The following is a 57,671-nucleotide window of genomic DNA, read 5'->3' as shown; positions in this document are numbered from 1 at the left end:
GGTTCCCACACAATTTGGTCGGTGATAATTTTCCCTGCTGTCGAGCCGATTGACGAGATGAACGTGATGGCGAGCGAACTCGCGATTGCCATCTTCGTCGGAATCCGGAGCACGACGAGCATAATCGGCATCAAAATGAACGCGCCTGCCGCCCCGACGATTCCCGCGGCCACCCCGACGACGAACGCCGAACTCGCTGCAATCACTTTATTGAATGTGACTTGGTCGAGCGGGACGTCCTCGACGTTCTTTTTCGGTAAGAACATCATGATTGTCGCAATCGTCGCGAGCACGGCGTAGACGACGTTAATCAAGTTCTCAGACAAGAGCGTCGAGCCGTAGCCGCCGATGAAACTCCCGATCAAGACGGCGACACCCATATACAGGATGAGCTGCTTGTTCAAGTAGCCGCCTTTCCGGTATGCGTAAATCCCACCGATTGTCGCGAAGAAAACTTGAATCGCGCTGATCCCCGATACTTCATGGGCGCTGAACGCTGCGAAGCCGAGAAGCGGTGGAATGTACAACAGCATCGGATATTTAATAATCGATCCGCCAATCCCGACCATCCCCGAAATGAACGACCCGATAAAGCCGATCAAAAAGATGGTGATAATAAATCCAAATTCCATATTAACTCCTCCAATTCCCTACCCTCTATATAAGTAAGTTTTATTGTTGTTCCCAAGCAATCATGCCGCCTGAGATATCATAAATTTCCGTGTAGCCACGTTCTTGCAACAGCTGTGCCGCTTGAGCACTTCGATTTCCGCTCTGGCAGATGACATAAATCGGTTCATCTTTCGGATAAGGTAATTCGGTTGCATTTAATGATGAAAGTGGTGCGTTCACCGCTCCTTCAATATGCCCCCCCTCGTATTCATCCACTTCTCGGACGTCTAACAAGGTTATTTCTTCGTTTTCCAATCTGTTTTGTAGTGTTTCGACGTCTATTTTTGTAATTTCACTCTCATCTGACGTAAAAAGAACGATTCCGACCGTCGCTAGCACTAAAATCGATACAATCATCATGATTTTCTTCAATTTTTGACCTCCGATTCTTTTTCTTGCATTCAGTATACCTCAGGGGGTATATTAAAAACAACGAAAGAAACTCACTTCAAAAATTCTTGAATCACAAAGGAGATTTATCACTCATGAAAACCATTTCGACTACTGAACTAGAAACGTTGCTTCAATCTGATGAGACGCTTAACTTGATTGATGTTCGAGAGACAGACGAATTTGCAGGTGGCCACATCAAGCAAGCGAAAAACGTCCCACTCTCTGAATTCGGTGCGAAAGTCGATGAGCTCGATCGTTCGAAACCGATTCACGTCATCTGTGCGGCAGGCGGACGAAGCATGAACGCTTCGGCTTACCTCGACTCACTCGGCTTCGATGTCATCAACGTCGATGGCGGCATGATGAGCTGGACAGGTGAAACGGTCTAACAATCTTCTATATATACAGTAAAAAAAACACAGTCGTTTACAGTCAACTATTCTTAGGGGGTATTCCACATGTTATTACGTTATTTCTATGATCAAAAATTAGCACAAGCATCTTATATGGTCGGTTGCCAAATGACCGGCGAAGCCGTCGTCATCGACCCGGCCCGTAACATCACACCTTATCTTCAAGAAGCTGAAAAAGAAGGCATGAAAATCGTCGCGACGGCTGAGACTCACATCCACGCCGATTTCGTATCAGGTTCACTCGAGCTTGCGAAACGCACCGGTTCAACAGCTTACCTCTCAGACGAAGGTGACGCGTCATGGAAATATGCGTTCGCGAAAGACATCGATTCAAAACTCGTCAAAAATGGCGACACGTTCAAAGTCGGTAACGTCACACTCGAAGTCATGCATACACCAGGCCACACGCCAGAACACATCTCGTTCTTACTCTATGACCGGAACCAAACACAACCGATGGGCATCTTCACAGGCGACTTCGTCTTCGTCGGCGACATCGGTCGTCCTGACTTGCTCGAAGAAGCAGCTGGCGTAAAAGGAACGACAGCCATCGGTGCCGAGCAAATGTTCAACTCGCTCAAGAAGTTCAAAGCTCTTCCTGACTTCGTTCAAGTCTGGCCGGGCCACGGTGCCGGCAGTGCCTGTGGGAAAGCGCTCGGCGCCATCCCGACATCGACAGTCGGTTACGAGAAAGCGACGAACTGGGCACTTCAAATGACTGATCAAGATGCGTTCATCAAAGAGTTGACGACGGATCAACCAGAACCGCCGAACTACTTCGCAATGATGAAGAAAGTAAACAAAGAAGGCATTCAAGTGACGAACATGATCGCTCGTCCGGAAGTCGTCGGTACGGACCGCCTCGACACGCTCGTCGACGAGACACAAGTCGTCGATACACGTACAGGGGAAGAATTCGCCAAAGGACACGTCCCTGGCACCATCAACATCCCATACAACACGAAATTCGTCTCATGGGCCGGCTGGCTCGTCAACTTCGACAAAGACATCACGCTCATCGCGAGCGCGGAAGACGTCGAACAAGTGCAGACCGATCTTCAATCAATCGGTCTCGACCGTCTCCGCTTCATCGTCCCAGTCGAAGAACTCGATCAAGAACTCTTGACGGAAACGTACACAGATGTGACAGCGGAACAAGCGATCGAGTCGGCAGAAAAAGGTGACGTTTTCGTCCTCGATGTCCGAAATGCGACAGAATGGAACGCGAGCCACTACGAGAAAGCCGAGCGCATCCTACTCGGTAAACTGGCACGCGACCATGAAGGTCTCCCGACAGATCAAACAATCGCCGTTCACTGTGCATCTGGCGTCCGTTCACGGATGGCCGCGAGTGTGCTTCAATCACTCGGCTACAAGGATATCCAAAACATCCTCGGTGGCTATGGCGCGATGAAGACTGTCCTCAATGCAGAACAAATCGGCTAATGCTATACTACAAACAAAGAAAGCGCCCACTCGTTTGGGCGCTTTTTCTCTAGGAGGGATTGTGTGATTGCCATCGGTCCATTGAACGTTCGACTCGATTTGCTGGCTATGATGGCCAGCCTACTTATTCTCTACATCGGCTTTAAAAAAATCGGCTTGTCGGAAAAAGAACGCGACGCCGTCCTCGGGACATGGTTCGCCGGTTTCCTCGCTTGGAAAGGAAGCGCGATCGTCCTCGGTCTCGCGTCGACAGGAAGTTTGGCCTTATCCCTTTATGCGACCGGCGGCACGTGGTCACTTCTCATTGCCGCTGCCGTGATTGCTTTTTTTGTATTCCGGCTCACGCCTAGCCTTCGTGGCTATTGGTTGTTCTCGGCCTTGTTCCTTTGGTTTGCGATGACGCTCGTCGTCCCGAAATATGGGACGCTCCCGCTGCTTTCTTCACCGCAACCGCTCCATCTCTATATGGCCGCCCTCATCGTCTTACTGCTTATCGCAACGTGGCGCTGGATGCGGACACCGACGCTTGGAGCGCTGCTCTGGACGGGGGTCGGTGCATTTTCGATTTGGTTGATCGGGTCAATCGTCACCGGTACGTTCGAGTTGTGGTGGATCATTCCGTCCTTCCTTCTAATCGCCGTCGCCGCCTACGTGGCGCGACCGTCCCAGAAGGCCCTTCAATACGGACTCGGTCTCATCGTCGTGCTCGCCATCATCAACGCCAGCCTACCAGACGAGACACCACGACTCGAAGCCGGTTCGTCTCAGACCGGTTTGAACATTGGTCAAGTGCCACCGAACTTCGAATTGAAGCGGACGGATGGGACGACCTTCAACTTGAGTGAGTTGCGCGGCGAACGGGTCGTCGTCAACTTCTGGGCGTCGTGGTGCCCACCGTGTCGGGCCGAGATGCCTGACATGGCCAAGTTTGCCCGTGAACAAGACGATGTGACCATCGTCGCCGTCAATACGACGACGAGCGAACGGGATGTCGCTGATGCCGAATCGTTCGTCGCCCCGTATGAAGATGCGTTCGAAGTCGTCTATGACGAAGAAGGAATCGTCGGGGATGCGTATCGGATTCAGGCGATGCCGACGACGTACGTCCTCGATGAAAATGGAGTCATCGTCGCCAAGCAATTCGGCGCCATCGACCACGCCTGGCTCGATGCTCAGACAAATTGAAAATAAAGGAGCGGTTTTCTCTCGATTGAGAAAAGCCGCTCCTTTATTTGTCTCGCCGGTAATTCTACTCATCTTTTTTCGTAAGCTTCAAATTCTTTTGAACCTCGTTTTGGAGGATCAGGATCTTGTTGAATAGATAACCACCCTACTAGACCTGTGACAAGCGAGAACAGACTAATCCCCAGTTGAGAAATCGACACAGACGTCATCAATCGGTCAATGATATTAACAATGATGAATGTACTCATGATGTGAAGGAACAAAGCTAACATCCCTGTATGTGATTGGATGACATTGAGAGTCGTCAACGCCTTCAATAAAGCCGACAGAAACAAGTTAATCGGGATCTCTGACAGTCCGTATACGAGGAAGAAGAGGAGCAGACTCCACAACGATTCATATTGTAGACCGAGTATTTTCAAGATTAGAAATTCAAGAGACGTAAACACAATCAATATGATTGAAATAATCAACGTACAAATCAATAAAGGTTTGATTCCTTTTATCGTGATTGCCCCCTTCTGTTTAGACAGCGTCCCCAAATTAAAAACCGCCTGAGCGGTTCTTAATTTTGCTTTGAATAACCTTGAGTCTTCAAGAAGTCTTTTACGTCGAGCCGGGTCGGTTTCGATAACATCCGTCCCATTTGTCCGGTCCACGTATCGCTTCGTTGGTTCGACCCACGGGCCGCGTAGTAGTCGTGAATCGTCGCATCATATGCATCGAGTTCTTGTTTCAGTTGCTCGGCGTCTGCGACGTATGTGTTCTCGTGATAAATATGCTCGAGCGGGAGGCGCGGTTTTTGACCTTCGACGTGCTCCGGTACACCGACGGCAAGTCCGAAGAGCGGCAATACCCGCTCCGGCAGACCGAGCAGTTCCTTCACAGCGAACATATCATTGCGAATCCCACCGATGTAACAAATGCCGAGGCCCATCGATTCGGCGGCCACGACGGCATTTTGCGACGCGAGCGCGGCATCGATGACCGCGACAAGCAACTTCTCGTCCGTCTCGAGCGTCGCATTCACTTCGGCCTCCCGCAGTTCTCCAATCAACTCGTGTCGATATAGGTCGGCGCAGAAGACGAAGAAGTGACCGTTGTCGATGACGTATTGCTGGTTGCCGGCGATTTCGGCCAGACGTGCTTTCTTCTCCGGGTCGGTCACCCCGATGATGGAATAGGCTTGGATAAAGCTCGACGTCGACGCGCGCTGGGCGCTCTCGACGATGAGCCGGATTTGTTCGTCGGTCAACGTCTCGTCCGTGAACGAGCGGACAGAGCGGTGGTTCAGTAGTGTTTCGATGACTTGATTCATGAAGCATCCCCCTTTTTTCTTATCTTGGCATATGGACGGGCTCGGGACAATTTTTGCGACCTCACTCCACTTCATAAATGGCCCATGGTAACCATAAGACAGGCTCGGTTCCAACGTTTTCTTGATTGCTATATGTACAATAGCGTTCCGCTTCTTCAAGTGTAGAGACGAATCCGTGTTTATTCAACTTGAAGAAGAATTGCTCGGCCAAGTCTTTTTCTAACCCATTACATAAATACGAATGAAACATGCCGTTCTCATAACCGAGCATTTCGTAACCGAGAAATTGTCCTGTCGGCGCCTCGAGTTCGTGTCGCAAAATGAAACGTTCGACCCCATAACGCTCAAGACTCTCTCCTTTGTCCCCTTCTGCTAAAAAGTCAGCAACATAAGACTCAGGCAAACCGAGTTCAATGATGTCGAGCTCGATATGAGAGAAGAAACGATTGCGAAATTCCTTGGCGAGTTCAACTGTTTGAAACGTTTGAGGGTACCCGAGTTCCCCACTCTCTTGATGAATCTCCACCCATTCCGTGAGCTTAAAGAACGCTTCTTCGCTAATTCGCAGTCGTTCCCGATACGTCTTCTTACGCTCTTTTGAAGTCCCCCAAAGCACATCGAGCGTCGGGTGTTGCTCACAAATGCATACACTTGCTGATTGTACGGACTCCGGAATACGTTGCGCGTCCATATAAGCTGCTCGTTTTGTACGTTCAATTAGCAAATATCCCCCACTTCGTATATTCATCTCATCCCCTCCACTTTCTAGTATACGCAAAAAAAGCAGAGTGGCCTGTTTCCACTCTGCTTGCGTGTTTATTCTGTGACTTGACTCAAGAACGGTGTGATATCGACGTTCAGTGCTTCCGAGAGACGCGCGCCAAGGTCGCGGTCGGCCCGATAGAAGTTGCAGATCAAGAGGAGCACCGTGTTTTCATGGCGAACTTCTTTAATATGCGCCACCAAGTTGTTCACGAGTGCCGTCTTCTCTTCTTCCGAGTAGCGACGGTACACTTCTCCAGCTTGACCGAAGTCGTTCGTCTTCTCGATTTTTTGACGTCCGGCCACGCCTGAGAGTGGTTGTTCCGTCTCGATATAAGCCGCATCCGGTTTCGGTGCGTCCTCATAGCGGTTCGGTTCATAGTTGACCGGGCTCGTTTGTTGTTTGAACGGCATCACGCCATCACGCTGATTGTTCGACACTTGTGCGAACGGACAGTTGATTGGGAGCTGCAAGTAGTTCGCTCCGATCCGGTAACGTTGCGTATCCGAATAGGAGAACAAGCGACCTTGGAGCATTTTGTCTTCCGACGGTTGAATCCCAGGTACAAGCACGCCCGGGTTGAAGCCGACCGATTCCGTCTCGGCAAAGTAGTTGTCGACGTTTTTGTTGAGCGTCATCGTACCGACGAGCTGATACGGGATGACGTCTTCGAACCAGTCTTTTGTCGCGTCGAGCGGATCGAAGTCGAAGTTGTCCATATCGGCCGGGTCGAGGATTTGGACGTAGAGATCCCATTCTGGGAAGTCGCCTTCCTCGATGGCGTTGAACAAGTCGCGTGTCGCATGGTTGAAGTCTTCGGCCTGTACTTTCGCCGCGTCTTCCATCGACAAGTTTTTAACCCCTTGTTTTGGGACCCAACGGAGTTTTATGTACACCGTGTTTCCGTATTCGTTGACCCATTTGAATGAGTGGACCGATGAACCGCGCATATGACGGTATGAGGCTGGAATCCCTTCATCGCTGAACAAGTGGATGAGCATGCTCGTCGATTCCGGCGTGAGCGACATGAAGTCGAAGAAACGGTCTGGGTCTTGCAAGTTCGTCCGTGGGTCCGGTTTGAGTGAGTGGATCACGTCTGGGAATTTGATGGCGTCACGGATAAAGAAGACCGGTAAGTTGTTTCCAACGAAATCATAGTTCCCTTCTTCCGTGTAAAACTTGACCGAGAATCCACGTGGGTCACGAAGCGTCTCTGGTGAGCCAAGACCATGGATGACGGTTGAGAAGCGAGCGAAGATTGGTGTCTCTTGTCCCTCTTCCTGCAAAAATTTGGCTTTTGTATATCGTTTCATGCTATTTTTAACTTTGAAGACACCGTGTGCTCCGGCACCACGGGCATGAACGACCCGCTCCGGCACGCGCTCACGGTCAAAGTGGGCGAGTTTTTCAATGAGTTGATAATCTTCGAGAAGTGTCGGGCCGCGGCGACCCGCTGTGATGGAGTTGGCGTTATCCCCGATTGGGACGCCTTGGTTAGTAGTTAGACGACGATGTTGATCCATATTGTTGCCTCCTCTTTATAATCATTCTTACAAAGTTAATGATATTAAAAGATAATAATTATTACAAATAAAACGCTCGAGCACTGCTCGGGCGTTTTGCAATCGCTTTCAGTTTTTACGTTTCTTATGTTGTTCTTTGCGATGAATTTCCGTCACGAGCAAGGCTGCGATGATGCCCCCGAGCGATCCGGCAACGAGATCGACCATCGTGTCGTCGTTCCCGTTCCCTTGCATCGTCGTGTTCAATAGCAAGTCCGATGTGAATTCATACATTTCCCAAAGTGCCGCCCCGGCCATCGCGAAAACAACGATATAGACGAAGACGAACCGCTTCGGCATCTCGAGCCGGATGTCCTCATCAAGTCGACTTAAGAAATCGAAGCCGAGAAACGCCAAGAACACGCCGCTCAACACGTGAAGAAACGTGTCCCACCAACCATTCGAATACAAGCCGACGATCGACCCCAAATACTGCGACGCAAACAAGAATAAGATATAGGCGACTTTCATTTTGGCGTCGAACTCGGTTTTGAATGTCTTCTCGAGGATGAACGGAATCAAACCCGACACGATCCCCGCCCCGGCGACGCTCGCGTCAAACCACTCTCCTTCGATGATCGACGTGACGAGTATGACCGCCATGAACAACACGAACCCGAATTCCAGTAGACGTCCTCGTGTCAGTTTCATCTTCGCGCGCCTTCCTTCGTAAGAATGTCTCACCTACTCCATTCCCGTTCCAGCGGCCGTTTCAACAATCCCGTCCAAAAATTCGTGCTTTTGTCGGATTCTTCCGTCATCGGTTTGTCTCATACTGAAAGAAACGATTCGAGGAGGAACACTCATGCCAATCAATCCGTATCTCAATTTCAATGGCGACTGTCGCGACGCCGTCTTGTTTTATGCCGACGTCTTCGCCGAGCCCGCCCCGGACATCATGACGTTTGCTGCCCAGCCTGGACCGGACGGTGAACCGGTCCCGGATGAGCTGGCCGACCTCGTGCTCCATGCCCGTCTGAGCGTCCACGGCACTTCGCTCATGTTTTCGGACGCGATGCCGGACGGTCCGGTCACGTTCGGACAGAACATCACGCTCGCCGTCGTGACAGATGACCTCCACGCCATCCGTCGTGAATTCGAGGCCCTATCTGACGGCGGCCGTGTCCTCATGCCGCTCCAAGAGACGTTCTGGAGCAAAGCGTACGGTATGGTCGAAGACCGTTTCGGTGTCCAATGGCAATTCAGTCACGAGGCTTGACCATGACAAAGACCCCATGCTACTTGCGATGGGGTTTTTCGACTCTTTTTATGATTAGCATTATGACGGGGCCATGAATCAACACTGAATTACTTATGAACGGAGAAACAAGCCTGTAAGCAACATGAGATAAAAATAATCTGGTTCTCTATATCGCGTTTTAAAATGAGGTTCTGCGTATAAAGTGAAAAAAACTTTCAGGGAGATGGGATAAACTCATGAAAGAAGACAAACACGAACACTCAAATATTCCGATTTGGGCTTATGAGACTATTGAAATAGAAGATTCTAATGTGCAGTGGGCACGGTTAGGTCTACAAGAAACAAGAGAGTTGTTCGACTTACTTTCAAAGTTTGACATCAAGGAAGCGGAACACATAGGTAGTACGGCCGTTCCTGGTCTATCCGCAAAACCGATTATAGATGTGATGATTGGGATCGAATCGTTTGAAAAAATCCACGATATTGTTGATACGTTAACGTTGCATGATTGGCACTATGTACCACCTGAACTAGATGGACAATCCTGGCGGAGATTTTTTGTGAAAGTAAAAAATGATAAGCGAGTTGCTCATTTACACATCATGAAAATAACAGAAGATCGTTGGGGAAAACAGATTGAGTTTCGAGATAAATTACGAGACAATCCTTCGCTTGTAAATGAGTACGGGCTTCTTAAAAGACATTTAGCAAAAGAATTTCGTAATGACCGAGAAAAGTATACTCAAGCTAAAGCTGCCTTTATAAATCAAGTATTAAACACCTGACTTGGAGGCATGGAAACACGAATTGGGCAAACATGACTGCAGCAATGCTTCACTTCGGGCAGAACCATCAATAAAAAAAGAATCAGACCGCATATTGCGATTTGATTCGTTAACAGCTCGAGACCTCATCGCAATCGATGGGGTCTCGTTTATTTCTGGGCGACAAAAAAGATTCGTTCTGCGTTCGGGCCCGGAGCTTGGTCCGTAAAGTCGGCCGTGACCGATTTCACATGGAAGCCGGCTCCGATGAGCCATTGCATATATTGCCCCGGCTCATACGTCTGTTGCTCATGCGTCTCTTCGACACGCTCATACGTGCCATCCTCAAGGGCGACAAAGAACGTCAAATCGTGAACGACCGAGAGCGGTGCTTCGCCTGGGTCGGCGAACCAGATATACGAGCAATCTTCCCCGTTCGAGGCATACGTCTTCTGGTTGAAAAGCGTCTGCATCTTGTTCGGCGAATGCACATCAAACATGAACATGCCGCACGGTTTCAATTGTTCGTACACCGCCTCGAACGTGTCGATGACATCGGCCTCATCCTCGAGATAGCAAAGCGAGTCACAAAGGATTGTCACGGCGTCGACCGGGTGTGGCAATTCAAGCTCCCGCATATCCTGTTGCCAGAGCGGAAGCGTGATGCCTGCCTCGAGCGCTTTCTCTTGGGCGACTTCGAGCATCGACTCAGATAAGTCGAGTCCGATCGTCTCGTAATACTGCGCCAAGCGAATCGTCGCCGAGCCCGTCCCGCATCCGACGTCAGCAAGCGATGCACCGTCTTTGACATGGCGGCGCACGAAGGCGACCCAGTCCTCGTACGGGGCATCTTTCATCAACTCATCGTAGACGTAGGCGAACCCTTCGTACGCCATTAGCCGACTTCTACTTCCACTTGTGGCGCATCTGCCCACAGTTTTTCAAGGTTGTAGTAGTCGCGGTCATCGCGATGGAAGATATGGACGACGACGTTTTCGAGGTCAGCGAGCACCCAACGTGCCGAGTCCATGCCTTCGAATTTGTGGAGCGGAAGCTCATGCTCTCCGGCCACGTCTTTGATTTCGCGCGCAATCGCTTGGACTTGCTTCTCTGAGTTACCGTGGCAGATAACGAAATAATCTGCAACTGGTGAGATGCCTTCCATGTCGAGGACGACGATATCTTCGGCACGCTTATCGTCAGCGGCCTTCACGATCAATTCTAATTCTTCTTTTACAGTCATACTGTACCTCCTAGGGTGTTTTCACAAAATGGTTATACGTCTCAATCGTCAGCGGGAAAATCCGCACCGACTTGTTCAATAAATAAGCAATCGTCTGGCGCAACGTCGCGACGACGGCCGCTTCGAGCGAACGATCCGCGAGGTCACGTAAGACGTCGACGCCGGGATACGACCGATTCGGTTCGATCGCGTCCGCAACGAATAAAATCTGGTCAAGCCGGGACATGCCCGGTTCTCCGGTCGTGTGGTTCTTGATGGCCGACACGACGGCCGGGTCAAGGTCGTACGCTCGGTCTAACAGGATGGCCCCGACCGGCGCATGCAACAGCTCGTCATCGAACGCAAGCAAGCTCGGATCGAGGTTCTCCTCGACCACGACTTGCCGCATCATGTCGGCATCCAAATATTTCGCATAGTCGTGCAACATCGCCGCGAGTCGCGCCGCTTCCACATCGGCACCGTACAAGCGGGCCAACCGGTCGGCCGTCTCGACGACACCGAGCGTGTGGATGTAGCGTTTCTCGGGCAACGTCGCCTCAATCAATGATTGTGCTTCCTCATACGTCATACAAGTCGCGCTCCTTGATATAAGTTTCGACATCGAGCGGGACGAGATATTTGATGGACTTGTCCCGTCTCGTCCGCTCCCGGATATCGGTCGACGAGATCTCGAGTTGCGGCATATCGATCGTGCGCACATCTGCCTGTTTCGGGATGCGGTAGCGGCTGCCCGGACGCGCGACAGCCCCGAACGTGACGAGGGTGACGAGCGTCTCGTAATCGTACCACTTCTCAAGTGATTCGAGCGAGTCCGCCCCAATCAAGAAGAAGAACGTGTCGTCCGGAAACAAGTCCCGCAACCGTCTCATCGTCTCGACCGTATAGGACGGTTCGTCACGTTCAAACTCAATCAAGCTTAGTTTGAACGCAGGTTGATCTGCAATCGCCCGCCGGGTCATTTCGATTCGGTCTTTAGCCGGGCTGAAGCCCGCCTTGTGCGGCGGAATCGCCGCCGGCAGAAACCAGACCTCATCGAGTTCCAACTGTTCGCGCGCCTGTTCGGCGATCAATAAATGACCGAGATGTGGCGGGTCGAACGTGCCTCCCATCAGGCCGATGCGGCTCATGGGAGTTTGATTTGGCGATTTTCTTTCTCAGTCGCCTGTTTGTACAAGACGATGACTTTTCCGATGACTTGAACGACTTCGGCTTTCGTGCCTTCAGCCAATTCTCCGGCTACGTCTTTCGGCGTATCGGTACAGTTTTGAAGCACTTGAACTTTCAAGAGCTCACGTTTTTCGAGCGCGTCGCTGATGTCTTTGCACATCGCTTCACTCACTCCATTTTTTCCGACTTGATAAATCGGCGAGAGGTGGTGTGCCTCGGCACGTAAAAAGCGTTTTTGTTTACCTGATAACATACTATTTATTCCTCCAATAAGCGTTCAATTAACTTCATTCCGACAAGTTGATCCGGTCTCACACCTGTCCAATATTCAAACGCCAAAGCGCCTTGTCCGACGAACATGGCAGTTCCGTTGACGATTTTCGCGTCTGCTTTGGCGGCTTCCTTTAAAAACGGTGTGACGAGTGGACGATATATGATATCACAAACGACGGTGTTTTGTCGTAAACCTTTTAACGATCGTGGTGAATCGACGCCGTCCATGCCGACCGATGTCGTCTGGATGATGACGTCATACCTTGCGATCTCGACATCTGTGAGCGCCTGCGCCTCGATCCCGAACGCGTCCGCGAGACGCTCCGCCCGTTCCATCGTTCGATTCGTGACCGTGACGTCACGGGTCGGCAAGGCACTGATGATGCCGCGCGCTGCCCCACCCGCCCCGATGACGAGCACATGGCCCGTCCAATCAGTCCAGCGGTCGAGCGCGGCGACGAGGCCAGCACCGTCCGTGTTCGTCCCAATCAGCTTCCCGTCCCGCTTATACACCGTGTTGACGGCACCAGCGGCTTCGGCCGCCACATCGAGTGTATCAAGGTACGGGATGACAGCCTCTTTATACGGGATTGTGACGTTGAATCCGTCCCAGACACCGTCACGCATCTGTTGAAACAAGTCCTCGATTTCGTCCGGGGTGACGTCGAGCGCCTCATAGCGCCCGAAAAGCCCAGACGCTCTCAGCCACTGCTCGTGCAGGACGGGAGAGAGCGAATGAGCAATCGGGTGACCGATGACGGCCAGTCTCATACGAGCGCCTCACGCAATGTGACGGCAACTCCTTTTGGTGCCCACGCGGCGATGCGTCCACCTTTTCCGTGAATCGCAACCCAACCGAGTCCGCTGAAGACGATGTCTGTCTTGACGCCGTCACGGAGACTGAACTCGTGACGCACGAGCGGAGGCAATAGTTGCAACGTTTTCTCGTTCGGCGGATTGAGCATCTTACCGATATGGTTTTCGTATAGTTCATCTGCTTTGTCGAGCTTGGTCCGGTGTGTCTTCAACTCGTTCGACATGTAGACAACGAACGAGCGCTTGTTGCCTTCCATGTAGTCGAGACGGGCGAGTCCACCGAAGAAGAGTGTCTGCTGCGGGTTCAATTGGAACACGTGCGGCTTAATCTCTTTTTTCGGGGTGATCGTCTTCAAATCTTTCGCATCGACATAATGCGCCATTTGATGACGGTTGATAATCCCCGGCGTATCGTACAGGTTCGCATCATCGTCGAGCGGGACGTCAATCAAATCGAGCGTCGTTCCCGGGAAATGACTGACCGTGATGATGGCCTCGTCTTCTGCTCCGAAACGCTTGATGATTTGGTTGATGAGCGTCGACTTCCCGACGTTCGTACAACCGACGACATAGACATCCTTGCCTTTACGATAGTACTCAATCTTCTCTGCGAGCTCGTCGATGCCGTGCCCTTTTTTGGCACTGATCAAGTGCACATCGACCGGGTTCAAGCCGAGTTCTTTCGCTTCAGACTTCATCCAGTTGGCCATCCGGTTCGGGTTGACCGACTTCGGTAACAAGTCGACTTTGTTCCCGACCAAGAGGACGGGGTTCGTGCCGACTGAGCGTTGTAGCCCTGGCAACCAGCTGCCATTGAAGTCGAAAATATCGACGATTTTAATGACGAGCGCTTCTTTGGAGCTGATGCCGTTCAAGATGCGCAAGAAGTCGTCATCTGTCAATTCGACGTCTTGAATTTGATTGTAGTGCTTCAATTTGAAGCAACGTTGGCAAATGACGATCTCGCGATCGAGTGCCGATTTTGGTGCATAACCGGCACCGGTCGGGTCTTCCGTTTGAATAGCGACACCGCAACCGGCGCAATAACGTGTTGTTTCTTCCATAATGTTGTCTGCTGTCATTTAAGTTGCCTCTTCTTCATTCACTGTAGCGCCTCGCCGCTACTCCTGAAGCGTTAATTCCGACGCCTTACGCGCCGTACATGGACAGCCTCCTTCTTCCTGTGCGTTCGAGGTCCTTATTCATCTTTTTTATGTGAATCTTCGGAACGTGAGTGCACCGCTTCACCGATTTTCTCAGCGACGGCCACTTTGGCGCGCTTCGCATCGACGGCGAGTTCCTCAACTTTTTTCGTGATCAACACGTACTTTCCGCGACGTTTCATATGGGCGAACACGACTTTTTCAAGCATGCGATTGAACTTCGTGACGAGTCCGTCCGTCTTGACGACCGGTTGCACGTGGATGACGTGAATCCCGGCCATGTTGGCACCGAGTACGTCCGTGAACAATTGATCGCCTAAGAAGATGGCTTCTTTCGTCGAATAGCCATATTTTGCGAGCGCCTGTTTGAATCCAGACGGTAACGGCTTTTTCGCACGTGCCACATAGTGAAGGCCGAGCGGTTCCGTGAACGTACGTACGCGGTTCTCGTTATTATTCGAGACGACGATGACATCGAGGCCGTGTGACTTCACTTTTTCAAGCCATAGCAAAAGAAGCTCTGGTGCGTGCGGGACGTCCCAGGCCACGAGTGTATTATCAAGGTCCGTCAAAATTACACGTACCCCACGGTCTTTCAATTCTTCAAGGTCGATGTCAAATACTGACGCGACGAACTGTTTCGGATAAAGTCGATTAAACACGGTTAAATTCCTCCAATTAGCTAAAGCGATTCAACTACTATACATGTAGTGATATCCCTTCTATGGTAAACGAAAACCGACCAAACGACTAGTGTATCGTTCGGTCGGCCTGAAAAAGTTTTAAAAAATCAACCGTTTTGCATCGTCCCGATGACTTCTCCGAGTCGAACCGGGCCGATTTTGGCTGGGTCGATGGTGACGCGGCCTTTCTCAAAACAAAGGATGACGGTCGAGCCGAATGAGAAATAACCGACCTCGTCGCCTTTGCCCGCGTGTTCGCCTTCAAGCGTCCATTCGATCGTATTGACGTTCAACGCCCCGACCATGATGTGCTCGTATACTCCAACGGCCGTCTCGAAGCGTGTGACGCGACGATAGTTGCGTGAGAGCGGACGAACCGTCTCCGTCAACCCGATGTCATTCACCGGTGCCGAACGGTCACCGAGTTCATAATGACTGAGCACCCGCCCGGCGAGCGGGACGTGGACGCGGTGATAGTCACGCGGGCTCAAATAAAGTACACAGACCGTACCGCCGGCGTAACGTCTTGCTTCTTGTTGCGATCCGAGCAGTTCGGCGAGCGTGTACGACTGACCCTTGACCTCGAAGCGGCTGTCGTCCGTAATATCGGCCACGATGGACAGTTTGCCGTCGCATGGTGAGACGACCGAGTTCGGGTTGGCGTCGATCGGCCGGACCCCGTCTTTCAAATGACGTGTGAAAAAGGCGTGCAGGCTCGGATAAGCCTCGATCGGTTCCGCCGCTTCATCAACGTTGATTTGATACGTTTTCGCAAACGACGGGATGAAGGCCCGGCTCGCTGACGATTCAGCGAAGGCACGGAGTCGCTTGGCAATGACCGGGGTCGCGTTCAATTCAAACAAAGTCTGATATAAGCGGCTTTTGATCACTGTGTGCCCTCCTCGTTTTTAAAGAACGTTTCATACTGTTGCTCAGAGACCGCTCCTTCAACACGTCCGACTTCTTTTCCATCTTGGAAACGAATCATCGTCGGTGTCCCGTTGATGCCATAAGTCGTCCAGACGTTGTGGTCGGCCAAGTTGATGGAGACGGCGTCATTCTCTTCGATGAGTGGCTCGACGTATGGTTTGACTTGCTCACAGTATTCGCAACCTGTCTGCCAGAAGTAGACGACGACTTCCTCTTCTTCTGAAATCTTCGTCTCGAGCTCGTCAGGTGTGACGGCGTTGACGCCCGTCTCCTCGTTCGCGTTGTTCAAGAAGAACAACAAGCCGAGACCGATGACGATGATGACTCCGATGATGGCGAACGTGATGAAGTTCGCCCGTTTGGCATTGTTTTTCATATTCGATTCCTCCTAATAATATAAAAAGAACTGACTCGGATATGAGCCAGCTTGGTTGTAGACGTCTTACTTCTCTTGTGCGACGTCGCTAATCCCCATATCTTGGTTAAGCGTGTCCAAGAGTACAATAAAGATCGTGATGACGACGCCAAAGAATGTCGCGAGCATCGCGTTGAACGTCACGCCATCGACAGCAGAAATGATAAAGATTGCTGTATTCGAAAGCAAGATCGCCCAGAACAATGTGACTAAGTAACGCATCGATAGTCCCCTCCATCTCACAGATGATTCATGAAAAATTCATACGTCCTTAGTATAGCATTGTTACCGTAAAATGTGCGACCTCGATTGTATATTCTTTCCGTCGAAACGGGAAATATGGTACGGTTTGAGAAATAAGCAACTCGTAGAAAAGAGGAAACCCTATGTCACGTTATTTAATCGCAGTCGATTTGGATGGAACGTTGTTACGCGATGACAAGACGATCAGTGAACGCAACGTGCGTGCGCTTCAAGCAGCACGTGAGGCGGGTCATGAAGTGATGATCGCGACCGGTCGCCCACAACGCCATTCGATCATGTATTACGAAGATCTCGGCTTGACGACACCGCTCATCAACTTCAACGGCGCGCTCGTCCATCACCCGAAAGATCCGTCATACGCAGTGACGCACCGGCCGATTCCGCTCAAGACGGCGCACGAGATTATCGAGGAAGTATCGGAAACGAAAGCGCACAACATCGTCGTCGAAGTGACCGACCACGTCTATTTCCATAAAGATCCGCAAGAGTTTTACAGCCCATACGCCGAGCGCGCGCTCAGCGTCACGTCGGGCAACTTGCTCAAGCACTTGCAGGAAGAACCGACATCGCTCCTCATCCACGCGACGAAAGAGCACGTCGACAACGTCCGCGCTCGTTTGAATAAAGTCCACGCCGAGGCTGTCTTGAACCGCCAATGGCGCATGCCGGAGCACATGATCGAGGTCATGAGCCAGAACACGTCGAAAGCGCTCGGGTTGCGCGAAGTATCGAAACATCTCGGTATCAACCGCAAAAACATCATCGCGTTCGGCGACGAGGAAAACGACCTCGAGATGCTCGACTACGTCGGCACCGGCGTCGCGATGGGCAACGCCATCAGCCAGTTGAAAGCCGTCGCGGATGAAGTGACCGCTTCAAATATGGAAGACGGCATCGCCATCTACCTCGAAGAAAAACTTGGCATCAAAGCATAATCCACACACCGACTGTTCATGCAGTCGGTGTTTTTTGCGTTCGATTCTAACCATGGTCAAATAAAGCGCCACAAATAGTCGTCAAAAATCTTGGTCATCACTTTCGGGGTGTTCGCGATGTACACGTTGATTTGTTCCACGTTCGATTCATACGGATCCGCGTCACGTTCATCCGTCGGGAAGTCTGAGATTCCTTTGATGACGATGCATTCGACGTCATTTTTCTTGCAGATATACGCGATGGCGCCTGCTTCCGTATCCGCGATGGTGATGTCGTGTCCTTTCAGTTCCAGGTAGTCGTTCCACATCACGACCGCTCGATCGGCCGTCGCAATGGTACCCGTCAAAAAATCGTCCCCGTAGTTCGCTAGTTCAATGTCGACGATGAACGATTGCTTGATCAGCGGCTCTACTTCTTTGACCGTGCAATCGTATTGAACAGCGCGATGAGGGATGAGGATATCCAACTGGTTGAACGTATCGTCGATTCCGGCGCACGTGCCAGCCACAATCACTTTCATTAAATTGAAGCGAGACATCATATATTGATTGGCACCGACCCCGTTCGCTTTCCGCACACCGGTGCTGTAGAAAACGAGTTCGACATCATCAAGCGTCCTCTTGAAATACTCGCCATACGGGTAACTGAACCGCTCATCCACGCTAACGTCATAATACTCCAATGTCGCTTCATACTCCCATTTCGTCGCAATACTGACTCCAATCATCACACGTCCCCCTCACACTCGTTTTATCTCTACCTATACAATAACCCCCGCTGAGCGTTCAGCGGGGGTTTATTTTAGCGTCGGAACGCACCTTCGACATCTTCAGTCGGGACCATATTGATGAAGACGCTTGGATCGGCGTCTTTGCAGATGCGTGTGATTTCACGCACTTCGTGTCGTTGAGCGACCATCATGAGCGTCGCTTTCTCGACTTTCGAGTATGTGCCGATCGCCGGCATGAGCGTGATGCCGCGGAAGACGTGCTGGTGCAACTCCTTCGTCACTTCGTCCGGATGACTCGTGACGATGAAGAGCGTCTGGCGCTGCGTATTCGTATAAATCTCATCGATGACTTTCGACGTCACATATAAGAAGACGATCGTATAAAGCGCGGTCTGCCAACCGAACAACGCACCGGCCCAAAGCGCGATCATCATGTTCATGAGGAACAGATAGACGCCGACCGAGTTGTTCGTGAACTTTGCTAAGATCAGGGCGACGATATCGAATCCGCCGGTCGAGGCACCGAAACGAATCGTAATCCCCGAACCGATGGCGAGCAAAACCCCACCGAACACAGCATTCAAAAGCGGGTCGTCCGAAATGATTGACGACTGCGGAAGCACGCGAATGAACACGGTGACTGCCGCGACGCTGATCAATGTATGAATCATCATGTTCTTGCCGAGCATGAAATAACTGACGATCAACAGCGGTACGTTCAAGACGAAGAACCAAATCCCTTCCCCGAGCTCAAACGGTGTCCCCGCAAACAGTTGCGTAAAAATTTGGGCGAGCCCCGTAAATCCGGTCGAGTATACCCCCGCCGGGATTAAAAATAATGTCATGGATAATGCAACGAACACTCCCCCGATAATCGAAACGATTCCGATGCGAGCGTGTTCTTTAACGGCTTCCGTCAAGTTTTGTCTCCCCTTTCAAAAATGGCTAAGAATCAAGATAACATAGTTTTCTAGTGCTGCCTACCATAAAAATAATGGGATGTGTCCACGCTCTTCATAAAAAAACAAGCCGGCCGAGGCCGACTTGTTGAGCTGATGCGTTTGGTCACGCTTTCACCGTCTCGATTGTCACGGCATCGTTTGCCGGGACTGTGACGATGTTTCCGTATACGCGGATGGACACGTCCGTGCCACCTGTCTGTTTGATCGTCACTTGTTCACGCGTCGACGTGACCGTCAAGTGATGACCGCGCCAGAGCATGTTGAACGAGTACCCGTTCCAGCCCTTAGGAATCATCGGGCTGAATGTGAGCTCCGACTCAAGGGCGCGCATTCCTGCGAAACCGTGAACGATCGACATCCATGAGCCGACCATCGACGTGATGTGAAGCCCGTCTTCCGTGTCGTTGTTATAGTTATCGAGATCGAGTCGTGCCGAACGTTGGTACAACTCGACCGCCTTGTCTTCATAGCCGACTTCGGCTGCGATAATCGAGTAGACGCAAGGCGACAAGCTCGACTCATGGACCGTACGCGGCTCATAGAAGTCGAAGTTGGCCCGCTTCTGTTCGACCGTGAAGCGATCGCTGAACGTATACAGTCCTTGGAGCACGTCCGCCTGCTTGATGAAGTTCGAGCGGAGGATACGGTCCCACGACCAGTTTTGATTGAGCGGCAAATGTTTCGGATCGAGGTCTTTCACCAAAATCTGTTCTTTATCCATGAAGCCGTCCTGTTGCATGAACACGTCTGGGACGAGGTCATCTTTCGGGTAGTACATCTTCGTTTGGATATCGTTCCACTTCGCGAGTTCTTCGTCTGAAAGACCGAGCGTCGCGACAAGTTCTTCAAGGCGCGCTGGCTCTGCTTCTTTCAAATAGTTGTACACTTCTTGCGTGTACTCGAGCGTCCACGCGGCAATCAAGTTCGTATACCAGTTGTTGTTGACGTTGTTGTCGTATTCGTTCGGACCTGTGACGCCTAGAATCATATACACGTCTTTGTGCGGGACAAAGTTGACGCGGCTCGCCCAGTAACGCGAGATCTCGACCAATACTTCAAGTCCGTATTGACCTAGGTATGACTTGTCGCCCGTGAAGTTCGTATAGTTGAAGATGGCGTGGGCGATCGCACCGTTCCGGTGAATCTCTTCATGCGTGATTTCCCACTCGTTGTGGCACTCTTCGCCGTTCATCGTCACCATCGGATAGAGGGCGCCTTCCATGCCGACGTTCTTGACCGAGTTCTCTTTTGCTTGCGGCAATTGGTTGTGACGATATTTGAGCAAGTTCCACGATACTTCCGGTTTCGTCGTCGCCAAGTAGAAGTGGAGGCAATACGCTTCCGTGTCCCAGTATGTGGCGCCGCCGTATTTCTCGCCGGTGAACCCTTTCGGTCCGATGTTGAGGCGCGAGTCCTCGCCCGTATACGTCTGATACATGTTGAAAATGTTGAAGCGGATACCTTGCTGCGCTTCAGCGTCGCCGTCGATGCGGACGTCCGCGTCTTCCCAACGAGCGAGCCATGCTTCCGTCTGCTCGGCGAGAAGCGTTTCGAAGCCTTTTTCGAACGCCATCTCGACACGTTGCATCCCTTCCGATTGTAACGCCTCGACTTCATAATCACGGTTCGTGACGACCGAGACGTACTTGTACGCCGTCGCCGTCTCACCAGCTGGTGCCGTGACCGTGAACTTGTTGGCGACGTAAAGGTCCGTCGCTTCGAGCACTTCGCAACGTGCCCCCTCGACGTCAGCAATCATCGATGCCGTGACGTGCCAGTCGAGCTTCTTCGTTTTCGTTGTCACGAAACCGAAACGCTCTTCGACGCCGTGTTCGACCGGCAACCAGAACTTCTCATCGTAGTTCGAGTCTTCGTTGACGACATCGCCGTCCAAGAAAGGTGTGAATTCGACTTTCGCTTCGTAGTTGACCGGAGTGACGTTGTAACGGATCGCCAAAATCTCTTTGTCGACGATTGAGAAGAACCGGACGACTTCGACGTTCGTCTCTTCCGTCCCGTTCACGAGCGTGAACGTCCGCGTCAAGACACCGCGCTGCATATCAAGTTCACGCGTAAAGTCTTTCACTTCCCACTTCGCCAAGTCGACCGGCGTCCCGTTGATGGCGACACGAAGCCCAACGACGTTCGTCGCGTTCAATACTTTTGCGAAGTATTCCGGATAACCGTTCTTCCACCAACCGACACGTGTCTTATCTGGGTAATAAACACCGGCCACGTAAAAGCCTTGATGTGTATCGTTTGAATACTCTTCTTCAAAGTTGCCACGCATCCCCATATGTCCATTCCCGAGCGAGGTAATTGATTCCGCCAGGCGATTTTCTTCCGGATGTAGGCCTTTTTCCGTTACTTTCCATTCGTCGACTGCAAACAATCGTTTCATCTGTCTGCCACTCCTTTTTCTCTACAAGGCTACTCGTCATTAGACAATCGAATCATGCAACCGTTTGTCTATGAAAGCGCTGTATTTCAATCTCACCTCTCATTTTACACGACTCGCACGAGAATGCAATCGTTTGCATAAACTTTTTTCTTACTTTTTGGAGCAAACAAAAAACCTACCACCTTTTCAAGAAGGCAGTAGGTGCTCTAGTCACTTGTCTTGGTCGCGCCCGAACGCCGCGTTCGCTTCGTGCCCTTCGAACGCCGGGTTGTTTCCGTCATTGAACCCCGTGTCCGGTTCATCGAGAATCAAGGCGTAGCCTCCGTTTAAAATATCGCCATACGCGCGGTTGACGTCGTCGTCAGCGAGACCGAGGTCGAGCAACGCCCGCTTCACTTCCTGCTCGCCTTCGGCCACACCCGCGAACTTTTGCATCCAGTTCGCGCTCGCTGCTTCCACTTTTGCGTCGGTGTTCCGTTTGACGAGCGAGACGTCATCTTTGTCTCTCGCGACGACATATAAGTCGCTCTCCTCATAGCCTTCCTCGGTCAGTTGATCGATTTTGGCGACGAGGGCCGCCTCGTCTTGGTATGTGTCTACAAATCGACGTTTGCTCATCGTGTCTCATCCTTTCGGGTTGTCTGGTCATGAATCGTGACGTCGGCCTGGCCGACCTCGGTCACTTCAATTTCTTCTTTACGGAGCGTCTCCGTCATGGTTTTCACGTCTTCGGTCACTTGTTTCCGGACGATAATCTCTTCGACGACGACAGGACGTTTGACGATGAACGCCCGTTCCTCGATGACTTGAATCCGGAGATGGTCCCCTTCGTCAATCGTGCGAATGCCGGGCTGATTAAAGTCATAGTCCTCGAGCACGTCTTCTGACCCTGGTGTCCGCTCCACATGAACCTGTTCCCTGCGGACCGGGACTTCAATCTCTTGAACTGTCTCCGCGACGTGTCGATTTATGACGACCTCGCCCGTTTGAACGGCTTGTTTCTCGACGGTCAAGCGTTCCTCGTGCAAGGCAAGCGTCTGTTCTTCCGTCTCCGGTTCTGATTTCATTTTCGGACGGCCGGCCTCAAGCGATTGGTCGCCACGGTCGGCATCGACGTACAAGAAGAGTCGTCCCTGCTCGACTTCCTGAGCGAAGCGATCCTGTTGCTCCTTCGTGAGCCGCATGCTACCAAGCCAGCGTTCAATCGGTCGCTCGCTCGATGTGACGAGTGAGGCGACCGTACCCGGTTCGTCGGTGACGAGCACATATAACTTCGACTGGCGTCGGACCGCGTCCGCGGCGTCGGCTCGTTTGACGAGGACGTACATGTCCTCTTCGGCGTATCCTTCTCGTTTCAAATCGACCGTTCGATTGAGCAGCGCCTCCGGCTGGTCAAATACTTCAGAGATAATCGCATGTTTCATGGCATTGATTCCTCCTATGGTTACTTGGCGAAAAAAAGGATGGTCCCTCAGAGAGAGCCATCCTTGTCGAGGTACTTGGTCAATCGATTACAGGCGGTCACGCTCGTCGCGACGTTTGCGATCGAGATCATGATCGCGATGGCGAAGGTCGTCTTCCCCTTCGATATGCGCTTCTTCTTTACGCAACGTCTCACGTACCGTTTCCGTATCTTTGACTTTCTCTTTGCCGACGATGATTTCTTCGGCAACGACATCTTTCTTCGTCACATCGACACGTTCTTCCGTGACCGGTACGCGAATCTCATCGCGGTCAGTCGTCGCATCGAACGAATGCCCCGTCGCTTCACGGTCCCCATCGACACGGCGACGTTCGACATACACTTCATCGTGCTCGACTTCGACATCGACGCGTTCTTCGCGTTCGACGACATCTTTCTCGACGCGAACTTCACCAGTCTGCACACGTTCCTTGTTCACAAGGAGACGCTCTTCGTGCAACTCGAGTTTCTGTTCGTCCGTCAAGTCCGTACGGTTACGGATGTCCTCATCCATATCGTTGAAGCGGTTCGAGTTGACGCCTGCACCTGTTGCACCGATGCCGGCACCGGTTACGCCAGTCCCTGTTCCGAAGTCACGCGCGGTCATATTGCCCGCTTCGTTACCTTCTGATCCGTAACCAGCTGATGTGCGGCCGCCTTCGAACGTATCGTTACGTCCGTCGTCAAACACGCCGTCATTCTTGTCGAGCAAGAGGACCATGCCGCCGTTTTCGATATCTTGGTGATGACGCGCCGTCTCTTCTTCTGAGAAGCCGAGTTTATCGAACGTGTGACGTACTTCGTCTCCGCCGTCTGCTACTCCGAAGAAACGATCGAGCCATGACGCTTTCGTTTCTTTTACTTCTGCATCCGTTTCGCCGCGAACCATCGAAAGGTTCGACTTATCTTTCACAACGACGTACAGATCGTCTTCGCGATGCCCTTGGGCGCGAAGCTCATCAATTTTTGACACAAGCTCTGACTCCTGATAGTAAGTGCCTACATAACGTTTGTTATCCATGATTGTATCTCCCTTTCAAATTCTTTATTTTTTTGGTTATTGGCTGGGCGGATTCGTAATGATCTGCCATTCGGCCGGTAATGTAGATGTTCCCTTGCAATTCCGTTTCATGCATTTCTTTCACGATTGTAATCTATTTGTAACGATATGACTTTTGACCGATTGATTCCGCTTCTATTATATGCATCCGGATTGAACATAAAAAACCTCCCGCATGAAACGGAAGGTTTGACCTCATTCAACGATTTCAGTTTTCTTTTTCTGACCACATGACTGACGAACGACCAAATAATGCGGAACGATGACGCGTTTCCCGTAAGGTGGCGCGCTGTCTCCAATCTGTTCAATCAGACAGTTCGTTGCCTCGAAACCGAGGCCGAAGATGTTGATTTCGACCGAAGTGAGCGGCGGATTCGAATGTTCGGCGATGAAGACGTTGTTGAAACTGACGACGGCGACGTCCTCAGGTATCTTAAGCCCCATCTCACTGAGCGTGCTGATGACGCCGAGCGCCATCATATCGTCACTGACGACGACGGCTGTCGGTGGTTCCTCTAACTGGAGCAACTCCCGCACGGCTTTGGCCCCGCCCTTCGTCATGAACTCGGCACGAGCGATATAGTCTTCCCGAACCGGGATGCCCGCCTCCATCAACGCTGTCGCGTACCCGTTGCGACGATCTTGTGTGACGGCGAGTTTATCGGATCCCCCGATAAAGGCGATGCAACGATGGCCGAGGTTGTATAAGTGTTTCGTCACTTCACGCCCGGCCAAATAGTTGTCCGTGTCGACGTACGTAATCGACGAGGCATCTCCAAACGGCTTCCCGACGACGACGAACGGGAATTTTGTCTGACGTAAATATTGAACGACTTTGTCGTCTTCACGTGAGTACAAGACGATGACGCCGTCAACGCGACGGCCTTGGACCATCTCGATGACCCCCGACAAGACCTCTTCTTCGGTCACGCCCGTCGTCATGTAAAGCGAGTAACCGTTTTGGTGGGCTTTCGTACTGATTCCACGCAATACTTCAGGGAAGAATGGATTTTGAAGCGTTTTCGTCGCTGCGCTCGGCATGACGAGACCAATCGACTGTGTCGAGCGGTTGGCGAGACTTCGCGCGTGAATGTTCGGATGGTACCCGAGTTCTTCCATCGAACTGCGTACCCGCTCTTTCGTTTTCTGACTGATACGCGGACTGTTGGCGATGACGCGAGACACGGTCGACGGTGCGACATTGGCGTGTTTGGCGACATCTTTAATCGTGATTTGCATGATGCTCCCCCTTGCTTCCGTTAATTCATAGTTCCCTATCACAGGGTATCGTCAGCTTGCGCTCTTGCGACGCTTCCACATGACCAATCCAGTCAAGAAAATCGGGATGGCGATGACAAGTAGACCGATCGTCCACATGTTCACTTCCGATTCTTCGACGATGTAGGCGTTCGCGCTTTCTCCTGCGAGCTTGATGGTGAACGTGCCACGTTTGTCGGTGACAAGTTGTGAGAACAAGAGACCACGAAGGCGTGTATCTTCTCCGACTTCGCTTACCTCGAATTCAATCTCTCGGTCCTCGGCGTTCATATTGATAGCGTACAAAGCGACATCGTCGCCGTCACGACGCTCGAACACGGCCATGCCGTCTTTCGAGGCGATCATGCGTTGTTCGCCGGTCGCGAAGACGGGATATTCCTCTCGCATCCGGTTCATCATCGTGACGTATTCATGGAGCTCTTCATTTCCAGGGAAATCGGTCATGGCCCGGTTCGCCGGATCGGCTCCGCCCTTTTGTGCGTTCTCCGTCCCTTGGAAGACGATCGGCATGCCTGGAGACGCATAAAGGGCGAACAATCCGAGGCGTAGGCGACGCTCGGCCGACTCGGCCCCGCCGAGTTCCGCGACGTGCATGAATCGTTCTACGTCGTGGTTATCGAGGAACGTCGCCATTTGGTTCGGGTCGTTGAAGAACGTCTCGGCGTAGCTGGCGGCCACGTCGATTTCGTCTACACTCGCCGACTTTTGCGTCATCGTCTTCGAGACGCGGTCGTAAAACGTGAAGTTCGTGATGCTGTTGAAGCCTAGGTCATCATATTCCGCGACGTACTGTGGATCTGGGTCGAACACTTCGGCCAACAGATAAAAGTCGGGGTCGACGGCCCGGACCGCTTTAACGAAGTCTTCCCAAAACGGTTTGTCGACGTGACGTACCGTATCGAGACGATAGCCGTCAATGCCGGTCTCTTCAATCCAATACGTGGCCGCCTCGAGTAAGTAGTCTTTCACTTCCGGATCTTCCGTCTTGAAGTCCGGCAAGTCGAACAGCCAGTGCGTCTCGACTTGTTCTTGATCGTTCCAAAGCACGATCGGCAACTCGTCATGGAACCAGTCCGGTCGTTCTTCGACCCATGGATGTTTCGGACCGACGTGGTTGACGACGAAGTCGAGGATGACTTTCATGTCCCGTTTATGGGCCTCGTCAACGAGTTCTTGCAAATCTTCTTTCGTCCCAAATTGGGGATCGATGTTATAAAAGTCTTTAATCCAATATCCGTGATAGCCGTCCGGCATGTTTTCAAACACCGGTGTCAGCCAGACCGACGTGAACCCGAGCGACTCGATATAATCGAGCTTTTCAATCACGCCGCGGATATCGCCCCCGTGAAAGGCTTTCGGGTCATCTTTGTCGACCTGCGCGTTGTTGTCCGGATTCCCGTCAACAAACCGGTCGACCATGATAAAGTACATGCGTTCCTGTTCCCATGATGCTGCTTCTTTCGCTCCGACGATTGTTGGAAACAAAAGAAGCGACAGAAGAACGAGCACGACGCCTCGCCTCATATCGCTTCCCCCTTAAGTGAGTATTATCCTTTCGTACCACCGGCAGTGAGACCCGAGACGAAGTAGCGTTGGAACATGAAGAACAAGAGGACGATTGGGAGGGCCGAAAGGACGGCGCCTGCCGCGAACAACGTGAAGTTGTTGTCGAACTGTCGAGAGATCATGTTGTAAAGACCAACCGCGAGCGTCTGTTTCTCTGGTGAACGAAGGACGAGCGATGCCAAGATGAAGTCGTTGAACGGGCCCATGAAGTTGAACAAGGCGATCGTTGCGACGATTGGCTTCGCGAGCGGCAAAATGATTTGCCAGAAGATACGAAGGTGACCGGCACCATCCATCCGAGCAGCTTCATCGAGCTCTTTCGGAATCGTATCGAAATAACCTTTTGCCAAGTACGTGTTCATCGGGATTGCGCCTCCGGCATACAGCAAAATAAGGGCTGTGTGCGTATCAAGAAGGTTGAGCATGTTCAAGAGCACGTAGATGGCGATGATGGCAACGAATTGCGGGACCATCTGTAAGACGAGGAACATGACGAGCGAGTTCTTCCGTCCCACGAAACGGTAACGCGAGAAGACATAACCTGTAATCGTTACCAAAACGACTGAGAGCAACATTGTGATGACTGCAATTTTTAATGTGTTCACATACCATAAACTATAATCCGAAATAGATAGATCGAACAAGTTTTTATAGTGAATAAATGTCGGGTTCGACGGAATGATGGTCGATGTGATCGTACGACCCGGGTTGAATGACGTCCCGACCACCCAAAGCATTGGATAGAGAATGATGATCGACGCAAGCGTCAAGATGACATAAGAGAACGCCAAATTGATTCGTTTTTGTTTTTTCATATCAGATCATATCCTCGTCTTTGAAAGATTTTGTCCGACGGAACTGGATGACGGCAAGTGTCATGATGAAGAATGACAAGATGAGCGTAATCGCAGCCGCAAGTCCGTATTGCGGGTTGGCTCCGAGCGACAATTTGTAAATCCATGAAATCAAGATATCGGTACCACCGGCAGTTTGGCCCGGAACAGCCGGTCCACCACCGTTAAAGAGATAGATGATGTTGAAGTTGTTGAAGTTGAACGTGAACTGCGTGATGAGAATCGGTGCTGTTGCGAACAAGAGCATCGGCAATGTGATTAAACGGAACTTATCAAAGATGGTCGCACCGTCAATCGTCGCCGCTTCATATAAGTCACCCGGGATGGATTGAAGCACCCCAGTCATGAGCGTCATGATGAACGGGAAGCCGAGCCACCATTGAATCAAGATGAGCGCACTGCGTGTCGCCGTCGGATCGGTCATCCAGTTGATCGGATCAAGTCCGAACGCCGGAAGAATCGTCGTATTGAATACCCCGAACGATTCGTTGAACATCGAACGGAAAATCAAGATCGTGATGAACGCCGGTACGGCCCATGACAAAATCAAGATTGAGCGGAACAAGCGACGGAAACGAAGACCTTCTTGGTTCAAGAGGACTGCAAGGAAGATCCCGATGGCGATGACACCGACCGTCGAAGCGACTGTCCAGACGAGCGTCCAACCAAGAACGCCGACGAACGTGTCACGGAAAATATCAATTTCAAAGATTCGTGTGAAGTTCTCAAATCCGACCCATTCCACGAGTTTCGCCGGTGGTGCGTTGTTGTAGCGATAGTTCGTGAAGGCGATCAAGAATGTGAAAATCAATGGAAGAATAACGGTGAAGACGAGCAAGATGAGCGACGGAATTAACATCAGGTATGGGAATCCGTGGTCGCGCAAGTTGCGAAGTTGCACTTGGAACGTTGCAACGTTTAGGTGCTGATCACGAATGCGACCGACTCGGTAAGCGTCACGAATGTTCCAGACGTAGAACGCGATTCCGAAGAAAAGTAAGATCAATGCGACAATACCTTCTACCATCAAGAAGATGGAATGGTCGTTACGAGGTCCTGCCACTTCGCCAAGCGTGATCAATCCCCAAAGGCCGCCACGGTCGCCAGGTCCAGCGCCTGCTCCTTTGAAAAAGAGATCGTAGTTTACTGCAAAATAAGACATGATGACAATAAAGAAAGCGATCGCTTTCGCTTTTTGGTTGTTATAAAATTGACCGGCTCCCGGAATGATCGAGAGTAATGCAGCGTTCCGAGCATGATTGGTCGGTTGTTTGTCCGGACGTTGATCCGGCGTTTTCGGGTTCGCAATTGAAGCCATCCTCAATTTCTCCTTTCAATTTGAGCAAATCAATCGAGCAAGCGTTTGCTCAATTCTAGAAAATGAGGGGGAACGCCAGTCGGCGTACCCCATCATCTCTTGTCCTTATTGGTTGTTCGCTTGGATTTGTTGCTCGATGACTTTAACAGCATCGTCAGCTGATTTTTGTGCATCTTGCTTGCCAGTTGCTACGAGCTGAAGTGCTTGTGCCATTGGCTCCCAAACTTGTCCCATTTCAGGAATGTTAGGCATTGGGATTGCGTTCGTCGCTTGATCGAATACCGCTTTCGCAACTTCGTTCGACGTGATTGTTTCGTTCGACTCGAGTGCTGCTACTGGTGGGATCTCGTTGTACGCTTCGAACATTTTCAATGCGTTCTCTTCGTTCGTGAGTTCTGCGAGGAACATTTCAGCCCACTCTTGGTTTTCTGTGTAAGCAGAAAGTGCGTATGTCTTCACGCCCATGAACGTCTTGATTGGCTCACCGTTTGGAAGTGTCGGCAATGCAGACGCTCCAAGGTTGACGCCAGCATCTTGGTAACCAGCTACGGCCCATGGTCCGTTCATGACTGTGTGTGCTTTCTTCTCAGTGAAGAGTTGGTCCATCGCTTGGCCACCAGACTCGCCGATCAACCCTTTAGGGAAGAGGCCTTCTTGGTACCATTTGCCGATGTAGTCGAAGCCTTCAACTGCGCCTTCGTTGTTCAAACCGATGTCGGTTGGGTCGAGCGCGCCGCCGTCTTCTTTGAAGACGTAACCGCCGAAGCCAGCCACTACACCGTGAGCGAAGTAGAAGTTATCCCAAAGACCGAGGAAGCCGTACTCACCTTTGTCTTTAAGATCTGTAGACAACTTGTACAAGTCGTCCATTGAAGTAGGAGCTTCTGATACCAAATCCTTGTTGTACATGAGGACTGGTGTTTCAACTGATTTCGGATAGCCGTAAGCTTGTCCGTCGAACATGACAGCCGATTTCGAAGCGTCTGTGAACGCTTCAAGTGCGCCTTCATCCGTAAGTGGAGCCAAGTGACCTTGGTCAGCGATCGTACCGATTTGGTCGTGTGGTACGAGAACGATATCAGGACCTTTACCAGCTGGGCCATCAAGCGCCAACTTGTCTTTTTGATCCGTCATTTGGACTTCAACGACTTCAACTGCGACGCCGTGTTCTTCTTCAAACGCCTTCGCAACTTCTTTCGTCGTTTCCGACTTTTCAATATCTTCCCAAATTACGATTTTTTCTGGCTTGTTCTCGCTAGAAGAACCGCCTTCGTTAGTAGAACCGTTGTCCGTACCGCCACCACATGCAGCAAGTGCACCGAAAGCGAATACTGCCGTTGAAAGTCCTGCTACCATTTTTTTCATCTTCATGATGAAAAACCTCCCCAAGGAATAGTATGGTCAGATTTGCGCAATCGCACTGGCCTACTGATTTTAAACAACTCCGCTACAGAATCAGTAGGTTAGTGAAAACGTTTGCATCCTCACCTCAATTTTTATTATACAGTTGTGTAAGCGTTTTACAAGACTTTTTTTTAGGAATTTTTCCTGCTGTTGTCCCATTTATCTCTTTTTGAACTTTTTGTAGGTGTTTTTCTTATGAAACAAGGAATCGAACGATTGACAAAATGTAAACGCTTTATTAACCTTTGCTTGAGCAAACGTTTTCACAACTGATGTTTCTTTTCTGAACAGACAGTGTAAAATGGTAACAACCCTAAGAGAGAAAGGAACGATTTCATTTGATTAAAGAAGCTATCTATCATCGCGCCATGTCCCCTTTCGTGTACAAGTACGACCGAGAAACGATACATATTCGATTCCATACGAAAAGAAATGATATCCAATCTGTTGACTTAATTTGGAATGACCCATATGACTGGCATTCGGAAGACCCGGCCATGTGGAACTTCGATCCGGACAAGCCGAGCTTCTGGCGCACGTTCGAGACACCGATGGAAAAGATCGGACACGACGACCAATACGACTATTGGTTCATCGCCATCAAGCCGCCATTCCGCCGGCTCCGTTACGGCTTCCGTCTCCATGACGGCAATGAGACGGCCGTCTATACGGAAAAAGGTTGGTTCGAAGATAAGCCGCTCGATGACACGGGCTACTATTTCTGCGTCCCATTCATCAACCCGGTCGACATCTTCCATGCCCCGTCGTGGGTGAAAGATACGGTCTGGTATCAAATCTTCCCGGACCGGTTCGCGAACGGTGACTCGTCACTCGACCCGGAAGGCACGCTCCCGTGGAACAGCACCGAGCCGACAATCACGAACTTCTTCGGCGGCGACTTCCAAGGGATCATCGATCATATCGACCACATCGTCGACCTCGGCATTACCGGCATCTACTTCTGCCCGATCTTCAAGGCGACGACGAACCATAAATACGATACGCTCGATTATATGGAAATCGATCCTCAGTTCGGAACGAAGGAACAGTTCAAACAACTCGTCGACCTTCTGCACGAGAACGGGATTAAAGTCATGCTCGACGCGGTCTTCAACCACGTCGGGTACAATCACCCGTGGTTCCTCGACGTCGTCGAGAACGGACCGCAGTCGGAGTACCGGGACTGGTTCTACCTTCGTGACTTCCCGATCGAGACGACACCGAAGCCGAACTACGATACGTTCGCGTTCGAGAAGAACATGCCGAAAATCAATACGGAGCACCCGGCGCTAAAAGCTTATCTATTAGAAGTCGCGCGCTATTGGGTCGAGGAGTTCGGCATCGACGGCTGGCGTTTGGACGTCGCCAACGAAGTCGATCATGCGTTCTGGCGCGACTTCCGGAAAGCCGTGAAACAAGCGAACCCAGAAGCGTACATCCTCGGTGAGATTTGGCATGACGCGCAGCCGTGGCTTCAAGGCGATCAGTTCGATGCGGTTATGAACTACCCGTTCACGAACGCGAGCCTCAACTATTTCGCGCTCGACCGTACGTCCGCTTCCGAGTTCCGGGATGAATTGACGCGCGTCGAGATGATGAACACGACGAACGTGAACGAAGTGACGTTCAACTTGATCGATTCGCACGACACGCCGCGTGCCCTTACACGAGCGAAAGGACATAAAGGAAAGTTCAAGTTGCTCATGACGTCGATGCTCACGTACACGGGCAGCCCATGTATCTATTACGGGGATGAAATCGGTCTCGAGGGTGAACAAGACCCGGGCTGCCGTCGTTGCATGCCGTGGGATGAGACGCAGGAAGACCGGGAGCTGTTCCGCTATATCCAAAAATTGATTCGACTTCGCAAAGAGCACCCGGTGCTTGCTAACGCCGGGTCGTATCGCTTCAACCTCGTCGATAACGAGTCGAACGCACTCATCATTGAGCGTTGCACGAAAGACGAGACATATTTGATATACTTCAATAACTCAGAGACGGTATCGAAGCTGAACCCACTCTGGCATACGGGAAGCGCTTACGATTTGCTTCACGACCGCGATGTAGACTCACTTGAAGTCGAACTCGCACCGTTCAGCGCCACGATTTTGAAAATGAAATAAATTCGGTTTTGCACCCGTTTCGGCGGGTGTTTTTTTTGTTGAAAATAATTTGCTAAATCCCTTTCTTTTTCATATCAAAAGGAGTAACATGACCCTTGTGATTTTGACAACGTAAATATTTCATAGAGAGAATTGTAGAAACAAGGGAGAATTCACATGCCGAACAAAAACACCGAACAGCTCAGTTTATTTAAAATATCGTGGCCGATCTTCATCGAGCTCGCGCTCCATATGGGGACCGGGATTATCGCCACGCTCATGTTGGCCCATTACTCAGATGCCGCCGCTTCTGCCGTCGGCGTCGCCAACCAAATTTTGAACGTCTTCTTAATCGTCTTCAGCGTGACGTCGGTCGGCGCGACCATCTTGATCGGTCAAGCCATCGGCGCCAATCGGATGAAGAAGAGCCGCGACTTCGCCCGTTCTGCCGTCAGCTTGAACATGTGGCTCGGCGTGATCATGGTCGCCGTCGTGTTCTTGTTCGGTGAGACGTTCCTCCGCCTGTTCGGTCTATCGGATGAGCTGTTCGACCACGGTCTCTTGTTTTTACAAATCGTCGGGTTGTCGCTCTTCACCGAGGCGCTCATCATGGCGCTCAGTTCCGTCCTCCGGAGTCACGGGATGACGAAACATGCGATGCTCGCGACGCTTCTCATCGATATCATCACGGCCATCGGAGCCATGATTGCCGTCATGGGTTGGTTCGGCCTCCCGGTGACAGGTGTCGCCGGTGTCGCCTGGGCCATCGTCATCGCCCGTTTCTCGGCGATGGTACTCTTGTTCTGGATCGTCAAGAAGCGACTCATGCTCCGCTTCCCGCTCAAAGAATTGATTAAGCCGCAACGCGATGATATCCGTGCCTTGCTCCAAATCGGGGTACCATCGGCTGGAGAGAACTTGTCGTATCAGTTCTCACAAATCATCATCACCGGTTTCATCGCCACGATGGGTGAGGCGTCCCTCGCCGCCCGCGTCTATGTCATGAACCTGTCGATGCTCGCCTTCTTGTTCACGGTCGCCGTCGCGCAAGGGACGCAGCTGTTGATTGCCCGTGACATCGGCGGGAAACGGTTTAAAGAGGCGTATACCCGCGCCGTCAAGACGTTGAAGCTCGCCATGTTCGCATCACTCGTGGCCTCACTCGGACTCGCCGTCTTCGGTAAGTCGTTGCTCGGTCTGTTCACGTCGAACCCGGACATCATCGCCGTCGGCGTACCGATTTTATGGGCGACGCTCATCCTGGAGCCAGGTCGTGCCATGAACATCGTCTTGATGGGCTCGCTCAAGTCGGTCGGCGACGTTCGCTTCCCGGTCATGATTGGAATCGCCTCGATGTGGGGCGTCGCCGTCGTCTTCAGTTATTTGTTCGGTCTCCAGATGGGGCTCGGCGTCCTCGGGATTTGGCTCGCCTTCTCACTCGACGAGTGGTTCCGCGGTTTCTTCGCCTTCCGGCGCTGGAAATACGGGACGTGGCAACAAAAAGGCTTCCAGTTCGAACCGAAGCCAACTTCATAACCAATCAAAAAGAAGCGGTCGCTGTGACCGCTTCTTTTTTTATCGATTATCGATTTAAGAACGCCTGCATCGCCTGGCGATGAACGTCCGTCTGCCCACATTTCCGTTGCCAGATAATCTCTTGCTCGAGCCCGTCCTCGAACGAATCGGCCCGGAACAACGCCTTCATGCCTTGCACCGCCGTCGGTGACTTGGCTGCGAGCGTCTCGGCGTATGTCGTCAACCGTTCCAAGTACGCCTCATCCTCGACGAGCTCCGTAACGAGACCGAACGTCTCGGCCTGTTTGGCGTCAATCGTGCTGCCGCTCCACATCCAAGCGAGCGCGAGATCTGGCCGCATCAAGCGTCGCAAATGGTACGGTCCCCCCGCGTCGGCGACGAGACCGATTTTGATGAACGCCGAACTGAACTTCGTCGACCTTGCGACGAGCCGGACGTCCGCGGCGAGCGCCAGACTGAGACCCGCCCCCGCGACGACCCCATGAATGCCGGCAATGATTGGTTTCGGACAGTCGGCAAGCGCCCGCACGAGTGGATGATACACCTCTTCTAAATACACTCCATAGTCGGCGTCACTCTCAATCGTCAAGTCCTGTCCCGATGAGAAGGCACGTCCTTGCCCGACGAGCACGATGACGTGGACGGCCTCATCCGCCACGAGCTGCTCCATCGCTTCCCTCGCCTCGCGAAGCAACGTCTCATTTAATGCGTTCAATTTTTCCGGCCGGTCCCATTTCAGCCAGCCGACCCCGTTCCGCTGTTCCAGTTGAATCGTTTCCATCCTAATTTCCCCCTTCATGATAAAATGAATCACTATTCATTTCTCTATCATGGATTCTGTTTCCTTCTTGTCATGAAAACTTTCCGAGTTCGATTGCCCGACGCTACCACTATTTGCTATTCTTAAAAGAGTCGTTCAACGAAAGGGTGGGACCGATGCAACTGACAAACGCCGCAAGACAACTGAAACAACGGAACGTCCCGTTCACGTATCACACATATGAAGTGGACGAGTCCGACGTCTCGGCCAAGCATGTCGCCGCATCACTCGGTAAACCGCTCGACCAACTGTATAAAACGATTTGTCTCGAGAACGAGCAACGCCGATTCGCCTTCTTTTTGATTTCAGGAGAGCTCGATATCGACTTAAAAGCGGCCGCAAAAGCCTGGGGCGCCAAAAAGGCTTCGCCCGTACCGGTGAAGGAACTCGAGGCACTGACCGGGTACATCCGGGGCGGGGTCTCGCCGATTGGTGCGAAGAAACGATTCCCTGTGTTTCTTCACGACAGCGCCAAACAAAAAGACACGATTATCATCTCGGCCGGAAAACGCGGCTATCAACTCGAACTCGCTCCGGCTGACTTGCTCGGATTCACGGACGGTCGCTGGTTCACTCAATAACAAAGATGGAGGCAATACCTATGTGGAAAGAACGAATCCGCTCGTGGATTCCTAACTCATTTACGTTCGGCAACTTGTTCTGTGGCGTCTTGGCCATCGTCTATGCGGCGCGCGGCGACTTTTCGAACGCGACGTTACTGATTATCATCGCCATGATGCTCGATAGTCTCGACGGACGGCTGGCCCGTATGCTCGGAGTGGCCGGTGACTTCGGGAAAGAACTCGACTCGCTCGCCGATGTCGTCACGTTCGGGGTCGCCCCGGCGTTACTCGCCTACTACACGTTCTTTATCGATTACGGCAATTACGGCCTCTTCTTCGCCGCCCTATTCCCGCTGTTCGGCGCCTACCGCTTGGCCCGCTTCAACTTATCGGCGACGAACGTCACGGCCAGCTACTTCTCAGGCGTCCCGATCACCGCGGCCGGCGGACTGCTCGCCGTCGTGACGACGTTCGGGGACCAGATTAATGAACTGCTCACCCCAATCTTTTTCACGGGTCTCGCCCTGCTCATGGTCAGCCGCGTGCGTATCCCGAGTTTCAAAGATGTGCCGCTCCCGCGCCATTCGTTCATCATCACAGTCAGTCTCATCTACTTGACGTACATGATTTTCGCCCGGTGGAAAGAATGGCCGTCGTTCTGGTTCATCGCCGTCACATTCTACGTCTTATTCATCGCCTTCTCGTTCGTCAAGAAACGAAAACGGATGGCGAATTGATGGGTCCCTCTCGAGGGGCTCTTTTTTTGCATGCATTTATTAGACGGATGTCACAAACCTCTCTAGAATGGTAATAGAGGTGATGAAATGAAAGTGTATCCATGGATTTGGAAATGGTTTTTAGTTTGGTATGTCATCGGGGTCGTCCTCGTTGGCTTTGATTTGTTGCCGAGTTGGCTCGAATGGGCAAACCCGGTATTCTTATGGCTCGCTGGGGCCATCGGTGGTTGGGTGATCGCGGACGGCGTCCGCCACGCCCGCTGGATTGTCCCGTTCATCTTCTTCGGCTCAATCGCTGTCGAGACGCTCGGTGTCAAAACCGGGTTCCCGTTCAGCGAGTATATCTACGCCGAGGCGTTCGGTCCGACCGTGTTCGGTGTACCGGTCACAATCGGTGCAGCCTGGCTCGCCGTCATCGGCTCGAGTTTTGCCGTCGCCCGCTTGTTCTCGTTCAAGAACCGCACGCTCTGGCTCGTCCCATTCCTCGCTGTTTGGCTCGACATGGCAATCGATCCGGTCGCCGCGAACGTGAAAGGCTATTGGGAATGGGCCAATGCCGGTTTGTATTATGATATCCCGACGCAAAACTTCGTCGGCTGGTTCGGACTGTCGCTCATTTTCTCTTGGTTACTCGACCGGTTTGAAGTCGAGGCGGAACCGATGTTGCTCGGGCACGGCCGTTATTTGTTCGTCATGCTTCACGCCTTGTTCGGAGTCACGGCCGTCAACGCCGGTCTCTACGGGATCGGTGTCCTCAGCCTCGTGACCGCCGCAGGTCTCATCTTGATAGAACGGAGGAGCCGTCATGATCGAAGCGAGCAAAAAGAAATGGTTCAATAACCTGTTCTCGACGTTCGTCAAAGAGCGTCAAATCCGTCCGTTTTTCCATACGATTCACGTCCGGGCCGATGACGTGCCGACACCTGGATTGTTTTTGAGCACACACAGCTCGTGGTGGGACGGGATGATTCTGCTCATGTTGAACGAATATTATTTGCGTCACGACGTCCACGTCTTGATGGATGAGGATGGACTGCGCCGCTTCCCGTTCTTCCGCCACTTAGGTGCGTTCTCCATCAAAAAAGGCAAACTATCGGACGTGCGCGCCTCGCTCGACTATGCTAATCGGCTGTTACTCGCTGGCAAGTCCGTCTGGGTGTTCCCGCAAGGACGTGAGTATCCACAGGAGCATCGCCCGCTCGAGATCGGTTCCGGTGCAACGATGCTGATTCACAATCCAGAAGTCCGGTTGTGCGCCATCTATTATACGTTCGCGTCCCACGCCGCCCCGCTCGTCTATGTGCGGTTCCGCAACCATACGGTCGTCTCTAAGACGCGACGTGACCAAAAACAAGAGCTCGCCAAAGCACTTGAGCGACTATATGACGATACGCGCGACGACGTGATCGCACAATCCGACCGCTATATCGAGCTGTTCCCTCCGAAGCGCAGCTTGGCGGATTGGACAGAGCACGTGCTCCAACTCGGAAGAGGCCGCTCATGATTCTGTTCGTCATCACGTCCCTGATGCTCGTCTTCACGCTGGTGAACTTGCTATTCCTCCGGCCGCTCACCGCTCCGGCCCCTGTCCCTTCGACCGCGATTTGCATCCCGCTTCGGAACGAGGAGCGGAACGTGCCGAAACTCGTCACAAGTTTAAAGGCAGCCTTGACGGATGAATGTCACGTTTATTTGTATGAGGACCGGTCCGAGGACGGTACATATGAGGCGCTCGTTCAAGCAATTGCGGGCGATTCCCGCTTCACCATCTTCCGTGGGGTGCCGCTCCCGGAAGGCTGGGCCGGTAAAGTCCATGCATGCCATCAGTTGGCGACCCGGACGACCGAGCCGTATGTATTGTTCCTCGATGCCGACGTGACGATCGACCCGACGTTCATCGGTCGACTTCACGGCACACTCGCCCGCGAAGGAGCGGTCTTCTTGTCCGGCTTCCCCCGTTTCCCGACACCGACTTGGCTCGGCAAACTGTTGATTCCGATGCAGCACGTCTTAATCGCCCAGCATTTGCCCCTGTTTTGGCGAAAAGTCCGTCATCCTGCCTTCGCCGCGGCCAACGGGATGAACGTCCTCGTCGAGCGGGCGAGCTACGAGGATGTCGGAGGGCACGCCTCGATTCATGATTCATTGATTGACGACATCGATCTCTGCCGCGAGTTCAAACGTCGGAAAAAGATCACGTCGCTCGTCAACGTCTCGCCGTATATCACGTGTGACATGTATGCGACGAATGAAGAAGTCTGGAATGGGTTTTCAAAGAACGTATTCAAGGGAATGAATGAAGCAGTGGGCATCGCCCTTTATTTCTTTCTCTACTACGGCATCCAGCTGTCTGCTTTCATCGTCTTTCTCGTCCGCATGGACTGGATTTCATTCTTGGCATGCGCGTTCGTTTTGCTCGCGCGCCTCGCCATCGATGTCAAATCGGGTGGCCGCCAGTTTTGGCTCCACCCGTTCAGTCTCATCGCCTACTTGCTCCTCTTGTCGAGCGCGGTCGTGCGCAAATGGCGACGGAAGCCGATTTCATGGAAAGGCCGAACGTATCAATAATTAGGAGGCATACTATGAAACATATCGCCATTATCGGGGCCGGTCTCGGCGGCTTGAGTGCCGCCGTCACCTTGGCCGCCCGCGGTTACGACGTGACCGTCATTGAAAAGAACGAGCATGTCGGTGGGAAGCTCATGCCGATTATCACCGATGGACACCGCTTCGACTTCGGACCGAATACGATTACGATGCCGGACGTGTTCCGCTCCGTCATCCGCAACAGCGGCGCCAACCCGGATGACTATTTTGAGCTCGTCAAACTCGAGTCGCACACGGTCAACCACTTCTCCGACGGTTCGACGTTCACATTCGATTCGGACCGCGAAAAAATGGAAGCTGAGGTGCGCCGTCTGACCGGCGACAAAGCCGATAAAAATCAATTGGCCGCTTACTTAGACGAGGCGGAAAAACTGTTCGAGATTGCCAATCACCGCTTCTTCACGCGGATGGACTCGAAAATCGATACCGGTCTTTGGGCCGACATGATGAAAGTGCATCCGCTCAAGAGCCTGCATGCGCTCCATAAAAAGTACTTCAAGGACCCTCGCATCATCCAAGCACTCGACCGGTATGCGACGTATATCGGCAGCAGCCCCTACGTCACACCAGGCACGTTCGCGCTCATCTCGCATCTCGAGCTGAATGACGGCGTCTATTTCGCCAAAGGTGGGAACTGGACGATCGCGAAAGGCTTCGCGAAACGGGCGAGCGAGCTCGGCGTCGAGTTCCGGCTCGGCCATGAGGTGACGAAAATCGAAGTGACGAACGGGAAGGCCCATGCGGTCGTCATCGACCACGAAGAGGTCATGTCTTGCGATGCCGTCCTTCTGAACGGGGAACTGCTCACGCAATATCCGCGTCTCGTCGACGCGATGGACCGTCCCTCGTTCCCGGTACCGACACGCGACACGATCGAGCCATCGGTGTCCGCTTTCGTCATCATGATCGGCTTGAACAAACGATTGAACCTCGCCCATCACAACGTCTATTTCTCAGACGACTACGAGGCCGAGTTCCGGGCCTTGTTTGAAGAGGAACGCTATGCCGATGAGCCGACGATCTATATCTCGAACTCGGCCCATACCGACCCGTCAATGGGAGAAGCCGGCGATAACTTGTTCATCCTCGTCAATGCGCCGGCCCATATGACCGATATCGATGCCGAGACGTATGAGCATTTGATTCGTCGACGGCTCCGCACGTTCGGTGTCGATTGGGAAGACAGCGATGTCTTGTTCCATCGCCGCGTCACTCCACTCGATTTGACCCGTGATTTTTACGCCTACTACGGAGCGCTTTACGGGACGTCGGCCAACTCGAAAAAAGGAGCGTTTTTCCGTCCGTCGGCCCGTTCCGAAGACGTCTCAAACATCTGGTTTGCGGGCGGTTCGACCCACCCTGGTGGCGGTAGCCCGATGGTGACGCTTTCAGGACAATTCGCGGCCCAATCGATGTTAGAGGACATACCTCTGACAATTTGAACATTTTGTGAACAGAGGATTCGACACTTGTCGACACGGGACAGACGTGATAATATCATATTCGAGTTCAAGCAGTTTTGTAACGTTAGTTACACCTGTAGCGATCGAATGGCTTCCCCGAGCCTATCGCGTTTTGAACTTGTCACACCCGAGAAAAAAGTGATGAGCGAGTTTCCCCACTCGTATCCCGCAGCTGGAACAGCATGCATCTGATGTTCCCCCTTAGTCCATCAAGCATCCTGCTTCAGCGAAGATGCCCCATTGTTTCATTCCCCATGAAACGAGGCACATCTTTAGGGTTCATCACGTCCGATTCGTTCGTTTCCCCGATGAACGAATCACATAACGCTTACACCACTTTTGGTCCCCCGCCAAAAGTGGTTTTTTTGTGCGCAAAAAAGGCAGCCGTCTCAAGACGACCGCCCTTGCTTATAATCTGGTCAACAGTTTGCCTTTTTGAATCGTCGAGACATACGCCCGCTTCGTGAAGACGTCATGCCCGTTCTGCCGGGCCGCATCTAAAATCCCTTCATAGAGGAGCGCTGCCGCCGCGACAGGCTTCCGGCTCGTCACAGGATACAAGTGATGCGTCTCCCGAGCGCTGCTGTATAACGCTTCCGCGCGACGGGCCACTGTCTCCCAGACGTCGATGAACGCCGGAGTCACTTGCCGCGCAAACAAATCGGCTTCCTCGACACCGAACTCGGCGAGCAACGATTGGGGCACATAAATCCGGTCCCGATCGAGGTCTTCCCCGACGTCGCGCAAGATGTTCGTCAACTGCATGGCAATTCCTAAATCGATGGCGCCTTGCTTCAATTGCTGGCGTCCACCCGCATCGGTGTCCGGCGCGAGAATCGGTAACAGCATCAAGCCGACGGTACTGGCCGCGTAATAGCCATACTGCTCCGTCTCCTCGAGCGTCGCATAACGCGTCTTATGTAAGTCCCATTTCATGCCTTCGGCCAACTCGAAGAACGGTTCGACGTCCATGTCGTATCGCTTCCAGACATCCTCGAGCGCCACCCAGAGCGCATCCGGCAATGGTTCGCCCGCCAAGAAACGATCGAACTCGGCCAAAAAATGCGTCAAACTTTCCTCGGGGCTATCAGATTCGTCGACCGCGTCATCGAGTGTCCGACAAAACGTATAGACCGCAGCCACGGCTTGGCGGTCAGGTTTAGAGAGCAGGGAAAAGGCCCGATAGAACGTGAGCGAGCCTTTTTTCATTACGTCTTCACATTGACGATACGCTTCTTGTGTCGTCATGGTACAATGCCCCCATTTCTTCTTCCATTCTTTTCACTAACAGTTGCGAGCCGATCATGACGATTGGAACGCCTCCGCACGGATGGACCGATGCCCCGACCGCATAGAGACGGTCGATCTGGGCATACGGACGGGCCTGCGGTTTGAACGCGGCCGACTGGACCAATTTCGGGGCGATGCCGAAGCTTCCGCCCTCGAACAAGCCGAATCGTTCCGCATCCATTGGCGTCCGGACTTTCATTTCCAAGACACGGTCTCTGAAATCGGGCACCATCCGTTCGATGCGGCCGATCAAATGCTCGATTGCACCGCTCGTTTCGAAGTCTTTCCGTTCCAGTTTACGCGGCACCGGTACGAGTACGTACAGCACGCTCGTGCCCGTCGGTGCGAGCGAGTCATCGATGAGGGACGGATTGAACGTATACATTGCTGGATACTCGCTCAGTTTACCATCTTCGAAGATGGTCCGCATCGACCCGGCAAAATCATTCGGTAAATCGAATTGGTGGACCGGCAAGTCGATGTCCCCGTTCACGGTGAAATATAACAAGAGAGTCCCACTCGACGGTTCATACGACTTTGGCTTGACGCCATCAATCAAGCGTTCCATGAGCGGGAAGTCGCCGTTGACGACGACCGCATCATACGGATGGACGACTCCGTCGACGACGACCGCATCCGCCCGACCTTCGGCGACGCGGACGCGTTCCACCTTCGCGTTCAGCTTGAACGTGACGCCCCGGCGCTTCAACTCTTGTTCTATTTTCGTCGCCAGCGAGAAATATCCTCCTTTGACGTACCAAATCCCCTCTTCTTGCTCCCGATACGGAATCAAGCCATAGAGGGATGGCGTGTCATACGGGTTGCCGCCGATGTAGAGCGTTTGCAGACTATAGGCGACACGAAGACGTTCGTCCTTAAAGAAGCGTTTCATGTTCTCGTGGGCCGTCTCATACGCCTTCAAGCGCATGAGGAGCATCAATAACTTCGGCTCGAACAGATCCGTCTTGCTCTTATAGCCCCGGTCCAAGAACGCGTCGAAGCCGAGGCGATACTCTTCTCGTTTTTGGGCCATATATTTTTTGAATCCGGCACCCTCGTTGAAAAGACGGTCGATTTCGGCCGCCTGGCGCTCGATATCGCGATATTTATAGAACGTCGTCCCATCCTCATAACGGAGGCGATAGAGCGGGTCGACTTCAAGCAGTTCGAGCTCACGTTCCGGGAACCCGGCTTCTTGAAGCTGACTTTTCAGTTTCCCGGGTAACAGGACGATGGTCGGCCCCTCATCGACGCGGGCGCCGTTCTCGAATTCGACATAATTGAGTCGACCCCCTACGCGGGATTCTTTCTCATAGATGGTCACGTGTAGCGACGGATATTTATGGGTCAGGAGCAAGGCCGCGTAAAGCGACCCGATTCCGGCACCGACGAAGCTGATGTTCATTGGCCGACACCTGCCCGGTCACGCAATAGGTTCGCCGTGATCCGCGCCGACTCAAAAATCGTCGGCAGTCCGCTGCCTGGATGAGTGCCCCCGCCGACGAGCCAGACGTGATCGAGTTCCTCGAACTGATTGTGCGGACGGAAATACATCATCTGCGATAAGTTGTGTCCGAGATTGAACGTGGCTCCTTCATATACACCGAACGCTTCCCAGTCGTTCGGCGTGAGCGGCTGCATGACCTCGATATGGTTACGAATGTCGCGATACGGTGAACGCGTCTCAAGCGCATCGAGGACACGTTCCGTCATCGTCGCCTCGAGCTTCTCCCAAGGCAAGTTCGACAGATTGTTCGGGACCGGCACGAGGACGTAGAGTGACGATTTACCGGCTGGTGCCAGCGTCGGGTCAATGTTTGACGCGTTCTGCACGTAGAAGGAGAAGTCTTCACTCAGCTTCAAGTCTTGCGTCATCTCTTTCACGTTACGCTCGTAGTCGTCTGCGAAATGAATCGAGTGATGGGCGACGTCGTCATAGACGCGATCGAGCCCGAGATAGAGCATGAACGTCGAACACGAGTAGCGCTTCTTCTTCAGTTGTTTCGGACTCCAACGCGTGAGCGCATCGCTCGGGACGAGTGTCGTCATCGCATGGGCGAAATCGGCCCCGACAATCACTTCATCGAACGCGTAATGCACGTTGTTCGCCACGAGACCGTTGACACGCTTCCCATCGAGCAAGAGACGGTCAACGCCTTCTCCGAGACGAATCTCACCGCCCTCTTCTTCGATGACGCGCGCCATCGCTGTACATAGTTGGTTCACGCCGCCAATCGGATGATGGACGCCGTAGGCATGCTCCATATACGACAGAATCGAGAAGCCGCCTGGACAATCCCAAGCCGACATCCCTAAATATTTGGCTTGGAAAGTGAAGGCGTACTTCAGCTCCTCGCTCGTGAAGTATTCCGATAACACGTCATATAACGATTTACCAATCGACAAGAACGGCAACGCCTTCAAGACGCGTGTAGCCACGTAATCCGTCAACTTGTCATGCGCCGTCTGCAGGACCGGCATCAACTTCGACAGCTTGATGGCTTGTTCGGCCATGAAACGTTCATAGCCTTCCCCGTTCCCAGGGAATTGCTCTTCAATCGCCTGATGCATTTGATCACGGTCGGTCGTCATCGACAGTACCCGGTTCCCTCGATCGAAATAAAGGTCGTACATCGGTTCAAGGCGTTTCATCTCGACGTAGTCATGTAAATCGCGACCCGTCTCTTCGAAAATCTCTTCTAAAATATACGGCATATTTAAAAAAGTCGGGCCACGATCGAACGCGAATTCTCCGACTTGAAGACGAGACGTTCGTCCACCGACGAACGCCTGCTTCTCAAATACTGTTACCTTCACACCACGGCTTGCGAGCAGCATCGCAGCCGCAAGTCCTCCTGGTCCGGCACCGATCACGGCGACTCTTTTTTCCGACACGTTGAACAACTCCCTATGTGAATAGTCTCTTATGCTTCTATCTCATTATAGAAATGACTGGAGACAAGTTCAAATTTGAATCGGCTCGTCGTGTGTCCGCCATGTGTCAATTGCCGCGTTCGGCAATGACGATATACCATGATCCTTCCGGGATGAATGGGATAAAGCGAATATTTTCAAAGCCGACTTGCTGCATTTGACGGCGCAACTCTCGAATTGTCGGTAACGGATGCAAGTTGTCATGGAGGGTCATGAACGCATTGAACGCCGAGGCAAACCGAGAGCCGAGCGGCGTCTCTGCGAGCGGAGTGACGAGGACGGCGACACCGGACGCTTCGAGGTTCTCGAGCATCCGTTCGAGCAATTCGATTCGTTTTTCTGGCGAGAAGTAATAGAGCATGTTATTCATCATGACGGCATCGAACCGGTCCTCATGATCCCATTCCATGAAATCGGCCACTTCGTAACGAATATCGCCTGACTCATCCTGCTCCCGGGCTTCGGCGATGACGTCCTCTTCTAAGTCAATCCCGGTCAACTTCCACTCTGGTTCGAGGCCATGCAGTTTACGCAAGTAACCACCGTGCCCGCATCCGATATCGAGCATCGTCTTCACGTCGGCCTGACGCAACAGTTGTTGAACGACTGGGAAAGCGACCGTCTCGACGAGCGTCGACGTCTGTGCAACGACCTGTCCATGCGTCGCCCCATCGAACGTCTTCTGTTTGCCCGACTCTAAAAAGTCAGGGTAAGCGATGAGCGCCGGGATATGCAGCTCCATCATCTCTTGCAGCATGAAACCGATACTGCGCTCATCCTCATGCGACAATTGATATTTCAAACTACGTGTCGGGAAGTAACGCCAGCCTCTCTTCTTCAAATGACGAACGGCGACCCCCACTTCAAGCCAACGCTCCAGCGCGAGCTTCGTCAACGGTTGCTTCAAGCGAAGCGTCATCTCCGCAAAGCTGGCACCGCCTTGGAGTGCATCGAACAATCCATATTTATAGCCGATATATCCGTGCCAAAGCGGCAGGAACGATTCCGTTTGTTTCATCCATCTTCGCGCGTGCAAGACGCGTGACCATTCATTCATTTGTTGTTCCATCATTTCACCTCATCATCGTTATCACTGATTTTTTTATTTTCCCCTAATAATTTACGGACAAACAAAAAAATCCCACTCCGATGTGCGGAATGGGAATCAACCTTAAATGAAATTGCTAAAGAACGACTGTCCGTATGGCAACGCATAGCCGATGAAAATCGTCACGAGTGCAAGTACGACGAAACCGCCGAACATCGCGTTCGCTGGTTTTTTCTTCTTCACACGGATGAGCGTCATCTCACCGAAGATGAGCGTGAGCAGTCCGACCGTGATTTTCACGTGATAGAACATGCCGCCACCGTTCAATTGTAAATACAAATAAAGTCCTGTGCCGAACGCGACGAGCAACATGAGTCGAAACACCATGTGGGCAATCTTCCCGCTCTTGTTCGCGTTCTTATAGCCGACGTAGGCGACAGCGAACAAGACGAGTAATAAAATCCAGCTCGTGACGTGCGTGTGTAGGAATGCAGTCAATGGCATTCAAAGTCCCCCTTTCCATTATGTACAATCTCTATTGTACACGAGTCGCTCGCTTTACGGTCAAGCAGGTGATTGAAAAATCTTCGCTTCCACCAAAAAGGCGCCCCATCGATGATCGATAGGCGCCTTGCGTTGCTGACGTGATTAAGCTGTCGTCGTTTCTTGTTCACGGACGGCGTATTCATAACTTGGAATGACGACCGTGAACGTCGAGCCTTGATGCTGCACCGACTCGACATGAATCTGACCGGCGTGACCGCGGACGATTTCCTGACAGATCGGAAGGCCGAGTCCGGTACCGCCGATTTCACGGCTGTCCGAATTGTCGACACGATAGAACTTGTCGAAGAGTCGGTCGAGCGCATCGCTCGGAATCCCGATTCCTTGGTCTTTCACTTTAATCGAAATGGATTGGTCGTGATGGGCCAGTTCGACTGTGATTTTCCCGCCACGCGGCGAATACTTCACGGCGTTCGAGAGCAAGTTACTCATCAACTGTTTGAACTTCTGACAGTCGGCGAACAGTTCGTACGGGCGATCATCGGCCGTGACGAGCTCGAACTGGTGTTTCAACGATGACGCCTCATAGAACGTCATCATATCGCGAATGACCGGCTCGACGTCGAGCTGTTCGCGGTCATACATTTGACTGCCGGCTTCCATGCGCTGCACGTCAAGGAAGTCGTTGACGAGATGCGTCAAGCGCTCCGTCTCGGCATGAATCGTCTGCAAGTATTTCGCTTGCTTCTCGTTCGGCAACTGCTTCTTGACCATGAGCTCGGTGAACCCATAAATCGAAGAGAGCGGGGTCCGTAATTCATGGGAGATGGTCGAGATGAACTCGCTCTTCAAGCGCTCCGCCTCGGTCTCGCTCGTGATGTCGCGGAAGACGAGCAACGTTCCTTTCGATAACCCGCCGACGACGATGCGCTCCGCATACATCTGTAGGTTCATTTCCCCTTTACGGATCGAGAAACTCACGCTGTCATGTGGGAAGTCGTCCGTGAACAAACGATCGGTATACTTCAAGAAATCATCTTCTTGATCGACCGTCGTTGAAATCGTCTCGCGCCATTCGTTCCATGATAGTTCCGCGAGTTCGCTCGACGTGATGTCGTCAAGCTCAGGGAACATCTCATAGAGCGGACGGTTGACGAAGACGTCATCGGTCGAGTGTTCGACGTAAATGACCGCCTCGCGAATCGAGTCGAGAATCCGTTCCGTCTTCCCTTTCTCACGGGTCATCTCTTCAAACAGACGCATCCGGAGAAGTGAGAGCGACAACTGACGGGCGAACGACATGATGTCGCCCATCTGTGTCTGCGTGAAGCGGTCTTTATAACGAACGAGATAGATGAACGCGATAATCGAGTCATCCGTCGGATCATGGACCGGCACGGCCGTCTCATACATATAGTATGGATACGGGAGCGGATGGTCGCTCGCGACTTGTTTCGACGAATGGACGGTCGTCCGCAGTGTCATCGCCCGCGTCAAGACCGAATTCTCGCTATCGAGCAATTGACGCGTGAGCGTCTCGTTCAAGCCGTGGCTCGTGATCGAGAATGAACCTGTCGCATCGACGAAGACGAGCGCGCCGACTTCTGAGTCGGTGATGGCGACGAGCTTCTCGATAATTTCTGGATAGGCCGTGAGCGAATCGCGGGCCGCGAGCGTCTCGGTCAATTCGTTGCGGTAAGCCAAGTGCTGCTCGTTCTGTTGCGTCTGCTCCAAGATCTCTTCAAGCTCTTGCTGCTGTGCCTGAAGCTCTTCTTGTTGCGCAATCAACTCTTCTTGTTGCGCTTGCAGCTCGTGATTTTTCTCAATCAAGTGACGTTCATTGTCACGAAGCGTCTCGGCCATTTTGTTGAACGACCGTGACATGATCCCGATCTCATCTTCGCGTTCCATCTGATCACTCAAATCGACGATTTCGCCTTTCAACAAGCGATCAGACGCGACTGAAAGTCTCGAAATCAAACGCGTTTGACGGCGCAAGAACGGTTGGATGAACAGTAAAATCAATGCCGCGAACGACAAAATGCTCGCAATCCAGAGGAATTGAAGAATATCGTTATTCAATTTCCAAGCATCGTACACTTTTTGTTTCTCGCTATTCATCAAAGATTTATAATCTGACAATGATGTCTCAATCTGTTGAATCGGTCCGAGCGTATCAATCCCGCGCTCTGGGCTGTACGGGACGACGCCCTGCTCAATCAAACGCTGGGCTGTCGGCAACGCCAACACCGTCTCTGGGTCGACGGTCGTCTCGGTGATTTCACCTTCTGCCCGCAATTGACCGTACTCCGTCGTCACCGGAAGGATGACACCGAAATAGAAGTCATGAAACTCTTGCAAATCCTCCGCGAAAATCTCACCTTGTTTCGTCTGGACGACGCTCTTGAACCAGTTAATCTCTTGTTGGAACTCGTTCTCTTTGGCACGGGCCCGCTCAAGCGCCTCGGTATCCCCAAACAAGAGGAAGCCGCGGGAATCATATTGAGCGCCTTGCCAGTCGTCCCAAAGCACGTTCAACCGGTCAATCCGCTCATCGACATCTTGTAACCGTTGTTCGTTCGCCGCAACTCGTTCTTCCATGTACATGTACATGAAAATCGAGCCGACGAGCGCGAGCGCGAGGAACGAGTAGAGGACGACCATGAGGTCGCGCCCGAGTTTTTGTTTAAACCATCTGTTCAATTCACGATGCCTCCTATAATCTTCACCAATTCAAGTGGACTGAACGGCTTCGAAATAAAGTAGTCGACGCCAATCTCATTCGCGCAATCACGATCAGATTGTTGGCTCTTCGCCGTGAGCATCATCACTTTCGTATGTTGGCGTCCTGGCAGTTTTCGTACTTTCTCAATGACCTCAAGACCGGTCATGCCTGGCATCATATGGTCGACAATCACGAGGTCGTACTCGTTCTGTTCGATTAGCCGATAGGCTTCAAGGCCGTCTGGCGCTTCATCAATGTCATATCCTTCATCTTCTAATGTATCTAAAACAAGCATGCGTAATACTTCTTCATCTTCTGCTAGTAAAATTTTTACCATGACGATTCCTCCATTTTTTATCCCATTCCATTATTTTAACGGATTCAGTTCGTAATCACAAAAAATAAGGGTGTACGGTGTATAACCGTACCCCTTTTTCTTCACAACGTCTACATTATAATACAACAATTTCCTGCAATTCGAGCGAATAAATGAGCATCTGCCCGACCGTGATTCCCCAAATCGCCTCAATCGCCTCACGATAAAGCGAGAGTTGGACGTGATAGCGGTCACGTAACATTTGTTTTGCCGCGTCACGGGAGTCGCTCGAGAAAAGCACAGAGTCCGATTTATAATCGAGAAGTACATACGTCTCTCCGTCATAAAACAGACAATCGATAATCCCTTGGATCAGCACGTGCTCGTCGGTGAACGTCCCCGTTGGATTGACTCGCTCGGCCGGGACCGTGTACGTGAATGGTAGCTCACGCCAACCTGTCCCAGTTTGAAGCGCTGCTGTCAACGCGCGTCCCGTTTCCGAGGCAAAGAACGCCTTGATTTCAGGACTCGCAAGCCGTGCCGTTTCGGCCTCGACCGGGCTGAGCATGCTTTCCGCTTCCCAGCGGTCGATTTGGACATCGAGCGGCTCGGACGGGTCGATCAATTGGAAGACGAGATGTAACGTCGTCCCCCGTTCGGCCCCTGTCTGCTGAGATTGCTTCCATTTGGGTTCTCGATACGGAGTGTCCGTCGCCCGGTACGTCTCTTCGAACGCCGCCTGTTCAAGTTGGAGCGCCCGCTTCAATTCGGTCACCGTTTGTTTGGCCGCCGTCTCCGTCGCAGCCTGTGCCGGATAGGCGTAGGCGAACGCCTTGTGGACGAACTCACTGACGTTCGCTTCGTCTTTCACCGGAAAATCGATCGCCTCGAACTGTTTGACATGATGGAGCTGCGCCATCATCTCTTGGAGTGTGGCGACTTCTGCCAAATCTCCCTCACCGATGATGCGATACGTCCACGGTGTCGCTTCTTGTTGCGGAGCGATAACCGGCAAGCCCTGTTGTTCTAAGAACGAGGCAGCCCCTTCAAGTTTCAGGAGTGCCGGAGCGACCCAATCGAGATACGTCTTCGCGTCACGACGCGACTCGGCCGATAACGTCGTCCCGGTCTGCTCGACATGCAGCCACTGCTGAATCTGTTTCCCCGGTTCTTTAATCGTCCCGACCAAAATCAATTTCTCTTTGGCACGGGTGAGGGCGACATACAGGACGCGCATCTCTTCGGCTTTCATCGTGGCATCGAGATCGCGGCGAATCATCTCTTTGACGAACGTCTCCGTCTTCGTCCGGGTGACGACATCGATGGCGTCGAGCGAGATGCCATACCGTTTATGGAAGATGACGCGCTGCATTTGGTCGCGTTTATTGAACTGCTTTCCAAGCTGGGCGACGATCGTGACCGGGAATTCCAGTCCTTTCGACTTATGGACCGTCATGATTCGGACGACGTTCTCTTCTTCGCCGAGCGAACGCGCCTCTGACAAATCCTCACCGTTATCTTGCAGTCGGTCCATCACGCGGAGGAAGCGATACAAACCGCGGTATCCGCTCCGTTCATAGGACAAGGCCCGATCATAGAGCGCCTTCAAGTTTTCTTGGCGTCCTTTCCCACCTGGCAAGCCACCGGCGAAATCGTAGAAGCCGGTGTCGTTGAACACTTGTTGAATCAGCTCCGACAAACTATGGTTCCGTGCGAACGTGCGCCACGCTGACAACGCGTCGAGCACATCGCCGCACTTCAGACCGAGGTCATCCTCATCGTCCGCTTTCGCTTTGAGCGCCTCGAAGAACGAGTCCTCCGATTCAAGACGAATCTTGGCCAGTTCTTGGTCACTGAAGCCGAACATCGGTGAACGGAGCGCTCCCGCGAGCGGGATGTCTTGAAGCGGATTGTCAATCAGTTTCAACACGGCGAGCATCATGCGAATCTCGGTCGCCTGGAAATAGCCGCCGTCTGAATCGGTATAGGCCGGGATGTTGTACTGTGTCAAAATATCCATCAGCTGTTCGACGCGCTCTTTTTTTGAGCGGACCAAGATGACGATATCGCGATATTCGCACGACCGCAGCAAGCCGGTCGCCTCATCGGTCACTTTGAACGGTTCCTCGCCCGAGACAAGTTCTAAAATCCGGGTCGCGATGGCGCGTCCTTCGAGCTCTTGTTTCGAGAGATCACGACTCTCACCATTGACGAGAATCAGCTCAGGTCTCGCCTCGAGCTCCTCATACGCCCGGCCTGGCACGAGTCGGGCCGCCTCATCGTATTCGATCTCACTTACTTCCTCGTCCATCAACCGGACGAACAAGTCGTTGATGCCATGGAGCACTTCGGCCCGGCTCCTGAAGTTTTGGGACAGGTCGATCCGTTGTCCCGAACCACCTTGTTTGAACCGGGTCGCCTTTTCGATGAACAGACGCGGCTCGGCATGGCGGAACCGATAAATCGATTGTTTGATATCGCCGACCATGAACAAGTTGCCGACGTGTTCGGCTTCGTGGCTGACGAGTCCGATAATCGTTTCTTGGATCTCGTTCGTATCTTGATACTCATCGATCAACACTTCGGCGAAGCGCTGTTTATAGAGCGATGCGACCGAGGACGGTCCGTCCCCGTCGCGCAAAATCGCGAGCGCATAATGTTCAAGGTCGCTGAAATCGACGAAAGCGCGGTCCCGCTTCGCCTGCTCATAGGCAGCACCGAACGTCCGGACGGTCTTGACGAGCGTCTCGACGAGCGGACGTTGCGTCATCAAGACCTCTAAATAGTCCGCTCCGCTCGTGCTGGCCTGTGCGGTCGCTTCGCTCAACTTCTTCTTCGCCTGGTCGTAGGCCGGTTTCAACACCGTGTGGTAGACATGATGTTCGTCTTTCTTTTGGACGGATTTCATCGTCCCGAATTTGACGGCGCGGGAAGCCGTCTCGAGCTCGCTCCACTTGAACGAGTCCGGATCAAGGTTCGCGAACGGCAAAATCGCCTGTTGCACGTTCTCGGATTGCGCCTCATAACCGGCGAGCCGAAGCTCGATGGCGACGCGACGAAGTTGACGCAACGCTTTCTCGATGTCTACCCAAAGTAGGTGACCGAATTCGATCAGCAATTGCTCATCGTCCGGGTCCCCGTCAAATTGATATAACGAGACGAGCTCATCCAGATAGGCTTCCGGGTCAGGCAGTGTTCGCGCATAGTGATAAAGTCCGAGAATCAACTCCTCAATCTCACTGTCCCCGCGGTCGGACGTATAGGCGTCAATCAAGGCGAAGAACGCTTGGTCTTGTTCGCCATAAGCGTCTTCGAGCACGTCTTCGAGCACATCGTCCTGCAAGAGCACCAAATCACGCTCTTCAGCGATTTTGAACGCCGGGTCGAGGTCGAGCAAATAGTAATTCTCTCGAATCACCTCGAGACAGAACGAGTGAATCGTCGTGATGAGTGCTCGGTTGAGCATTTGGCGTTGTTTGCGAATATATGCGTTCTCCGGGTCGTCACGAAGCGCTTGATCGAGCGCTTTGGCGATTCGCCGCTTCATCTCGGCCGCGGCCGCATTCGTGAATGTGACCACGAGCATGCGGTCGGCCGTCAGTTCGTCCGTCTCATCCAAGAGACGGCTCGCAAGTCGTTCCACGAGGACTGCCGTCTTGCCGGAACCGGCTGCCGCCGAGACGAGCACGTGCGATCCTCTGGCATCAATGGCCGCTTGTTGGTCATTCGTCCACTGCATCGACGTCACCTCCTAATCTTGACAAGACGTCATCTTTTTCTAGCTTTTTCAATTGCCGTGCCTCGTTGGACAACGCCTCATCAAAGTGACAGACACTTTGGAACGGGCACGTCTGGCATGGCCGGCGTTCTTTATACTCATACGGTTCGACCCCGATTTCACCGTCATACATCGCCTCGGCGCTCGATTGGGCCAAATCGATGGCATGGTCCATCAACTGTTCGAGTTGCGGTGGCGAGACGACTTTTTTCGTCGTGTTCGCATCGAGCGTCCCGTCTTTCTTGTACTTGACCGGGATGACGATTGATTTTTTCTGGTCGAGTTTCGCCGTCCGGTCCATCATCTCTAAAATGGCCGGATCATCGACGAGCAACCCTTGCATCTGATACGACTCGAGCACCTTGCGTTCGGTGTCGGTATCCGTCTCGGCCGGAGCGACGAGCGGGCGATGGACGTGGAAATAGAGCGCGGCCGCTGGGGCGACGTTCTCTTGCGTCCAGGCGTTCGCCTGCTCAATCAACACTTTCAAATAGATGAGCATCTGCATCGCGAGCCCGTAATAAATCTCGGCGAAGTCGATCTCTCGTTTACTCGACTTGTAATCGACGATCCGAACGTACAATTGGTCGTGAATCGAAGCCGTATCGACCCGGTCAATCCGACCGACGAGTTCGCACGTCGCCCCGTTACTGAGCGTGAACGATACCGGCGGGAAATTGCCGCTGCCGAAAGCGAGCTCAAAGGCGACCGGATCGAACCCGTCTCGTTTCGACTGCTCGATTAACACTTCCGCCGTCTTGCTGACGACGTCGGTCAATTTCTTCTTCAAATAGCCATACCGGTTCGAACTCATCAAAATCGCGTTTTGAATCTCTGGTGTGACGAGCTCGACGGCCGCCTCAGCGAGAGACGAACATTCCTCCCGGCTCACATCACGCCATTCTTTCCCTTCCATCTGCACGGTCTGCGACATGTGCTCGATGGTGCGATGATACAAGTTGCCGATATCTGGCGCCTCTAAGCGATACAAACGGCGCTCTTTTAAACGAAGGCCGTAACTGGCGAAGTGACGGTACGGACAGGCTTGGAACGTCTCCAGCCGCGAGACGCTCGCCCGAATCGAGTTCGTGTACAGCGACTTGGCGACGTCTTCCGGTAACGGCTTGGGCACGTTTTGATAGAAGAGCGCGCTCGTCAATAACCGGATCCGCTCGCGGCCTTCCGGATGTTTCAACAGCTCGTTATATACCGTGAACCACGTGTCTTGAATCGGGTAGTGGCGACTGAGCCGCTGTAATTCGAGCGCCGTGACCGCTGCCGTCTGATTCACGTTTGTGATGAACGACAACTGGTCGCTCGGGCGATGTTCACCGGCTTCTGCGAAGTGGGTCGTCACGACCTTGCCACCGCCAAGCCGCGCCTTCAGGTCCGCGATGAAGCTGGCCGGCTGAATCGCCTTGCCGGCGCGGTCGACGAGGGCGTAGCTGACGAACAGCCGATGACTCGGTGCAGTGAGCGCCTTATACAAATAGTACGTCTCATCGTCAAACAAGTGCTCGGTCGCTTTCCCGGCCCGGACGCCGTTCTCGTGCATGAAGTCGAGGTCCTGGTCGGTCAATAGTTTCGACTGGGTCGAGACGAGCGGGATTTGATCTTCGTTCGCTCCGAGCAAGAAGACGACCTTCTTATCAAGCAACCGGCCCCGAACATAATCGGTGACCGTCAATTGATCCAAAGAAGGCGGGACGAGCGCATAGCGCAGACTATCGAGCCCGGTGTCCATCATTTGGAGGAACAGCTCGGTCGAGAGCGTCTCGTCCGGTGCGGCCGCCTCTAGCTGTTCAAGCAAGTGCAACACCGCGTCCCATACTTGCGTATGTTCGCGCGCCTCGAGCAAGCGTGCCTCTTCGAGCGCCTCATCTCGCCAATGGGCAAGACAGGACGCCACGCCGACTCGTTCCAAGAATGCGTAGATAGCATGCGTGTAAGCCTGCATCGTCTTCGCTGCCTTCAAGTCATCCAACAACGGGTCGAACGTGTCGACGATGGTTTGCCGATAGCGATTGAGCGCCGTCTCTACGTCGAGTTCTTCCCCGGTCAACCGTGCCTCTTCCTCGGCACGACGTTTCAAGTACCACGCATCATGCCAATGGTAATGTTTAATCCCCCGTTCAATCACGAACGCCTCGAGCCGGTCGACCGATGTGCGTCGATGCTCCGCATCGAGCAGAATCAATTCCGTCTTCAGTGCGCGAAACACCGGCTCTTCCCGGTATCCACGGAGTGCGACTTCAATCGTCGCCTTCAGTAATTCGACGACCGGATGATCGAGCATCGGTTGTCGCTCATCGAGGAAGAACGGCAAGTTCATTTTTTGTAGCGCCTGCGTCGCCAAATCGCCGTACGCTTCAAGCGAACGGGACACGAACGCGATATCGCGGTAACGGAAGCCTTCCTCACGAACGAGACGCACGACTTCACGGACGGCGGCCTCGACTTCCACCGACCGGTCGACGGCCGCGTGTAACACGACGTTCGAATCGGGACGGGTATACGGGGCTGCTGTCACTTGCCCGAACGTGGCCTCGAGATAGGCCAAGCTCGGATGTTGGAAGCGAGGCGCACCCGTATGAGGCGTGTCACTCGACGAGATGCCCCGTTCGGATAACAGCTCTTTGAAGCGCATGAGCGTACGCTGTGTCGGTCCGAACGACGGATCGGGCCGGTAGAGCGAATCCGGATCGATCGTCAACAGGACATCGAGCGGCGCCTTCTCCGCCAAAGCGACCAGCACTGCCAGCTCCTGCTCGGAAAATTCATTGAACCCATCGACGTAAAACCGGGTCCCGGTCAAGTCGATGTCCGGCAACAGTTGTAGCAACACGTTGAAATAGTCTTCCGCGTGGAGCGATTTCCCTTCCGTCATCGTCAAGAAGCCCTCATAAAGAATCGACAAATCTTGGAGTTTGAGGGACCGATGTTGGTCTTGCTCGCTCAAGCGGAGCAACTGCTCCGGATCGACGAGTCCTCGTTTGAGGAGCGTGATCAACGCATTCAATTCCTCATAGAAACCGAACTGATTCATCGTCCGGCGGAACAAGGTCAAGCGTTCCTCGTTCATCTCGACGACACGGCGCAACAGCAAATGTGTCCCCGTCTGGTCCAAAAACTGTTCGGTCGCGACGCCACGGTCGCGCATCATCAAAAAGGCGAGACGGCGCATCGATAAGACTTGAATCCGGGTCGACCCGTTCAAGCCGTCGGTCATCGCCATCTTCCGTTCCATTTCAAACGACATTTGGTCTGGGACGAGCATATAGATGGTCGGTCCGCTCGGGTCACGCTTCAGCTCTTCGATGACTTGTTTCGTCATCCATTCGCTTTTTCCGCTCCCGGAACGCCCGACGTGAAAAGTGACCGTCATTTAGGCGAACACCCCTTCCCTTTTTTCTTTATTATGACCCATTCCGCGCAGTTTGTAGAGGGAAATCCTTCGAGACCCCGGCAAGAAAATTGACCAGCCCGCATCCTTCCCAATTTCAGCGAAAATCGATTAGACTGGACGTATGAGGGGGAAATAAACATGAGTGCATATGAACAATTCGGCGGCGAGCGTGGAGTCCAACAGCTCGTAGACGCCTTTTATGATCTCGTCTACGCCGACCCGGTCTTGTTGCCATTGTTTCCGGACGACAAAGAGCGGGTCAAAGCGCATCAATTCGAATTTTTAACACAGTTGCTCGGGGGACCGAAATTGTATACAGAACGTCGTGGTGGCGGTAACTTGGCGATGATCCATCGTGACCACCCCATCTCTGAGACTCATGCCGGACATTGGCTCGGCTGCATGGAGCAAGCGCTCAAAACGGTCGATGCGCCCGAGTCGATCAAACAACAGCTGTTCCATCGCTTGATCATGTCATCCTCGAACGTCGTCCGCGTCTGCTCGCACCATTTTGAGTAGTCAGCCTTTCGAAAAGCGGGTATGATAAGAAAGTAAGTAAAGGAGGTCGTTTTTCATGACAGAAGAAGAAAAGAAAGAGGCCGTTTCGTCTGAAGAAGAAACGGAAGAAGTAGAACCGACGGCAGTCCTCGCCGACGCCCTCGAAGAGGACGAAGAGGAAGAAGACCAACCCGAAGAAAAGAACATGGACCACATTAAAGGTGTGTTCAACTATATGCACGAGAACGGACGAGAGTACCGCGTCGTCTTTTATCAGGACCGCAAAAACCTCGTCTTCCGTGAACTCGGCAACGGGAAAGTCGAATTCGTCGGACGTTTCACTGACGAGGCATACGATGAAGAGAATGAAGCAGAGATGCGCGAACTCGGCGAGCAACAGCTCGAACGGATTCTTGCGGATCGTCTCAAATAAAAAAATCGCCCGAGTTGGGCGATTTTTTTATTTTCCTTTGTTCCGCTTTTTCTTGCGGAGTGCATAAATGACTCCCGCAATCCCACCAGCGACGGCAATCCCGGCCATGGCAGGCACGAGGATTTTCTTCGTCGGAATCATCTCTTTGACCCGCTCGTACGGTGTCGGCACCGACAACTCGAGTTGGACGGCCGACTCACCATGACCGTTGGCCCGCGCTTTGCGAGCCGCGTCGGTGATGACGACACGCCCCGTCGTATAACGGCGAT

At 52.6% G+C, this 57,671-nt stretch carries 56 protein-coding genes (2 of these 56 only partly in view); 16 read left to right on the top strand and 40 right to left on the bottom strand.

From position 1 onward, the window contains the following. Positions 1-632: the 5' portion of a sulfite exporter TauE/SafE family protein gene (locus tag KNP85_RS13145; protein WP_029595924.1), read on the bottom strand. It extends 148 nt beyond the left edge of the window; the window shows 632 of its 780 coding nt (coding positions 1-632); the start codon lies at positions 630-632; its stop codon lies beyond the left edge, outside the window. A 40-nt stretch (positions 633-672) separates the two neighbouring features. Next, positions 673-1,044, bottom strand: coding sequence for a rhodanese-like domain-containing protein (locus KNP85_RS13140; protein ID WP_242679019.1), 372 nt, complete (start codon positions 1,042-1,044; stop codon positions 673-675). A gap of 113 nt (positions 1,045-1,157) precedes the next feature. Between KNP85_RS13140 and KNP85_RS13135 the strand changes: the two genes are divergently transcribed. The 3 genes from KNP85_RS13135 (at position 1,158) to KNP85_RS13125 (ending at position 4,109) form a co-directional block, all read left to right on the top strand. Next, positions 1,158-1,454: a rhodanese-like domain-containing protein gene (locus tag KNP85_RS13135; RefSeq protein WP_029595926.1), complete on the top strand. Its 297-nt coding sequence runs from the start codon at positions 1,158-1,160 to the stop codon at positions 1,452-1,454. A gap of 69 nt (positions 1,455-1,523) precedes the next feature. Then, positions 1,524-2,924 (top strand): MBL fold metallo-hydrolase, encoded by a 1,401-nt coding sequence (locus KNP85_RS13130; protein WP_214799024.1) that lies wholly within the window; start codon positions 1,524-1,526, stop codon positions 2,922-2,924. 63 nt (positions 2,925-2,987) lie between these two features. Next, positions 2,988-4,109 (top strand): redoxin domain-containing protein, encoded by a 1,122-nt coding sequence (locus KNP85_RS13125; protein WP_214803391.1) that lies wholly within the window; start codon positions 2,988-2,990, stop codon positions 4,107-4,109. A 68-nt stretch (positions 4,110-4,177) separates the two neighbouring features. On the opposite strand, the gene KNP85_RS15920 is transcribed toward KNP85_RS13125, so the two are convergent. From KNP85_RS15920 to KNP85_RS13100, 5 genes are all read right to left on the bottom strand, one after another. Further along, positions 4,178-4,768 carry a YrvL family regulatory protein gene (locus KNP85_RS15920; protein ID WP_353048942.1) on the bottom strand — a complete coding sequence of 197 codons (591 nt, stop codon included), beginning with the start codon at positions 4,766-4,768 and terminating at the stop codon, positions 4,178-4,180. After that, positions 4,675-5,427, bottom strand: coding sequence for an oxygen-insensitive NADPH nitroreductase (nfsA, locus tag KNP85_RS13115; RefSeq protein WP_029595930.1), 753 nt, complete (start codon positions 5,425-5,427; stop codon positions 4,675-4,677). Before nfsA ends, KNP85_RS15920 begins: the two co-directional genes overlap by 94 nt. Before the next feature lie 61 nt (positions 5,428-5,488). Then, positions 5,489-6,175: a hypothetical protein gene (locus KNP85_RS13110; protein ID WP_214803385.1), complete on the bottom strand. Its 687-nt coding sequence runs from the start codon at positions 6,173-6,175 to the stop codon at positions 5,489-5,491. A 68-nt stretch (positions 6,176-6,243) separates the two neighbouring features. Then, positions 6,244-7,713 (bottom strand): catalase, encoded by a 1,470-nt coding sequence (locus KNP85_RS13105; protein WP_021066643.1) that lies wholly within the window; start codon positions 7,711-7,713, stop codon positions 6,244-6,246. Between the two features lie 108 nt (positions 7,714-7,821). Next, entirely contained in the window at positions 7,822-8,403 is a 582-nt protein-coding gene (locus tag KNP85_RS13100; RefSeq protein ID WP_021066644.1) for a DUF2238 domain-containing protein, read from the bottom strand. Between the two features lie 154 nt (positions 8,404-8,557). Between KNP85_RS13100 and KNP85_RS13095 the strand changes: the two genes are divergently transcribed. Together KNP85_RS13095 and KNP85_RS13090 are read left to right on the top strand one after the other, a co-directional pair. Continuing rightward, on the top strand, positions 8,558-8,971 hold the full coding sequence (locus KNP85_RS13095) for a VOC family protein (protein ID WP_214755697.1): 414 nt from the start codon (positions 8,558-8,560) through the stop codon (positions 8,969-8,971). Positions 8,972-9,189: 218 nt separating this feature from the next. Further along, a complete protein-coding gene (locus KNP85_RS13090) occupies positions 9,190-9,738 on the top strand; it encodes a GrpB family protein (protein WP_214803382.1) in 549 nt (182 codons plus the stop codon). 149 nt (positions 9,739-9,887) lie between these two features. Here the strand turns inward: KNP85_RS13090 and KNP85_RS13085 are convergent, their stop codons facing one another. The 11 genes from KNP85_RS13085 to KNP85_RS13035 all read right to left on the bottom strand — a co-directional run bounded on the left by KNP85_RS13085 (position 9,888) and on the right by KNP85_RS13035 (position 16,629). After that, positions 9,888-10,613 carry a class I SAM-dependent DNA methyltransferase gene (locus tag KNP85_RS13085; RefSeq protein ID WP_214803379.1) on the bottom strand — a complete coding sequence of 242 codons (726 nt, stop codon included), beginning with the start codon at positions 10,611-10,613 and terminating at the stop codon, positions 9,888-9,890. After that, positions 10,613-10,960 (bottom strand): ribosome silencing factor, encoded by a 348-nt coding sequence (gene rsfS / locus KNP85_RS13080; RefSeq protein WP_021066647.1) that lies wholly within the window; start codon positions 10,958-10,960, stop codon positions 10,613-10,615. Before rsfS ends, KNP85_RS13085 begins: the two co-directional genes overlap by 1 nt. A 10-nt stretch (positions 10,961-10,970) precedes the next feature. Then, positions 10,971-11,528 (bottom strand): bis(5'-nucleosyl)-tetraphosphatase (symmetrical) YqeK, encoded by a 558-nt coding sequence (gene yqeK / locus KNP85_RS13075; protein WP_021066648.1) that lies wholly within the window; start codon positions 11,526-11,528, stop codon positions 10,971-10,973. Next, positions 11,518-12,087: a nicotinate-nucleotide adenylyltransferase gene (locus KNP85_RS13070; protein WP_058763065.1), complete on the bottom strand. Its 570-nt coding sequence runs from the start codon at positions 12,085-12,087 to the stop codon at positions 11,518-11,520. Before KNP85_RS13070 ends, yqeK begins: the two co-directional genes overlap by 11 nt. Continuing rightward, positions 12,084-12,380, bottom strand: coding sequence for a ribosome assembly RNA-binding protein YhbY (gene yhbY / locus KNP85_RS13065; RefSeq protein ID WP_021066650.1), 297 nt, complete (start codon positions 12,378-12,380; stop codon positions 12,084-12,086). The genes KNP85_RS13070 and yhbY overlap by 4 nt, the downstream gene beginning before the upstream one ends. Positions 12,381-12,385: 5 nt before the next feature. Next, positions 12,386-13,171: a shikimate dehydrogenase gene (gene aroE / locus KNP85_RS13060; RefSeq protein ID WP_021066651.1), complete on the bottom strand. Its 786-nt coding sequence runs from the start codon at positions 13,169-13,171 to the stop codon at positions 12,386-12,388. After that, on the bottom strand, positions 13,168-14,280 hold the full coding sequence (yqeH, locus tag KNP85_RS13055; RefSeq protein ID WP_029595938.1) for a ribosome biogenesis GTPase YqeH: 1,113 nt from the start codon (positions 14,278-14,280) through the stop codon (positions 13,168-13,170). Before yqeH ends, aroE begins: the two co-directional genes overlap by 4 nt. Before the next feature lie 134 nt (positions 14,281-14,414). Further along, positions 14,415-15,041: a YqeG family HAD IIIA-type phosphatase gene (locus tag KNP85_RS13050; protein ID WP_214803377.1), complete on the bottom strand. Its 627-nt coding sequence runs from the start codon at positions 15,039-15,041 to the stop codon at positions 14,415-14,417. 128 nt (positions 15,042-15,169) lie between these two features. Beyond that, positions 15,170-15,952, bottom strand: coding sequence for a phosphatidylserine decarboxylase (locus tag KNP85_RS13045; protein ID WP_051627745.1), 783 nt, complete (start codon positions 15,950-15,952; stop codon positions 15,170-15,172). Further along, positions 15,949-16,368: a thioredoxin family protein gene (locus tag KNP85_RS13040; protein ID WP_021066655.1), complete on the bottom strand. Its 420-nt coding sequence runs from the start codon at positions 16,366-16,368 to the stop codon at positions 15,949-15,951. Before KNP85_RS13040 ends, KNP85_RS13045 begins: the two co-directional genes overlap by 4 nt. A gap of 66 nt (positions 16,369-16,434) precedes the next feature. Then, positions 16,435-16,629 (bottom strand): YjzD family protein, encoded by a 195-nt coding sequence (locus KNP85_RS13035; RefSeq protein ID WP_021066656.1) that lies wholly within the window; start codon positions 16,627-16,629, stop codon positions 16,435-16,437. Positions 16,630-16,793: 164 nt separating this feature from the next. Here KNP85_RS13035 and KNP85_RS13030 point away from each other — a divergent pair, with 164 nt between their 5' ends. Continuing rightward, the gene (locus tag KNP85_RS13030; RefSeq protein ID WP_214803374.1) at positions 16,794-17,606 is read left to right on the top strand and encodes a Cof-type HAD-IIB family hydrolase; all 813 of its coding nucleotides are present in this window, start codon (positions 16,794-16,796) and stop codon (positions 17,604-17,606) included. A gap of 56 nt (positions 17,607-17,662) precedes the next feature. On the opposite strand, the gene KNP85_RS13025 is transcribed toward KNP85_RS13030, so the two are convergent. The 11 genes from KNP85_RS13025 to KNP85_RS12975 form a co-directional block, all read right to left on the bottom strand. Next, complete coding sequence (locus KNP85_RS13025) at positions 17,663-18,334, bottom strand: 5'-methylthioadenosine/S-adenosylhomocysteine nucleosidase family protein (protein ID WP_021066658.1); 672 nt, start codon at positions 18,332-18,334, stop codon at positions 17,663-17,665. A 74-nt stretch (positions 18,335-18,408) separates the two neighbouring features. Next, positions 18,409-19,257, bottom strand: a complete 849-nt coding sequence (locus KNP85_RS13020) for a YitT family protein (protein ID WP_021066659.1) — start codon at positions 19,255-19,257, stop codon at positions 18,409-18,411. Between the two features lie 145 nt (positions 19,258-19,402). Continuing rightward, positions 19,403-21,700, bottom strand: coding sequence for a glycoside hydrolase family 65 protein (locus KNP85_RS13015; RefSeq protein ID WP_021066660.1), 2,298 nt, complete (start codon positions 21,698-21,700; stop codon positions 19,403-19,405). A gap of 210 nt (positions 21,701-21,910) precedes the next feature. Then, entirely contained in the window at positions 21,911-22,318 is a 408-nt protein-coding gene (locus KNP85_RS13010; RefSeq protein WP_021066661.1) for a general stress protein, read from the bottom strand. Then, positions 22,315-23,124, bottom strand: coding sequence for a YsnF/AvaK domain-containing protein (locus tag KNP85_RS13005; RefSeq protein ID WP_029595944.1), 810 nt, complete (start codon positions 23,122-23,124; stop codon positions 22,315-22,317). Before KNP85_RS13005 ends, KNP85_RS13010 begins: the two co-directional genes overlap by 4 nt. An 87-nt stretch (positions 23,125-23,211) precedes the next feature. Next, positions 23,212-24,183 carry a YsnF/AvaK domain-containing protein gene (locus KNP85_RS13000; RefSeq protein ID WP_021066663.1) on the bottom strand — a complete coding sequence of 324 codons (972 nt, stop codon included), beginning with the start codon at positions 24,181-24,183 and terminating at the stop codon, positions 23,212-23,214. Between the two features lie 234 nt (positions 24,184-24,417). Next, on the bottom strand, positions 24,418-25,461 hold the full coding sequence (locus KNP85_RS12995) for a LacI family DNA-binding transcriptional regulator (protein WP_029595946.1): 1,044 nt from the start codon (positions 25,459-25,461) through the stop codon (positions 24,418-24,420). Between the two features lie 51 nt (positions 25,462-25,512). After that, the gene (locus tag KNP85_RS12990; RefSeq protein ID WP_058763056.1) at positions 25,513-27,024 is read right to left on the bottom strand and encodes an alpha-amylase family glycosyl hydrolase; all 1,512 of its coding nucleotides are present in this window, start codon (positions 27,022-27,024) and stop codon (positions 25,513-25,515) included. A 23-nt stretch (positions 27,025-27,047) separates the two neighbouring features. Next, positions 27,048-27,881 (bottom strand): sugar ABC transporter permease, encoded by an 834-nt coding sequence (locus KNP85_RS12985; RefSeq protein ID WP_021066667.1) that lies wholly within the window; start codon positions 27,879-27,881, stop codon positions 27,048-27,050. A 1-nt stretch (position 27,882) separates the two neighbouring features. Further along, on the bottom strand, positions 27,883-29,238 hold the full coding sequence (locus KNP85_RS12980) for a carbohydrate ABC transporter permease (protein WP_021066668.1): 1,356 nt from the start codon (positions 29,236-29,238) through the stop codon (positions 27,883-27,885). Between the two features lie 105 nt (positions 29,239-29,343). Beyond that, complete coding sequence (locus KNP85_RS12975) at positions 29,344-30,609, bottom strand: extracellular solute-binding protein (RefSeq protein ID WP_021066669.1); 1,266 nt, start codon at positions 30,607-30,609, stop codon at positions 29,344-29,346. Positions 30,610-30,980: 371 nt separating this feature from the next. On the opposite strand from KNP85_RS12975, the gene KNP85_RS12970 reads away from it, so the two are divergent. Beyond that, on the top strand, positions 30,981-32,765 hold the full coding sequence (locus KNP85_RS12970) for a glycoside hydrolase family 13 protein (RefSeq protein ID WP_029595949.1): 1,785 nt from the start codon (positions 30,981-30,983) through the stop codon (positions 32,763-32,765). Positions 32,766-32,921: 156 nt separating this feature from the next. Next, entirely contained in the window at positions 32,922-34,280 is a 1,359-nt protein-coding gene (locus KNP85_RS12965) for an MATE family efflux transporter (protein ID WP_021066671.1), read from the top strand. A gap of 46 nt (positions 34,281-34,326) precedes the next feature. Here KNP85_RS12965 and KNP85_RS12960 read toward each other — a convergent pair whose 3' ends face one another. After that, the gene (locus tag KNP85_RS12960; RefSeq protein ID WP_021066672.1) at positions 34,327-35,061 is read right to left on the bottom strand and encodes an enoyl-CoA hydratase/isomerase family protein; all 735 of its coding nucleotides are present in this window, start codon (positions 35,059-35,061) and stop codon (positions 34,327-34,329) included. A gap of 155 nt (positions 35,062-35,216) precedes the next feature. On the opposite strand from KNP85_RS12960, the gene ybaK reads away from it, so the two are divergent. The 6 genes from ybaK to KNP85_RS12930 all read left to right on the top strand — a co-directional run bounded on the left by ybaK (position 35,217) and on the right by KNP85_RS12930 (position 40,449). Then, the gene (gene ybaK / locus KNP85_RS12955) at positions 35,217-35,681 is read left to right on the top strand and encodes a Cys-tRNA(Pro) deacylase (protein WP_058763054.1); all 465 of its coding nucleotides are present in this window, start codon (positions 35,217-35,219) and stop codon (positions 35,679-35,681) included. A 20-nt stretch (positions 35,682-35,701) separates the two neighbouring features. After that, on the top strand, positions 35,702-36,400 hold the full coding sequence (gene pssA / locus KNP85_RS12950; RefSeq protein WP_021066674.1) for a CDP-diacylglycerol--serine O-phosphatidyltransferase: 699 nt from the start codon (positions 35,702-35,704) through the stop codon (positions 36,398-36,400). Positions 36,401-36,487: 87 nt separating this feature from the next. After that, complete coding sequence (locus tag KNP85_RS12945) at positions 36,488-37,240, top strand: carotenoid biosynthesis protein (RefSeq protein WP_214803371.1); 753 nt, start codon at positions 36,488-36,490, stop codon at positions 37,238-37,240. Next, on the top strand, positions 37,206-37,904 hold the full coding sequence (locus KNP85_RS12940) for a lysophospholipid acyltransferase family protein (RefSeq protein ID WP_029595951.1): 699 nt from the start codon (positions 37,206-37,208) through the stop codon (positions 37,902-37,904). Before KNP85_RS12945 ends, KNP85_RS12940 begins: the two co-directional genes overlap by 35 nt. Then, positions 37,901-38,968: a glycosyltransferase family 2 protein gene (locus KNP85_RS12935; RefSeq protein WP_029595952.1), complete on the top strand. Its 1,068-nt coding sequence runs from the start codon at positions 37,901-37,903 to the stop codon at positions 38,966-38,968. Before KNP85_RS12940 ends, KNP85_RS12935 begins: the two co-directional genes overlap by 4 nt. 14 nt (positions 38,969-38,982) lie before the next feature. After that, positions 38,983-40,449, top strand: a complete 1,467-nt coding sequence (locus KNP85_RS12930) for a phytoene desaturase family protein (RefSeq protein WP_214803368.1) — start codon at positions 38,983-38,985, stop codon at positions 40,447-40,449. 429 nt (positions 40,450-40,878) lie between these two features. Here KNP85_RS12930 and KNP85_RS12925 read toward each other — a convergent pair whose 3' ends face one another. The 9 genes from KNP85_RS12925 to addB all read right to left on the bottom strand — a co-directional run bounded on the left by KNP85_RS12925 (position 40,879) and on the right by addB (position 56,450). Then, a complete protein-coding gene (locus KNP85_RS12925) occupies positions 40,879-41,718 on the bottom strand; it encodes a phytoene/squalene synthase family protein (RefSeq protein WP_214803365.1) in 840 nt (279 codons plus the stop codon). Then, entirely contained in the window at positions 41,687-43,165 is a 1,479-nt protein-coding gene (locus KNP85_RS12920) for a phytoene desaturase family protein (protein WP_214803362.1), read from the bottom strand. The genes KNP85_RS12925 and KNP85_RS12920 overlap by 32 nt, the downstream gene beginning before the upstream one ends. Continuing rightward, positions 43,162-44,688: a phytoene desaturase family protein gene (locus tag KNP85_RS12915; protein ID WP_125318023.1), complete on the bottom strand. Its 1,527-nt coding sequence runs from the start codon at positions 44,686-44,688 to the stop codon at positions 43,162-43,164. The genes KNP85_RS12920 and KNP85_RS12915 overlap by 4 nt, the downstream gene beginning before the upstream one ends. 73 nt (positions 44,689-44,761) lie before the next feature. Next, positions 44,762-45,763, bottom strand: coding sequence for a class I SAM-dependent methyltransferase (locus tag KNP85_RS12910; RefSeq protein WP_021066683.1), 1,002 nt, complete (start codon positions 45,761-45,763; stop codon positions 44,762-44,764). Positions 45,764-45,865: 102 nt separating this feature from the next. Continuing rightward, positions 45,866-46,246, bottom strand: a complete 381-nt coding sequence (locus KNP85_RS12905; protein WP_029595956.1) for a YisL family protein — start codon at positions 46,244-46,246, stop codon at positions 45,866-45,868. Positions 46,247-46,390: 144 nt separating this feature from the next. Then, positions 46,391-48,949 (bottom strand): sensor histidine kinase, encoded by a 2,559-nt coding sequence (locus tag KNP85_RS12900; RefSeq protein WP_214799057.1) that lies wholly within the window; start codon positions 48,947-48,949, stop codon positions 46,391-46,393. Next, a complete protein-coding gene (locus tag KNP85_RS12895; RefSeq protein WP_021066686.1) occupies positions 48,946-49,308 on the bottom strand; it encodes a response regulator in 363 nt (120 codons plus the stop codon). The genes KNP85_RS12900 and KNP85_RS12895 overlap by 4 nt, the downstream gene beginning before the upstream one ends. Positions 49,309-49,423: 115 nt before the next feature. Beyond that, positions 49,424-53,026: a helicase-exonuclease AddAB subunit AddA gene (gene addA / locus KNP85_RS12890; protein ID WP_214803359.1), complete on the bottom strand. Its 3,603-nt coding sequence runs from the start codon at positions 53,024-53,026 to the stop codon at positions 49,424-49,426. After that, positions 53,010-56,450 carry a helicase-exonuclease AddAB subunit AddB gene (addB, locus tag KNP85_RS12885; RefSeq protein WP_214803356.1) on the bottom strand — a complete coding sequence of 1,147 codons (3,441 nt, stop codon included), beginning with the start codon at positions 56,448-56,450 and terminating at the stop codon, positions 53,010-53,012. The genes addA and addB overlap by 17 nt, the downstream gene beginning before the upstream one ends. 159 nt (positions 56,451-56,609) lie before the next feature. Between addB and KNP85_RS12880 the strand changes: the two genes are divergently transcribed. Both KNP85_RS12880 and KNP85_RS12875 read left to right on the top strand, forming a co-directional pair. Beyond that, positions 56,610-56,990 carry a truncated hemoglobin gene (locus KNP85_RS12880; protein ID WP_021066689.1) on the top strand — a complete coding sequence of 127 codons (381 nt, stop codon included), beginning with the start codon at positions 56,610-56,612 and terminating at the stop codon, positions 56,988-56,990. Between the two features lie 55 nt (positions 56,991-57,045). After that, a complete protein-coding gene (locus KNP85_RS12875; RefSeq protein WP_021066690.1) occupies positions 57,046-57,402 on the top strand; it encodes a hypothetical protein in 357 nt (118 codons plus the stop codon). 27 nt (positions 57,403-57,429) lie between these two features. Here the strand turns inward: KNP85_RS12875 and KNP85_RS12870 are convergent, their stop codons facing one another. Next, positions 57,430-57,671, bottom strand: partial view of a hypothetical protein gene (locus KNP85_RS12870; protein ID WP_021066691.1) — the 3' portion only. 169 nt of this gene lie beyond the right edge of the window; 242 of the gene's 411 nt are visible here — the last part of the coding sequence; its start codon lies off the right edge, out of view; the stop codon is at positions 57,430-57,432.

The organism is Exiguobacterium sp. s194, from assembly GCF_018618275.1.
Taxonomy (GTDB): Bacteria; Bacillota; Bacilli; order Exiguobacteriales; family Exiguobacteriaceae; genus Exiguobacterium; species Exiguobacterium chiriqhucha.
Note: the sequence above shows the minus strand (reverse complement) of the source record. Positions and strands in the feature narration are given on the sequence as shown.

Coding starts and splice junctions, on each gene's coding strand:
- KNP85_RS12995 (WP_029595946.1), bottom strand. CDS start 25,461: ATGCAAATCACGATTAAAGATGTCGCCAAACACGCCAATGTCGCACCG.
- yqeK (WP_021066648.1), bottom strand. CDS start 11,528: ATGACGTATGAGGAAGCACAATCATTGATTGAGGCGACGTTGCCCGAG.
- KNP85_RS13090 (WP_214803382.1), top strand. CDS start 9,190: ATGAAAGAAGACAAACACGAACACTCAAATATTCCGATTTGGGCTTAT.
- KNP85_RS12930 (WP_214803368.1), top strand. CDS start 38,983: ATGAAACATATCGCCATTATCGGGGCCGGTCTCGGCGGCTTGAGTGCC.
- KNP85_RS13025 (WP_021066658.1), bottom strand. CDS start 18,334: ATGATTGGAGTCAGTATTGCGACGAAATGGGAGTATGAAGCGACATTG.
- KNP85_RS13030 (WP_214803374.1), top strand. CDS start 16,794: ATGTCACGTTATTTAATCGCAGTCGATTTGGATGGAACGTTGTTACGC.
- KNP85_RS13040 (WP_021066655.1), bottom strand. CDS start 16,368: ATGAAAAACAATGCCAAACGGGCGAACTTCATCACGTTCGCCATCATC.
- aroE (WP_021066651.1), bottom strand. CDS start 13,171: ATGAGACTGGCCGTCATCGGTCACCCGATTGCTCATTCGCTCTCTCCC.
- KNP85_RS12925 (WP_214803365.1), bottom strand. CDS start 41,718: ATGACGACACAAGAAGCGTATCGTCAATGTGAAGACGTAATGAAAAAA.
- KNP85_RS13135 (WP_029595926.1), top strand. CDS start 1,158: ATGAAAACCATTTCGACTACTGAACTAGAAACGTTGCTTCAATCTGAT.
- KNP85_RS12895 (WP_021066686.1), bottom strand. CDS start 49,308: ATGGTAAAAATTTTACTAGCAGAAGATGAAGAAGTATTACGCATGCTT.
- KNP85_RS13100 (WP_021066644.1), bottom strand. CDS start 8,403: ATGAAACTGACACGAGGACGTCTACTGGAATTCGGGTTCGTGTTGTTC.
- yhbY (WP_021066650.1), bottom strand. CDS start 12,380: ATGTTATCAGGTAAACAAAAACGCTTTTTACGTGCCGAGGCACACCAC.
- KNP85_RS12980 (WP_021066668.1), bottom strand. CDS start 29,238: ATGGCTTCAATTGCGAACCCGAAAACGCCGGATCAACGTCCGGACAAA.
- pssA (WP_021066674.1), top strand. CDS start 35,702: ATGTGGAAAGAACGAATCCGCTCGTGGATTCCTAACTCATTTACGTTC.
- KNP85_RS12920 (WP_214803362.1), bottom strand. CDS start 43,165: ATGAACATCAGCTTCGTCGGTGCCGGAATCGGGTCGCTTTACGCGGCC.
- KNP85_RS12945 (WP_214803371.1), top strand. CDS start 36,488: ATGAAAGTGTATCCATGGATTTGGAAATGGTTTTTAGTTTGGTATGTC.
- KNP85_RS12905 (WP_029595956.1), bottom strand. CDS start 46,246: ATGCCATTGACTGCATTCCTACACACGCACGTCACGAGCTGGATTTTA.
- KNP85_RS12965 (WP_021066671.1), top strand. CDS start 32,922: ATGCCGAACAAAAACACCGAACAGCTCAGTTTATTTAAAATATCGTGG.
- KNP85_RS13000 (WP_021066663.1), bottom strand. CDS start 24,183: ATGGATAACAAACGTTATGTAGGCACTTACTATCAGGAGTCAGAGCTT.
- KNP85_RS12940 (WP_029595951.1), top strand. CDS start 37,206: ATGATCGAAGCGAGCAAAAAGAAATGGTTCAATAACCTGTTCTCGACG.
- KNP85_RS12910 (WP_021066683.1), bottom strand. CDS start 45,763: ATGGAACAACAAATGAATGAATGGTCACGCGTCTTGCACGCGCGAAGA.
- KNP85_RS12880 (WP_021066689.1), top strand. CDS start 56,610: ATGAGTGCATATGAACAATTCGGCGGCGAGCGTGGAGTCCAACAGCTC.
- KNP85_RS13015 (WP_021066660.1), bottom strand. CDS start 21,700: ATGAAACGATTGTTTGCAGTCGACGAATGGAAAGTAACGGAAAAAGGC.
- rsfS (WP_021066647.1), bottom strand. CDS start 10,960: ATGACTGTAAAAGAAGAATTAGAATTGATCGTGAAGGCCGCTGACGAT.
- addA (WP_214803359.1), bottom strand. CDS start 53,026: ATGCAGTGGACGAATGACCAACAAGCGGCCATTGATGCCAGAGGATCG.
- KNP85_RS13085 (WP_214803379.1), bottom strand. CDS start 10,613: ATGGCGTACGAAGGGTTCGCCTACGTCTACGATGAGTTGATGAAAGAT.
- ybaK (WP_058763054.1), top strand. CDS start 35,217: ATGCAACTGACAAACGCCGCAAGACAACTGAAACAACGGAACGTCCCG.
- KNP85_RS13035 (WP_021066656.1), bottom strand. CDS start 16,629: ATGCGTTACTTAGTCACATTGTTCTGGGCGATCTTGCTTTCGAATACA.
- yqeH (WP_029595938.1), bottom strand. CDS start 14,280: ATGGAAGAAACAACACGTTATTGCGCCGGTTGCGGTGTCGCTATTCAA.
- KNP85_RS13130 (WP_214799024.1), top strand. CDS start 1,524: ATGTTATTACGTTATTTCTATGATCAAAAATTAGCACAAGCATCTTAT.
- KNP85_RS12975 (WP_021066669.1), bottom strand. CDS start 30,609: ATGAAGATGAAAAAAATGGTAGCAGGACTTTCAACGGCAGTATTCGCT.
- KNP85_RS13070 (WP_058763065.1), bottom strand. CDS start 12,087: ATGAGCCGCATCGGCCTGATGGGAGGCACGTTCGACCCGCCACATCTC.
- KNP85_RS12875 (WP_021066690.1), top strand. CDS start 57,046: ATGACAGAAGAAGAAAAGAAAGAGGCCGTTTCGTCTGAAGAAGAAACG.
- KNP85_RS12985 (WP_021066667.1), bottom strand. CDS start 27,881: ATGAAAAAACAAAAACGAATCAATTTGGCGTTCTCTTATGTCATCTTG.
- nfsA (WP_029595930.1), bottom strand. CDS start 5,427: ATGAATCAAGTCATCGAAACACTACTGAACCACCGCTCTGTCCGCTCG.
- KNP85_RS13110 (WP_214803385.1), bottom strand. CDS start 6,175: ATGAATATACGAAGTGGGGGATATTTGCTAATTGAACGTACAAAACGA.
- KNP85_RS13005 (WP_029595944.1), bottom strand. CDS start 23,124: ATGAAACATGCGATTATCTCTGAAGTATTTGACCAGCCGGAGGCGCTG.
- KNP85_RS12960 (WP_021066672.1), bottom strand. CDS start 35,061: ATGGAAACGATTCAACTGGAACAGCGGAACGGGGTCGGCTGGCTGAAA.
- KNP85_RS13105 (WP_021066643.1), bottom strand. CDS start 7,713: ATGGATCAACATCGTCGTCTAACTACTAACCAAGGCGTCCCAATCGGG.
- KNP85_RS13095 (WP_214755697.1), top strand. CDS start 8,558: ATGCCAATCAATCCGTATCTCAATTTCAATGGCGACTGTCGCGACGCC.
- addB (WP_214803356.1), bottom strand. CDS start 56,450: ATGACGGTCACTTTTCACGTCGGGCGTTCCGGGAGCGGAAAAAGCGAA.
- KNP85_RS13010 (WP_021066661.1), bottom strand. CDS start 22,318: ATGAGCAAACGTCGATTTGTAGACACATACCAAGACGAGGCGGCCCTC.
- KNP85_RS12935 (WP_029595952.1), top strand. CDS start 37,901: ATGATTCTGTTCGTCATCACGTCCCTGATGCTCGTCTTCACGCTGGTG.
- KNP85_RS12990 (WP_058763056.1), bottom strand. CDS start 27,024: ATGAGGCGAGGCGTCGTGCTCGTTCTTCTGTCGCTTCTTTTGTTTCCA.